Source organism: Pseudomonas sp. 3-2 (assembly GCF_019710535.1).
Taxonomy (GTDB): Bacteria; Pseudomonadota; Gammaproteobacteria; order Pseudomonadales; family Pseudomonadaceae; genus Aquipseudomonas; species Aquipseudomonas pharyngis.
Map to the genome: position 1 here is coordinate 2,577,059 of NZ_CP081200.1, position 55,963 is coordinate 2,633,021.

The window sequence follows — 55,963 nt, forward strand, 5'->3', positions numbered from 1 at the left end:
CCGAAACGGCCACCGCCACCACGAAACCGCCGAAGCCCAGGTTCGGAACGGTCAGCGCCAACACCAGACAAAACGCCGAAAACGAATACATCCCCGTCGCCGTCGCGCGTAACAACGCGGCGGTAAACGCTGGGCCACGGGTCTGTTGGGAAAACACCGCCATCACGCTGCCGAGCACCGGAAACACGGCGAGCAAACCGCTCCAGCGTTCGCCGACGGTGCTGGCCAGCATGGTTACCACCAGCGTCAGCGCCGCGCCGGCAATCATCCGCCAGACCAGTTTGTCCGATTTCGGCGCCGGACCCCTGACCACCGGTTGCACCTTGGGAAACAGGTACGGCGCGGAAAGTAGGGCGGTCGCAGCAGCGGCGACCGAGAAGGGTAACGACGCCGGAGTCAGCGACAGAATCAGCGCCAGCACGGCCCAGACCGATAAAGAAACTATCAATGCCAGCGGCCAGGTCGCCCGCTGCGCCACCTGCGCATAAGTGACACAAAACGCGATCATCGCAAACATGGCCGACAGCGCCGCGACCGCCGATTGCGCGGCAAACGCCGGCCCTTGCTCGATGGCGAGGAAAAACAGAATCGGCCCGACCACCACCGGCAATCCCGACAGCCACCCGGCGACGCTGGGGCCCCAGCGCTTGCCCGCGAGGGAAATCAGCAGCAGGAAACCGGGAATCAGCAGCAGTTTGAGGATCAGCACGCAGGTGTCTCCGTCGGGTCAATGAGGGCCACGTTAGCATTGTCATTAGCGGATTGCTGCATATGCATGCAATAAATGTATACAAAATCATGGGTGTGATTGCCGACTATGCTCTGGGTATCAGGGTTTACCGGAGTCGATGCCGCGATGAGCAGTACACCGAAGGTGTTGCGTGGATGCTGCGGGATAGGCTTGTGGGCGTTGTTGCTGACCCCCACCTGGGCCAGTTGGCAAGACGTGGTGCCCGGTGCGCAAATCATTGGCACCGGCGATTTCAGCATTTTCGGTTTCGACGTTTACAACGCCCGGTTGTGGAGCGCCGCGCGTCCATTGGCCGATGGTCAGCCCTTCGCCCTGGAGCTGATCTACCGGCGCAGCGTGTCCCGCGAAGATTTGGTCAAGGCCAGCGTCGACGAGATCAAACGCCTGGCAGGCGCCTCCATCAGTCCTGCGCAACTGGCGGTGTGGCAGGCCCAGATGCAGCAATCGTTCGTCGACGTGCAGGCCGGCACGCGGATCACCGGGGTGTATCTGCCGGGGCAGGGCGCGCGGTTCTTTGTTGGCCAACAGTTGCAGCACGAAATCAACGACCCGTTGTTCGCCCAGGCTTTTTTCAACATCTGGCTGGATCCACGCACACGCAATCCCGAACTGCGCCGGCAATTGCTGGGTCCTGCCCAACCTTGAACGCAGCACATCGGCGCTTGGGCCTGCCGACTGAAACGTCTAAGCTGCGCCTTTCGACTTGTTTCTGGATGTGTTTGTGAAGTTCAGCTTGCCCAAAATCGCCACGGCGCCGTTCTGCCCGCCGGAAGTGGCCGGAAGTGTCCCGGTCGATCCCAACGCCTCGTTCTTCAAACGCGTGCTGCGCTTTGCCGGCCCCGGTTTGCTGGTGTCGATCGGCTACATGGATCCCGGTAACTGGGCCACCGCCATCGAGGCCGGTTCGCGTTTCGGTTACAGCTTGCTGTTCGTGGTGTTGCTGGCGAGTCTGGCGGGCATGGTTGTGCAATGCCTGTGCTCGCGGCTGGGCATCGCCACCGGGCGTGATCTGGCGCAGCTTTCCCGCGAACGCTACAGCACTCCGACGGCGCGGCTGCAATGGGTGCTGGCGGAAATCTCGATCATCGCCACTGACCTTGCGGAAGTACTCGGCTGTGCGCTGGCATTTCACCTGTTGCTCGGCTGTTCGCTGACGTTCGGCATCGCCCTGACCGCATTCGATACGCTGCTGGTACTGGCCCTGCAAAACCGTGGTTTCCGCCGGCTGGAAGCGATCATGCTTGTGCTGGTGGGCACTATCGGCGCGTGTTTTTTCGTCGAGCTGTTGTTGATCAAACCGTACTGGCCGGACGTCGCCCAAGGCTTCAAACCGTCGCTGTCGGCGATCAGCGATGCCGCGCCGTTGTACCTGGCCATCGGCATCCTTGGCGCCACGGTGATGCCGCACAACCTGTACCTGCACACCTCGATCGTGCAGACGCGGCTGATCGGCAAGGATCTGGCCAGCAAACAGGACGCGGTAAAACTGGCGCGTATCGACACCATCGGTTCGCTGGCGCTGGCGTTGTTGGTCAACGCGGCGATCCTGATTCTCGCGGCGGCCGCCTTTCATCAGTCCGGACACACCGACGTGGTCGACATCCAGGACGCCTATCACTTGCTCGATCCGCTGGTGGGCGGCGCGCTGGCCAGTGTGCTGTTCGGCGTGGCGCTGCTGGCTTCGGGGCAGAGTTCGACCTTCACCGGCACCATCGCCGGGCAAGTGATCATGGAAGGCTATCTGAACCTGCGTATCCCTTGCTGGCAGCGACGTCTGATCACCCGTGGGCTGGCGCTGATCCCGGCGTTCATCGGCGTGTGGCTGATGGGCGACGGCGCGGTGGGCAAGCTGCTGGTGTTGAGCCAGGTGGTGCTGAGCCTGCAATTGCCGTTTGCGCTGTATCCGCTGATTCGCATGACCAACGACAAACGGCTGATGGGGCCGTTTGTGAATCGGTTGCCAACCAAGGTTCTCGCGTGGGGATTGTTTGTGGTGATCAGCGGCGCGAATGCGTGGCTGATTCTGCAGATGGCGGCCTAGCGGCCAAACGCCTCGACTACAAAATCAATGAACACCCGGGTCTTGGCCGGCAGCAAGGTACGGCTCGGGTAGTACAGCGAAATCGCGCCGGCATCGCATTGCCAGTCGGGCAACAGCCGCACCAGTTCACCGCGTTCGATCTGCGCGCTGACATCGGGCAGCACCAGCATCGTCACGCCCAAGCCCAGCAGCGCAGCCTTGCGCATGGCCATCGGATCATTCAGCACGATGTTCGGGTTGAGCAGGGCACTGGCCTGTTCGCCGGCCTGGTTGTGCATCTGCCATTGGCGCAGGCGCCCGGTGCGCAGGCCGCGCATGACGATGCCGTGGTGATCGGCGAGATCGGCCGGATGCCGCGGCAGTGTGCGGCCCGCCAGATACGCCGGCGACGCCACCGCCAGCACTTCGGCGGACGACAATGGCCGGGCGACCACGCCGGGCGTCAGTTCGAAGCCGCCACCAATCGCCACGTCGTAGCCCTCGGCGATCAAGTCCACTTGGCGGTTCTCGAAATGCCATTCCGGGCGGATCAGTGGATAGCGCGTCAGAAATTCCGGTAGCAGCGGCAGCATGTGATCGATGCCGAACGTCGGCGGCAGGCTGATCTTGAGCACACCCGCCGGCTCGCCGCGCTCGGTCGCTACCGTTGCAATCGCTGCCTGCAAGGCGTCGAGGTTGCCGCCGATGCTCGCCAGAAAACCTTCACCGGCCTCAGTCAGCGACAGCTTGCGGGTCGAGCGCTGAAACAGCCGCACGCCGAGGTTGCGCTCAAGGATCGCCACGTTGCGACTGACCGCCGCCGGAGTCAGCGCCAGCAACCGCGCAGCAGCAGAGAAGCTGCCGGTCTCGGCGCTGCGGACGAAGGATTCGAGATTGGCGAGGGTTTCCATGGATTTCGACCTGATAGTGATACTTGAAGATCATTCAAGGCATTACCGGCTAATCAAGTGGGAATGGCAAGCGCAAGATTCGTTTCGAGTCTTACCCCACTTTGAGGAGAACACCATGAGCACTATCGGAATCATCGGCGCTGGCGCCATCGGTTCAGCGTTTGCCAAAGCCTTGTCGCGTCAGGGCATCCCGTTGGTCATCGCCAACAGTCGCGGGCCGGAGACCCTGGCTGAACTGGTCGCAGAACTCGGCCCGACTGCCCGTGCCGTTAGTCGTGAAGAAGCGGCGGCCCAAGACATTGTGCTGGTCGCGGTGAACTGGTCGAAACTGCCGACGGCACTGGCCGGGCTGCCGGACTTCGGCGGGCGGATCGTCATCGACGCCAACAACTCGATTGAAGCGCCATCGTTCAAACCGGTGGACTTGCAGGGTCGACCTTCCAGCGAAGTGTTCGCCGAATGGGTGCCGGGTGCGCGGGTGGTGAAGGCGTTCAACCACTTGCTGGCGCGTTTGCTGGAAGCGGATCCAACATCGGAGGGTGGCAAGCGCGTGCTGTTTCTATCAGGGGATGATGCGCAGGCCAAGGCGGAAGTGGGTGCGCTGATCGATCAGCTCGGCTTCTTCGGTATCGATCTGGGCGAATTGAGCGTGGGTGCACGACTGGTGCAGTTCCCGGGCGGGCCGTTGCCGGTGCTGAATCTGGTGAAGTTCGCCTGACGGCCGGGCAAAAAAATACCCGGTGCGACGTGAGTCGTACCGGGTTTGTTGCCAACGGGCCATGGATGTCGTGGATCCACTGCCCGCTGTTGAACCTCTTTGCGCTTACGCGCGTTCCAGCGCCAGTGCCACGCCTTGGCCGCCGCCGATGCACAGGGTCGCGAGCCCCTTTTTCGCATCACGCTTGATCATTTCGTGCAGCAACGTCACCAGCACACGGCAGCCCGACGCACCGATCGGGTGACCGAGGGCGATGGCGCCGCCGTTGACGTTGACCTTGTCCAGATCCCATTGCAGATCCTTGGCCACTGCCAGCGATTGCGCGGCGAAGGCTTCGTTGGCTTCGATCAGATCAAGCTGGCCGATGCTCCAGCCGGCCTTGTCCAGGCAGCGACGAGTGGCGGAAACCGGGCCGATGCCCATGATCGCCGGGTCGACGCCGGCGTTGGCGTAGGCGGCGATTTTCGCCAGGACCGGCAGGCCCAGGGCCTTGGCTTTTTCGGCGCTCATCAAAATGACCGCAGCTGCGCCGTCGTTCAGCGACGAAGCGTTGCCGGCGGTGACGCTGCCGTCCTTCTTGAAGGCCGGACGCAGTTTGGCCAGGGATTCGGCGGTGGTGTCGCCGCGTGGTTGCTCGTCGACCTTGAACGCCACCGGATCGCCTTTGCGCTGCGGGATCAGGATCGGGGTGATTTCATCGACAAAACGACCGGCCTCGATGGCTGCGGCGGCTTTCTGTTGCGACGCAGCGGCGAAGGCGTCCTGCTGTTCGCGGCTGATCTCGTATTTCTCGACCAGATTCTCGGCGGTGATGCCCATGTGGTAATCGTTGAACGCATCCCACAGGCCGTCGCTGATCATGGTGTCGACGATTTGTGCGTGACCCATGCGCAGACCGGTGCGCGCGCCCGGCATCACATAATTGGCCAGGCTCATGTTTTCCTGGCCCCCGGCGATGATTACGTCTGCGTCGCCGCAACGGATCGCCTGGGCGCCGAGGTGCAGGGCCTTGAGGCCCGAACCGCAGACCTTGTTCAAAGTCATGGCCGGTACGGCGTGGGGCAGGCCAGCCTTGATCGCCGACTGGCGCGCCGGGTTCTGGCCGGCGCCGGCGGTCAGCACCTGGCCCATGATCACTTCATCGACCTGAGCACCGTCCAGACCGGTCTGCTCAAGCAACTGGCGGATGACCGCTGCGCCCAGATCCACGGCGGAGACGCTGGCCAGCGAACCCTGGAAACTGCCGATCGCGGTGCGCGTGGCGGCAACAATGACGACGTCTTGCATTTTCGAATTCCTCACTCGGCAGCGAACTGCATTTCTGGTACGTGATCCGGGACGATCAGCTTACCAGCGGTTTTGGCGACGATTTCCTCGACGCTGACGCCAGGTGCGCGTTCCTTGAGGACAAAAGCGCCATTTTCGATTTCCAGGTAGGCGAGGTCAGTCAGCACGCGCTTGATGCAGCCGGCGCCGGTCAGCGGCAGGCTGCATTGGCTCAGCAACTTGGACTCACCGTCCTTGGACGCGTGGGTCATGATAACGATGATGTTGTCGGCGCCGGCCACCAGGTCCATCGCGCCGCCCATGCCCTTGACCAGTTTGCCGGGGATCATCCACGAGGCGATGTTGCCTTGCACGTCCACTTCGAAGGCGCCCAGCACGGTCAGGTCGACGTGGCCGCCGCGGATCATTGCGAAGGATTCGGCCGAGGAAAAGATCGAAGCGCCGATCCGTGCGGTCACGGTTTGTTTGCCGGCGTTGATCATGTCGGCGTCGATGGTGTCTTCAGTCGGGAAAGGGCCCATGCCGAGCAGGCCGTTTTCCGATTGCAGCATGACTTCCATGCCTTCGGGGATGTAGTTGGCGACCAGGGTCGGAATGCCGATGCCGAGGTTCACGTAGTAGCCGTCCTGCATTTCGCGGGCGACGCGTTGAGCCATTTGTTCGCGGGTAAGTGCCATGTTCTTGTTCTCCGTCAGCCTGGATTATTTGCGGATGGTGCGTTGTTCGATGCGTTTTTCGAACGTGCCGCAAATGACCCGGTCGACGTAGATGCCGGGCGTGTGGATGTGTGCCGGATCCAGCTCGCCGGGTTCGACGATTTCTTCGACTTCGACCACGGTGATCTTGCCGGCGGTGGCGGCCAGCGGGTTGAAGTTCTGCGCGGTGTGGCGGTAGATGACGTTGCCGAAGTGGTCGGCTTTCCAGCCTTTGACGATGGCGAAGTCGCCGGTGATGGATTCTTCCATCAGGTACTTGCGACCGTGGAATTCACGCACTTCCTTGCCTTCGGCGACCGGGGTGCCGACGCCAGTGGCGGTGAAGAACGCCGGAATGCCGGCGCCGCCGGCGCGCATTTTTTCGGCGAGGGTGCCTTGCGGGGTCAGAACGACTTCGATGTCGCCTTTGAGCAGTTGCTCTTCGAACAGTTTGTTTTCGCCGACGTAGGAGGCGACCACCTTGCTGATCTGGCGGTCGGTCAGCAGCACGCCGAGGCCGAAGCCATCGACGCCGCAGTTGTTGGAGACGACGGTGAGGTCGCGGGTGCCCTTGCGCTTGATCTCGGCGATCAGGTTTTCCGGAATGCCGCACAGGCCGAAGCCGCCGGCGATCACGGTCATGCCGTCTTCAAGACCTGCCATGGCTTCCTCGTAGGAATACACGCGCTTGTCGAAACCTGCCATATGCACCTCTTTTATTGTTTGTCGGGCGGCTGGCTAGCCGAATGACTGGAGTGTCGCGCTGAAGGATATATTTGTTAAGTTGATTTTTAAGGTTGATTGATTGATAAAGCTAATTAAATGTCCGCCTTGGTCGGCGGACGGATGTTCAGCTTAGTCCGTCGAGTAACACAACCATGACCATCAAGCAGATCCGCGCCTTTCTCGCCGTGGCCCAGAGCCTGAGCTTCGCCGTGGCCTGCGAGCGTCTGCACCTGTCGCAGTCGGCACTGAGCCTGACCATCAAGGCGCTGGAAGAAGGCCTGGGCGGGCGCCTGTTCAGTCGCAACACGCGCAACGTGGCGCTGACCCCGGAAGGCGAATCGCTGCTGCCGCTGGCCCGGCGCCTGATCGCCGATTGGGACAACGCCGAAGACGAAATGCGCCAGCGCTTCAGCCTACAGCGCGGCCGGGTGACGCTGGCGGCGATGCCGTCGTTTGCCGGCAACCTGCTGCCGCCGATTCTCAAGACCTTCCGCGCGCGTTATCCGAACGTCAACGTCACGGTCAACGACGTGATCAACGAGCAAGTGCTGGAAATGGTCCGCGATCGCCAGGTCGAACTCGGCGTGGCCTTCGAGCCGATGCAGAACACCTCGCTGACGTTCACGCCGCTTTACCGGGATCGTTTCGTCGCCGTGGTGTCGCAGGATTCGCCGCTGGCTGATCGCAGTGACATTGATTGGCAGACCTTGCTGCAGGAGCCGTTCATCACCCTGCAACGACCGTCCACGGTGCGTGTGATGCTGGAAGAACACTTGCAGGCCCGGGGCATGAAACTGCCGGTGGAATTTGAAAGCCATCAACTGGCGACGGTCGGGCGGATGGTGGCGAGCGGGCTGGGCGTCAGTGCGGTGCCAGCCTTGTGTGCCGGGCAGATGCGCGAACTGGGCGCGCATTGCCTGACCTTGCACGAACCGGTGGTGGAGCGGGCGATTGGCGTGCTGACGGATCCGGGGAATGAATTGTCGGCGGCGGCGCAGGCGCTTTTTGACATTCTCAAGGCTGAACACTGACTTTGGGAGGTCGCTAAGTCAGACGTTCTGTCAGTAGCGGCAGCAACTGTTCGCACGACGCTTCAATCTTCAAATCCAGCAACTCATCCGCCCGCGTCTTCCCCAGATTGATCGCAATCAGCGGCTTGCCCCGATCCGCAATCACCCGGCACAGGCGAAACGCCGAATACGCCATCAACGACGAACCCACCACCAGCATCCCGGCGGCATTTTCCGCCAGCGCCATGGCCCGTGCCGCTGTTGGCTGTGCCACGTTCTCACCAAAAAACACCACGTCCGGTTTCATCCGTTCGCCTGCGCAATGCGGGCAATGCGGCACCTGAAAGCGCGCCTCGAAAGCCGGGTCGAGCAGGGTGTCGCCGTCCGGTGCCTGCACGGCATCGACGCCCGCCAGATACGGGTTCTGCGTTTCCATCAATTGCTGAATCGAATCCCGCTCGCTGCGCTGACCGCAATCCAGACACAGCACCCGGTGCAGGCTGCCGTGCAGTTCGATGACATCGTGACTGCCGGCCTGATCGTGCAGGGTGTCGACATTCTGGGTAATCAGGCCGCCGATCCGGCCGTGGCTTTGCAGACTGGCCAGCGCCTCATGGGCAGCGTTCGGTCGCGCCTGGCGCACCCGTGGCCAGCCGAGCATGGCCCGTGCCCAATAGCGCCGGCGCGACTCCGGGGCGGCGAGGAATTCCTGGTACATCATTGGCTGCCGGCCCCGGCGCACACCGTCGCTGTCGCGGTAGTCCGGGATGCCCGACGGCGTACTGATGCCGGCGCCGGTCAGCACAATAAAGTCGCCGTCGGCCATGATCTGTTGCAGAGAGTCGAGCGGGTCGGGGAGGGGACGGTCGAGCATGATCAGCGCTCCGCAGGCGGTAAGTGCCTTGCAGGTTAGCACCGACAGACGCCTCTTTTCAGAGGCGTCCGCTGCCCGAGGTTACTTGCGCGCCTCCAGAATCAGGTTGAACGGCGTCTGCGTCGCCCGCCGGAAGTGTTTGAAGCCGGCTTCGGTAAACACTTTACGCAGACGCAACTCGCCCGCCTGGGCACCGAGGCCGAGACCCACTTCCTGGGACAGCGAATTTGGTGTGCAGATGAACGTTGACGCTGCATAAAACAAGCGCCCGACCGGTGTGATGTTTTCGTCCAAGGTGTCGTTGGCAAACGGCTCGACCAGCAGCACCGTGCCGTCGTCTTTCAGGGATTCAAAGGCGTGTTTGGCAGCGCCGACCGGATCGCCCATGTCGTGCAGGCAGTCGAAATAGCAGATCAGGTCATAGTCATCGCCGGGGTAGCTTTTCGCCGTGCCCTGGAAGAACCGCGCGCGACTGCTGACGCCGCCTTCTTCGGCCCGTTGGGTGGCGACGGTGATCGAAGGCGCGTGATAGTCGTAGCCGACGAATCGCGAGTTGGGATAGGCCTGGGCCATGATTACCGTGGATGCACCGTGACCGCAGCCGATGTCGGCGACTTTGGCGCCTGCTTCGAGTTTGGCCACCACGCCGTCCAGCGCCGGCAGCCACTCGGCGATCAAATGCCCCTTGTAGCCGGGGCGGAAGAAGCGCTCGGTGCCGGTGAACATGCACGGATGGTGATCGCCCCAGGGCAGGGCGCCGTTGCCGCGCATGGCTTTGACCAGTTTGTCCTTGTCATGGAAAAACGACGCCACCACGCCAAGCCCGCCGGCCACGTACACCGGCGAGTCTTCCTTGGCCAGGGCCAGCGCCTGTTCTTCCGGCAGACGGAATTTGCCGTCGAGGTGTTCCATGTAGCCGGACGCCGCATGGGCGCTCAGCCATTCGCGCACCAGTCGCGGGTTGCAGGTGGTTTTTGCAGCGAGGGATTCAGGGCTGATCGGCTGACTGTCGGCCATTGCCCGATAGAGGCCGAGTTCTTCGCCGACAATGACATTGGCCAGCATCGCCGCGCCGCCCATGTCGTTGACCAGTTTGCCCATGAATTCGTTGAGTCTGGCCTCGTCCATTTCATGTGCTCCATTGACAGGATCACAGTCCGGTGGCGTTGGGGGTCGAGGCATTCACCACCGGGCGGTGGTCGTGGAAACGGGCAGGGCGACACTGCTGTCCTGCGTCCCCCTCGACTGGGTACTGATTGAGTCTAGCCGCTGTTGGCGGCGGCGGGAGCGGTCTGCGTGGATTTTGAGGCTGTGAATCGTTGTGTATCGCGACGGTGCACTCTTCCACCTTAGCGTGGGCTCCCGAATTTGATTCCGCTAAGAGGCAAAGACAAAGCGCCGGCCCATGTCCGCCTGGAGCAAATGATGGGCGAAAAAAAACCGCCTTGCGGGGCGGTTTTTTAGCAAGCCTCAGATTGCGGCTGAGGCTTAGTGCGTCTCACCGGAAGCACTGGCGTAGAAGTCATGTTATTGAGCTTTTCCTATCCTTGCAACGTAATTTTTACCCACAATGAGTGGGTGTATTTGAGATCCTGGAACGTGTTTTCAGCACCTGATATAGGAGGGCAGTGCTGACAGAAATAACGGTTTACAAAATGCGCGCTTCTTTCATTTAAGAATCACTGGGCCGAGACTTACCACCTGCGATTCTGGGTTAATATGCCCGCGCTCACACCCTGGTGCAGCGGTAGGGTTTGGCTGGTGGCCTAACGGTTTCACGCCCTCTGACACGGTTTTGCATCCGTGCCGGAATGATGATTTGGAGGGATTTCAACCGGCCGCCTCACCGGAAGTACTGGCGTGTTCTTCCGAAGGTACGCGTGATCCGGTAAGTGCGCTGGAGGTTTGGCCCCCAACCTTGGAGGCCAAAACGTATGAAGCTTTTGTTGCGTACGTTGAGCCTCGTATGGAGATTGTTGAAAGCGTTTCGCTTTTACGAGTTCCTGCGAGACCACTTTGACGACCTAAAGTAACTGTCGTTGATGTGGGGGAAAGCCCGTGTCAGTTTCGGCTGATGCGGGTTTTTTTTTGCTTCATTAATCTGTCAAAAATGATAATTCAATCAGCTTGTTCTCGTGCGAAGGTAGGGCATTTCGCCGGCATCTGTAGGTGTCATCCGTAAGCTCTGGATATACAGGGTTGTATGTACAGTTTTTGAGTTGGTTTAAACCGATGAACTCGCTGTTCACGAAGAAGGCAGCGAGTCTGTATCCCACTGTGTACAGGCCCACCGCCGATACAAAACCCGCCACTTCCCGCGTATTGCCCACACAGCCGCGATACACCCGCCGGTTTTACTGAACCTGTCAGTCGCCACGCCCGGCGGCTCCTCAGTAGAGATCTTGCCCATGCAGATTCCCCACCCCACCTTGCAGGCCAGCGTCGGGCTTGGCCTGCGTCGCGGCTTGATGAAAGACCTGCAAGCCGCGCGCACCGGCGATTTCGATTTTCTCGAAGTAGCGCCGGAAAACTGGATCGGCGTCGGCGGTGCCCATGGCGCCGCGTTGCGCGAGCTGGCCGAGCGCTATCCGTTGTCCTGCCACGGATTGTCGTTGTCGCTCGGTGGCTCGACGCCGCTGGACGTGGGCTTTCTCCGGGAAGTGCGAACCTTTCTCGATCAGCACAAGGTGCCGCTGTACAGCGAACACCTGAGCTATTGCAGCGACGACGGTCATCTCTACGACCTGCTGCCGCTGCCGTTCACCGAAGAGGCGGTGCACCACGTCGCCGCGCGGATTCGCCAGGCCCAGGACATTCTCGGGCGGCGGCTGGCGGTGGAAAACGTTTCCTATTACGCCGCGCCCCGGCAGGACATGGACGAAGTGACCTTCACCAACGCCGTGCTGCGCGAGGCCGATTGCGACCTGTTGCTGGACGTCAACAACGTCTACGTCAACTCGATCAACCACGGTTTCGACCCGCAGACGTTCCTGGCCGCCATCGAGCCGGGCCGGGTGGTTGGCATGCACGTGGCGGGGCATTTCGATGAATCCGACACGCTGAAAATCGACACGCATGGCGCCTCGGTAAAGCCGGTGGTCTGGTCGTTGCTGGCCGACGCTTATGCCCGATTCGGCGCGCAGCCGACGTTGCTGGAGCGGGATTTCAATTTCCCGGCGTTTTCTGAATTGGTGGCCGAGCTGCAAACCATTCGCCGTCTGCAAATCGAAGGAGGCCCGCGTGGATAATCTTCTGCGGCAACAACAGGCGTTGACCCGCTACCTGCGCGATCCAGAGCATGAAATGCCGCCCGCCGACATGAACGCGGCGCGGGTCAATGTCTATCGCGATCTGGTGTTCAACAACGTCTCGCAACTGCTGGGCAGCACGTTTCCTGTGCTGATCCGGATCATCGGCCAGGAACGCTGGCGCACATTGATTCGTGGCTTCCTGCGGGACTACCGGGCGCAGACGCCGAAATTCGGCGAGATCGCCGAGGAGTTTGTCGGTTACCTCGCCTCGGAACCGGCCGTGTTGAGCGAGGGTGACTGGCCGGCGTTCCTGGTGGAGCTGGCGCATTACGAGTGGGTGGAAATGGTGTTGCAGCAGTCCGACGCCGAGCCCTTGCCTGCGAGTGATCCGGCGAAGTTGCTGGAGTGGCCACTGCAGGTTTCGGCGTTAGCCTGGCCGTTGGCGTACACCTGGCCGGTGCAAATCCTCAGCCCTGACCATCAACCGTCTACACCACCGGCCCAGCCAACGTTGTTGCTGGTAAGGCGTGCGGTAGATTTCAGTGTGAAGTTTTCCGAGCTGAGCCCGTTGGCCTGGCGGTTGTTGCAGCGCATTGGCGAGTTCCCCGCGCTGAACGGTCGTGAACAACTGGAAGGGCTGGCGATGGAGGCGGGTTTGCCGGTAACGGCATCGTTCATGGACAGTGGTTTGGCGTTGTTGCGGCAGATGCATGAGGACGGTGTGTTAGGCATTACATGATTTCGAAAACACCGCAAATCCTGTGGGAGATTCTATGTTGCAGGGGAACCCTGCAACCTTAAATTCGGTTGGTATTCGCTCTGGTTTTTCATGAGGGCGAATGCCACCCGGCAAAGCTTGCGGGCGAGGATGACCAAGGCTTGGGTTCTGGCTAGACCTCTTGCCAGATAGGACTCATAGAACGGTTTCCAGACAGGGGACCGACAAGCTGCCATAGCTGCATTGTGTGCAAGACGCCGTAATTCCCCGTCACCTTTTTTGCTCAAGTGGCGAGGACTGTGTTTCTTACCTGAGTCTTTTGCCTTCAAGTCCATTCCCAGAAAGGCGATGAACGCATCGGCGCTGGCGAACTCACCTCGCATGTATGTAGTTGCCAGGCCCGTTGCCGTGAGTTCACCAACTCCTTCAATCGCTTTGCAGCGTCTGATGTTTTCACTAATTCCGGCTTCTTGGCTGACTTTACGAAGCAACTCCTGAATGGCCTGATCCAGCTGTTTGAAATGCTTCAACCCATCGGCCAAAAGATCTTCAAGAAGAGGTTCGGTTGACCAGCTCAGCTTGATACTGACTCGGACCTTCATCAGCTGTGCACGCTTGTTAAGCAGACTTTTCAACACTGTGTAGTGCCGCGGTGGTGGGTTCCAGACCCGCAGCCGATGCTGTTCACTGGTTAGATAACGCGCCAGAAGACGTGCATCACAAGGGTCGGTTTTTGCACGCTGACCGATGCTTTCGCGGTAATGGCTCACCCGGTAAGGGTCCACGATGTAAACCCGATGCCCCATACCATGGGCCAGTTCGGCCGTGTCCAGGTGGTAGAGATTAGTGGCTTCCAGGGCGATTGAGCTTTGGGCGGGCAGGGTCTTCAGCCAATGACCTACAGATGTGCGGTCGTTGTTGATGGCCTGGATGATTTTCAGATCTTCGCGATAAACGACGATTTCGGCCTTGGCCACATCGACACCAATCACCGTTGGCGAGGTAAGGATTGTCATGACGAATCCTCGGAGCTAGGGTTTAAGAGCTTGTCGGGGTCTACCGTAGCGCTGGCTTGCCTCTATCGTCGGTTTTACCGATGAATTCCTTATCGGCGCTTTAGGTAGAAAGGGCGGGACGAGAAGTCTCCCACGGTCCGTACTGGCTAGAGTCGGAATCGAGCTTTTAGTCCCGCCCACCCCTTCAAGTCTAAACATACAAGCGGGCTTGGTCCGGGCGGCGATCCGACGAAGGCGCTTGTTCAGTCGATGAATATATCGACTCTACTGGCCTCTTCGCCGGCAAGCCCGCTCCCACATGGATTTATGTTTGCTTCAGGTGTGTAGCGGCAACTTCAGCTCCGCACACAATCCGCCACCTTCACGATTGCTCAGGGTCAGCGAACCGCCCAGCGCCAGCGCCAGTTGCTGGGCGATCGCCAGCCCCAGCCCGGTGCCGCCGGTGCTGCGGTTGCGTGAGTTTTCCACGCGGTAGAACGGCTCCATCACCGGGGCCAGCTCTTCTTCGGCGATGCCCGGGCCGCGATCCATGACCTTGATCGAGAGGCTGCTCTTGTCGCGTTGAATCAGCAGCTCGGCAGCGCCGGCGAACTTCAACGCGTTGTCGGTCAGGTTGACCAGCACCCGGCGCAAGGCGTGGGGGCGGGTATCGATGACTGCGTCACTCTTGCCGCTCAGTTGCACCTCCTTGCCCATGTCCTGATAGTCGAACACCAGGCTGTCGAGGAACGAATCCAGATTGGTGCGTCGGCTTTCCTCGGTCGAGCCGTGGATGCTGCGGGCATAGGCCACGCCTTCGCGCACCAGATGTTCCATCTCGCCGAGGTCGTTCCACAGTTTGTCTTTCTCGGCCGAATCGTCCATGAACTCCGCCCGCAGTTTCATGCGGGTGATCGGGGTTTGCAGGTCGTGGGAGATTGCCGCGAGCAGTTGCATGCGCTCTTTCAGGTACGCGGCGATGCGCGCCTGCATCGAGTTGAAGGCGCGGGCGGCGTAGGCCACTTCGTTCGGGCCTTTTTCGTCGAGGTTGATCGGGTGGGCGTTGGGGTCGAGGGTTTCCACGGCGTTGGCGAGGCGGGTGAGGGGGCGGATGGCGATGCGCACCGCCAGCCAGGTGCAGGCGAGCATCAGCGCCAGTTGCCCGAGCAATACCACCGGCAGCCATGGCGACAGCGGCACCATCGACGGGCGCACATCGATGGTCACCGGGCTGCCGTCGCTCAGGCGCAGGTGGCCCTGAAAGTGTTTTTTCGGGCCGGGAATATCGGTGAACGTCAGCGGATAGGCCTCGCCAATTGCATCGGTAATCGAGGTGACGGCAATCGGCACGTCCTGCGGGTCCAGCGGTGTGCCCGGTTCGCCCTCGCTCAGCAGATAGCCATAATTCTTGCGAGCCAGGCGTTTGAGCCACATCGGGCGTTCTTCGGCGGGCAGGCGGTCGAGGATGGCAATCGAGGTCGAAACGTCGGTTTCGAGGTTGCCGAGCATGGTGTTTTTCGCGCTTTCGTAGCGCTCGTAATACTGCGCGCCGAACGACAGCGCCTGAGCGAGGATCAGCCCGATCAGGAAAATCAGCGACAACCGTGAGGCGAGGGTGCGCGGCCAGTGCAGGGCGAGATTCATGCGGGGGCTCCGAGGACTTCGACCGGCAGCGAAAACACATAGCCTTCGCTGCGCACGGTCTTGATGTAGGCCGGTTCGCGGGCGTCATCCAGCAGGCGCTGGCGCAGACGGCTGACCAGCAGATCGATGGAGCGGTCGAACAGATCGGCGTCGCGGCCCTGGGTCAGATTCAGCAATTGATCGCGGCTCAACACCCGTTGCGGATGGTCGAGGAACACGCGCAACAAACGGTACTCCGCGCCACTGAGCGCGACCATGGTGCCGTCCTTGTCCAGCAGATGCCGAGCCGATGTGTCGAGCTGCCAACGACCGAACGCCAGCAGCCGGCCGCTTTCCGTCACCACCAGGTTCGGCGGCAGCATCCGTGTACGCCGCAGCACGGCATTGATCCGCGCCAGCAGCTCGCGGGCGGCGAAGGGTTTGGTCAGGTAGTCGTCGGCGCCCATTTCCAGGCCGAGGATGCGGTCGGTTTCATCATTGCGTGCGGTGAGCATCAGGATCGGCGTGGCCCTGTGTTTGCCCGAGCGCAACTCGCGGCACAGCAGCAGGCCATCGTCGCCGGGCATCATGATGTCGAGCACGATCAGGTCGACGGTGTTGGCTTCCAGAAAACTGCGCATCTGCCGGCCATCGGCAACCACCGTGGTGCGCAGGCCGTTTTTCTTCAGGTAATTGCCGACCAGTTCGCGAATCTCGCGGTCGTCGTCGACGATCAGGATGTGATCGACATGTTCCATGGGGCCAAACCTCAATCAAAGGGGATTGCCGGGCAGTCTATCGAGCCTGCGCGAGGCCGCCTGCCTGCCTTTGTATTGCAGTGTATCCAGCGCTGTGACGGATACACACCGACGCAAAAAGCGGATTTTTACAGGGTTTTGTATCGCTGTGTATCCCGGGCGCGCGCGGATACGTAGCGATTTATACACGGCATTTGCCGACACATGCGCGATACCTCGCGAGCTTTAAATGAGCTCCATCGAGGCAAGCACAGAACGCCTCGGCCCAATCAACGATTCAACCATTGAAGCCCCGAGGAAAACGCCATGAACACCAAGACCAAATCGATCGCTGCCGCTTGCCTGTTTGCCGCTCTGAACATCTGCACCCTGTCGGCCCGCGCCGAAGCCGATGTCACTCCGCAAACCTACTCCTACGGCAGCCACCTGGACATCCAGAAAGTGGTGTCGCTGAACCAGGACAACTCGATGACCTGCGGCATCGTCGACGCCCGCCTGACCTACCTCGACTCGGCCGGCAAGACCCAGGTACTCGACTACCGCAAATTCGCCGACGGCTGCAACGAAGACAACTGATTACCCACCTCTATAAAAGGAACATCGCCATGAACAACGTATCGCGCTATCTGACCGCTGTTGCCTTCTCCCTCGCCGGCGTCGCGGCCCACGCCAACGCTGCCGTCGAACAGAACAGCTGTGGCAGCAGCAACTGCTTCCAACTGGCTCCGGTGGCCAAGCCGGGCAGCGAAGGTTTGATCGCCGCCGACGGCGCCAGCCGCACGCCACAGGGCCAGACACTGGCCGCCGACGGTTCCAGCCGCACGCCACAGGGCCAGACACTGGCCGCCGACGGCTCCAGCCGTACGCCGCAAGGCCAGACGCTGGCCGAGAACGGTGCCAGCCGCACGCCGCAAAGCCAATGGCTGGAAAACCAGACGGCTTGAGGATTGAAGGGGGCTGCCCGTAACGGTCAGCCCCCGATCCAGTCGACAGACCACCCCTCATTCAAAAGGTGAACCTCATGTTTCTCATCGCGTTCCTGGGCGGTCTGTTGACTGTCCTCAGCCCGTGCATTTTGCCGGTGGTGCCGTTTCTGTTCGCCGGAGCCGACCGCACCCGTTCTTCGATCCTGCTGACCCTCGGCGGCATGGCCCTGACCTTCGCCCTGATCTCCAGTCTGGCGGTGGTCAGCAGCGAGTGGGTGATCCAGGCCAGCAACACCGGTCGCCACATTGCGTTGGCGGTAATGGTGCTGTTTGCGCTGTCGCTGATTTCCGCGCGCATCGGTGACTGGCTGGCGCGGCCCTTTGTGCTGCTGGGCAATCGCCTCGACCCCGACGCCCGGAAAAAGACCGGGCCCATGGCGTCGATCATGATCGGTGTCGCCACCGGTCTGCTGTGGGCGCCGTGCGCCGGTCCGATCCTCGGCGTGATCCTCACCGGTGCCATGCTGCAAGGCGCCAACGCCCAAACCAGCCTGTTGCTGCTGGCCTACGGCGCGGGCAGCGCGCTGTCGCTGGGAACGCTGATCTTCGCCGGTCGCGGTCTGGTCAACCGACTGAAACCGTCGATTCCTTTCACTGGCTGGTTCCGCCGCGGCGCGGGTGTTGCGGTGCTGGCGACGGCGGCGGTGATCGCCACCGGTGCTGACAACGTGCTGCTGGCCAACACCTCGTCCCAAGGCGTGGCATCGGTCGAGAAAAGCGTGCTGGAGAACGTGCCGAAAGTGGTGGACTACTTCGTCAGCAAAGTCCGTGCAGACTCGACTGAAGACGAGGCGAGCAAAGGCGCGATGCCGTCGCTGTCCGGTGCGGTGCAATGGCTGAACTCGCCGGAACTGACAGCCGAGTCCCTGCGCGGCAAAGTGGTGCTGGTGGACTTCTGGACGTATGACTGCATCAACTGCCAGCACACCCTGCCGTACGTCAAAGAGTGGGAGAAGAAGTACGGCAAGGACGGCCTGGTGGTGATCGGTGTGCACACCCCGGAATACGGCTATGAGCGGATCATCGACAACGTCAAGGATCAGGTGAAGAAGCTTGGCATCACCTACCCGGTAGCCATCGACAACAACTACGCGATCTGGCGCAACTTCGATAACCAGTACTGGCCGGCGCATTATCTGGTCGACGCCAAGGGGCAGGTGCGTTACACCCACTTTGGCGAAGGCAGTTATCAGGCGCAGGAGCAGATGATTCAGCAGCTGCTCAAAGAGGCCAAGGCGCCTGCTGCGTAAACCGCGAAACTCAATGGCTCACAGGTCGCGCACCATGAGCCATTGTTCGTTACCCCAGGCGTGAAAACGCTCCAGCACCGTCCAGCCGCGTTTGGCGTAATAGTCCTGTTTGCTCTGGGTGTGCAGATAGAAACGCGGCAGGCCCCGTTTTTTCGCCTCCTCAGCAATTCCCTCGATCAGCCTTGCTGCCAGACCCTGACCGCGTGATTCGGGGCTGACCAGCACACAGGCCAGCCACGGTCCGAGATCCGGTCGAAGGGCCAGATCCGCCCGGGCCAGTGCCGCACCGCCCAGCAGTCGATCTCCGTCCAGCGCAATCAGGCAACGCCAGTCGCCATTGGTCTGGCCCTCGGCAAATTCGCGCTGCCATTCGGCCAAAGGTTGCTCGGCATATTCGTAGTGAAACTGGCGGTGGATCCACGCCGCGTAAGTGTCGCTGTGCTGCAGGTGATCGGCGAGCCATTCGAGGCGCAAGGACATGATCGAATTCCGTTCCGGTGAGGGCCTGCATGAGAGCCGATCAGCCGGAGCGTTGGCAACCCCCCGACAGTGTTTCGGGGCCTTTACAAAATCCCGCCATTCATCGGCCAATGCCCGGTTTTACGGGCTCTCCGGACGATTGGCAGGGACGCCGGACAGCGCCCGCGCGATAGTGGGCGAGCAGGGCCGCCAACGGCTCTGACATCCATAAAAAGAATGCGAGGTTGCCATGCCGAAGTTCGTGATTGAACGCGAGATTCCAGGAGCCGGAAAGCTATCGGAGCAAGAACTCAAGGCCGTATCGCAAACGTCCTGCAACGTGCTGCGTGAACTCGGGCCAGAGGTGCAGTGGCTGCAGAGTTATGTGACTGCCGACAAGATCTATTGCGTGTACATCGCACCCAACGAGGAACTGGTGCGCGAACACGCAAGGCAAGGGGGATTTCCGGCCAACAGCGTGTCCCGGGTGACGAGCATCATCGACCCGACGACCGCCGAGTGACGTTTGACCCTTCTGCCGTGGAGCACCCATTCATGAGTACCCCCATTGATCTCACTGCCCTGAAGGAACGCCAGAAAGTCGCCTGGGCCAGTGGCGACTACGCCGTGATCGGCACCACGCTGCAAATCGTCGGCGAAACCCTCGCCGAAGCCTGCGACCTGCGCTGCGATGAAGAAGTGCTGGATGTCGCCGCCGGCAACGGCAATGCCACGCTGGCGGCGGCACGCCGTGGTTGTCTGGTGACGTCCACCGACTATGTCGCGGCGTTGCTGGAACGCGGCCAGGACCGGGCGCGCGCCGAGCATCTGGAGGTGACCTTTCAGGTCGCCGATGCCGAAGCGCTGCCGTTTGCCGATTCCAGTTTTGACGCAGTGCTGTCGACGTTCGGCGTGATGTTCGCCCCGGATCAGGCGAAAGCGGCCAAGGAGCTGGCGCGGGTCTGTCGCCGGGGCGGACGGATCGGCCTGGCCAACTGGACGCCAGAAGGCTTCGTCGGCCAGATGTTCAAGACCCTCGGCCGCTACCTACCACCGCCACCCGTTGCGCAACCGCCCTCGAACTGGGGCGCGGAAGCCTGGCTGCATTCGCATTTCGACGATCGCCAGTTTCAGTTGCAGGTGACTCGGCGCCACTTCAACTTCCGCTATCGCTCGGCGGCGCATTTCATTGATGTGTTTCGCCACTGGTACGGCCCGGTACACAAGGCGTTCGCGGCGTTGCCGCCGGAGAGCGGGCAGGCGCTGGAGACGGATCTGACGCTACTGATCGACGGGCTGAACCGGGCGGGGGCGGAATCGATGGTGGTGCCGAGTGAGTATCTGGAGGTGGTGATAACCAAACGCTGAGCGTCATGCAAAACAACTGTGGGAGCGAGCCTGCTCGCTCCCACAGGGATCCCGACAGGGCTTCTATTTCAGATGCGCGCTGTCAAACCACTCCAGCGCCGTGCGCCAGATGCAGATGCCGAGAAAGTATGCCGACGCCAGCAACCACAAGCCCATCACCAGCGGGTTGATCACCGGGTGATTCAGCACCAGCGACAGGCTGCACAACAGCCAGATCGCCGTCACCGCAATGTTGATCGGCATGAACCGGCGTACCCGGAACGGGTGGAGGAACTTCATGCGGGTCACGGTCAGCAGCGCCAGGCCAATCACCGTCAGGAAGGTGAGCCACGGCCCCGGATCGATGATGTACAGACACAACGCAACCACGTTCCAGGCGGCGGGGAAACCGACGAAGTAGTTGTCCTTGCTCTTCATGTTGACGTTGCAGAAGCAGAACAGCGACGACACCAGAATCAGCGACACGGTCAGCAGCAGGGTGTAGTCGGGCAGGGGAATGTAGCGATAGATGAACAGCGCCGGGATGAACACGTAGGTCAGGTAGTCGATCACCAGATCGAGGATCGATCCGTCGAAACTCGGCAGCACCGACTGCACGTTGACCTTGCGCGCCAGCGCTCCGTCGAGGCCGTCGACGATCAGCGCCACGCCCAGCCACATCAGGCAGTGGATCGGCTGGTTTTCCAACAGGGCAAGGGTGGCCAGGAAGGCGGTGACCACGCCGGTCGCGGTGAAACCATGGGCGCCCCAGGCCTTGAGCCTGGCGATGTGGACGGTCGATATCACGAAGGCGTTCTCCAGAAAGTGCAGCAAGCCGCGTAAACCCTTGGGCAGCAAGGGTGGCGACCAACCGGGTCGGGGTTGCAGCTATCGACCGGTCGGGCCGGGTCAAGGTTCACCCATTCGTGAAGATTAGCTGGCCGGGGAAAAATTTCTCTGGAGAATCACTCGCCCATGGCCACGTCAGCCCAACGGTGCTGGCGCAACGCATCAGGAGGACTATCGTTGCCTGACGCAGTCATACCCCTTTGCCTGAGGACGATGTCATGAACACCAGCGATCTGCTCGAACAACTGCTGCGAGGCCAGGCCTCGGCGGGACAACAAGGTGGCGCGTCGGCCGGCGGGGGAGCGGGTGGGCTGGGCGGGTTGCTCGGCGGTCTGCTGGGCGGCGGCAGTGGCGGCGGTTCTCCTGCCGGAGGGCTGGGTGGCCTGGGCGGGCTGTTTGGCGGATTGCTCGGCGGTGGCGGGGCGCTGGGTGGCGGTACGCCGCGTCGTTCCGGCGGCACCAACTACGCGGCACTGGCTTCGCTGGGCATGATGGCTTTCCAAGCGTATCAAGCCTGGCAACGCAGCCAGGCGTCCGCCGCGCCGCAGCAAACTCCGCAGACTGCGGACCTGTTGTCCGGCCCGCAAGTCGAAGAGCACAGCCACGCCGTTCTGCGTGCGTTGATCGCGGCGGCCAAGGCTGACGGGCGGATCGACGAGTCGGAAAAACACCTCATCAGCAGTGAAATCGGCAAGCACACCGATGACCCGAACCTGCAGCAATGGCTCGACGACGAGGTCGCCAAACCGCTGGATCCCACCGAAGTGGCGCAGGCGGCACAGAACGATCCAGCCATGGCCGCCGAGATGTACCTGGCCAGCGTGATGCTGGTGGACGATCAGCAGGACGCCGAGCGCAATTATCTGGATGAACTGGCGGCGGCGTTGCAGATCGACCCCGAGTTGCAGGTTCACCTCGAACAGCAGGCCAAAGGCATGGCCTGACCCTCTCACCTCACAGCCTTCGACCGTTCCGTTCAAGCAAGGAGCGAGCCGAAGGCTCCGTCCGTCAGGGCAATTTTCAAGCCGATTGAATTTTTGACGCGCCAAGCCTCTCTGCTTCATTAGAGGCGAGTGACTGAGCGTCCTGCCAATCGATCGAGAATATTGCCATGACTGTCCTGACTCACCTGCAAGCTGGCCCCGCCCCATCGCGTCCGCTCGACTCTCTGACTGAGTTGCGGCGTATCCATGAAGCACTTTTATCCGAGGAACATCCGCAGCCGCTGGCGCGTGCCTTTCTGGAAGATCAACTGCTGCAAGCCGCGCAGTTGGAGGATGAGCTGCCATCGAACCCCGCGCAGTGGCATGCCTGGGTGGCCGAGCACTGTGCCGATGTCGCCCGGCAATACGCCGACTACCTGCAACAACGCAAGGCTGGAGGCGCGCGGCAGTTCTTCAGTTGCAAGGCTCATGCGCTGTATTTCCTGCAAGCGGTGGCGCCGACCAAACTGGTCGATGGCGCCTGGCTCTACGGCTTGCTCGGACAGTGGCGCGATCCGCGCTTCAGCAGCCTGATCAGCACTTATCTGGAAGAACTGGGCGAGGGCAATCCGGCCCAGAACCACGTCGTGATCTACCGCCAGCTGCTCGCCGAACAGGGCCTCGAGCCGAGCAGTCCACTGCCCGACGAGCGCTATCTGCAAGGCGCGCTGCAGTTGGCCCTGGGTGCCGGCGGCATGGATTTTTTGCCGGAGGTGATCGGTTACAACCTTGGCTACGAACAACTGCCCTTGCACCTGTTGATCAGCAGTTACGAGCTCAGTGAACTGGGGATCGATCCTTACTACTTCACTCTGCACGTGACCATCGACAATGCCAGCACCGGTCATGCGCAAAAAGCCGTTCAGGCCGTTCTGGATCTGCTGCCTCTGGAGGCTGATCGCCGCGATTTCCTGCGCCGGGTATCGCTGGGCTATCGGCTCAATGACCTGGGGCAGGGTAGCCGCGCAATCATCGAGGAGTTCGATCTGGAGCGCGAACTGTTGGCGATGCTTGAACGCAAGTGTCCGTTCGCTCAACACATGCACTCCGACTATTGCCGCTTCGAAGGCAAGACCGTCAATCAGTGGCTGGCCGATCCGCAGCAGCTGTCCGGGTTCCTGCAGGCCATGCAGGACAAGGGCTGGATCAAGCGCCACGAAGATCCACAGGGCAGCCGCTTCTGGCAATTGATCGATGGCGATGGCGCGGCGATGTTCGGCGTGTTCAGCGCCTATGAAAAACAACTGGTGCACGACTGGATTGCCGGTGACTGGATTTCTGCGGATAAACCCGTCGCGTTCCGCCGCCGCCCCTCAGTCCCCGCGCCGATTGAGGTGCCCGAGCAGGACCCCGATGTGCAACGCCTGAATGCGGCACTGCAAGGGCAGGACGCACACACCAGGTTCGCAACGTTGATCCCTTGGCTCGCGCCGGCCCGGCACGCGCATCCGGCCGGGCTGCTTGCCACTCGCCATTTCATTCAACTCAAATCCGGTCTGCGTTAAGGAAATCATCAATGAATCAGGAAGAACAACTGTCCGCCAACGATCTGGTGCTGCTGCAACTGGGGAGGCGCCTGCAGGCTGACGGCTATCGTTTCATCACTCCGACGCCGCTGACCCATCAACGGGTCAACCAGCGCGACGAAGGGCAGGCCGCCGATTGCCTGCGGGATGTGTTCGGATGGTCGCGCCCGTTCGAACCGGGCCTGCTGTCTGCCGATGAACAGCGACAATTGCAGGACGCCCAGGTGATTGATGCGTTCGACGGGCGCTTGAAGAGCCGGGTGCGCTGGTCGAGCTTGGATGACTTGCTGTTCGTGCATTCGGGGTTTCCCACGGATGCCGCCGATTCGGTGTTCTTCGGCCCGGATACCTATCGCTTTGCCCAACTGATCCACAGCCATTTGCAGCAGAACTTTGCGCCTATTCACCGGGCGGTAGACATCGGTTGTGGCGCCGGCGTTGGCGCAATCCTGATTGGCCGTGCCCGGCGCGAAGCGCAAGTGCTGGCGGTGGATATCAACCCCGCTGCGCTGCGCCTGACCACGATCAACGCGGCGCTGGCCGAAGTGGCCAACGTCGAGGTGCGCGCCAGTGATGTACTGCAAGGCGTCGATGGTGAATTCGACCTGATCGTCGCCAACCCGCCGTACATGGCCGATCCGGCCGGACGAGCTTACCGCCATGGCGGTGGGACGCTGGGGGCGGGGCTGTCGTTGCGCATCGTCGAACAGGCGCTCAATCACCTGACCCCCGGTGGTTCGCTGCTGCTGTACACCGGCGTGGCGATGGTCGATGGCCGCGATCCTTTCCTCGACACGGTATTGCCACGGCTGGATGAAAAACGGTTCGGCTGGACCTACCGCGAACTCGATCCCGATGTGTTCGGCGAAGAGTTGCTGAATCCCGGCTATCAGCGCGTCGACCGGATTGCCGTGGTCGCGCTGACGGTGACTCGAACAGGTTGAAACAAGGCAGGTGCAGGATGAGCAGGAATCTCGACGACTACAACCGGATGCGCGACTTCTCGGCGACATCCGAGCCGGCAGCCGACCACCGGCGGGGCAAGAAGCCCGGCGGTGAGCAGGCTTTGCAATTCTGCATCCAGAAGCATGACGCCTCGCACCTGCATTATGACTTTCGCCTGGAACTCGACGGCGCGCTCAAGAGCTGGGCGGTGCCCAAGGGCCCGTCGCTGGATCCCAAGGTCAAGCGGCTGGCGGTGCACGTCGAGGATCACCCACTGGACTACGCGACGTTCGAGGGCAGCATTCCCGAAGGGCATTACGGTGCCGGCGATGTGATCGTCTGGGATCGCGGCGTGTGGATTCCGCTGGAAGACCCGGAGAAAGCCTACGCCAAGGGCAAGCTCAAATTCGAACTGCGCGGCGAGAAGCTCGCCGGGGTATGGAACCTGGTGCGCACCCACATGCCGGGCAAGAAAGAGCAGTGGTTTCTGATCAAGCATCAGGACAGCGCCGCACGCCCGCAAAGCGATTACGACGTGCTGGTCGCCGAGCCCGACAGCGTGCTCAGCGAGCGCACGATCGTCGACAAACCCCGGCTCAGTGCGAAGCAGGTCAAACCACTGAAAGGCCCGGCGAAAGCACCGCGCAAGCCAGCTTCGGGCAAACTCACTGGCGCCCACAAGGCGAGTATCCCGGCGCAGTTGAAACCTCAACTGGCGACTCTGGTGGAGAGCGCGCCGGAAGGGGATTGGCAATACGAAATCAAGTTCGACGGCTATCGAATCATGGCGCGTATCGATCAGGACCAGGTGCAGTTGTTCACCCGCAATGGCCATGACTGGACGCACAAATTGCCGAAACAGGCGCAAGCCCTGGCGGCGCTGGGCTTGGAGTCGGCGTGGCTGGATGGTGAGATGGTGGTCGCCGACGCGGACGGCGTGCCGGACTTTCAGGCCCTGCAAAACGCGTTCGATTCGGGACGCAGCGAAAACATCGTCTATTACCTGTTTGATCTGCCGTATCTGAACGGTGTCGACCTGCGCGAGGTGCCCGTGGAGGAACGGCGCGCAGCGCTGGCCACTGTTCTGAAAACCCATCAAGACCCGCTGCTGCGTTTCTCCGAAGCGTTCGACGAAACCCCGCAGGCCTTGCTCAACAGCGCCTGCCAGATGCGCATGGAAGGCCTGATCGGTAAACGCCTCGGCTCGTCTTACGTGTCGCGCCGCAGTAGCGACTGGATCAAGCTCAAGTGCAAGCATCGCCAGGAATTCGTGATCGTCGGCTATACCGATCCGAAAGGCGCGCGCAGTTCGTTCGGCGCGTTGCTGCTGGGTCTGCATGATCGTGACAGCGGCGAGTTGCGGTACGCCGGCAAGGTCGGCACGGGATTCAATGAAACCACCCTCAAGAGCATCCTCGCGCAGTTGAAACCGTTGCGAGTGAAAAAACCGGCAGTGGCCAACCCGCCCACGGGGTTCGAGGCCAAGGGTGTGCACTGGCTCAAGCCGAGTCTGCTGGCGGAAGTAGCGTTTGCCGAAATGACCCAGGACGGCTCGGCGCGTCACGCCGTGTTCCATGGCTTGCGCGAGGACAAACCGGCCAAGGACATCACCGAGGAGCGCGCCAAACCCATGAAGACTTCAAAGACTGAATCTACTGCACCGTCGCAATCCGGCCTGGCCGACGGCAAGGTGCGGATCACTCATCCCGACCGGGTGATCGATGCCAGCAGTGGCACCACCAAGATGCAGCTGGCCGAGTATTACGCCAGCGTCGCCGAATGGATTCTGCCGCAGCTCAAGGACCGCCCGGTAGCGCTGGTGCGCGCGCCGGACGGTATCGCCGGTGAGCTGTTCTTCCAGAAAAACGCCGAGAACCTGGCGATCCCCGGCATCCGCACGCTGGACAAGGAACTGACCGGCCAGCCGGTGATGCTGATCAACAACGCCGAAGCCTTGATCGGCGCGGTGCAGATGAGCACGGTCGAACTGCACACCTGGAACGCCACCACCACCGATCTGGACAAGCCCGACCGCTTTGTCCTCGACCTCGACCCGGACCCGGCGCTGCCGTGGAAAAGCATGGTCGAAGCCACAGCGCTGACCCTGACCGTGCTGGATGAACTGGGCCTCAAGGCGTTCCTCAAGACCAGCGGCGGCAAGGGCATTCATCTGGTGGTGCCGCTGACCCGCAAGCATGGCTGGGACGAGGTCAAGGATTTCAGTCACGCCATCGTCACGCACATGGCGAAATTGTTGCCGGAGCGTTTTTCTGCGGTGTCCGGGCCGAAAAATCGCGTAGGGCGGATCTTCATCGATTACCTGCGCAACGGCTTGGGCGCCACCACCATTTGCGCCTACGCGGCGCGTACCCGTGAAGGGCTGCCGGTGTCGGTGCCGCTGTTTCGGGAAGAGGTCGGCGAGATCAAAGGCGCCGATCAATGGAACGTGCGCAATGTTCACGAACGGCTGGCGGAAGTGGGGGATGAACCTTGGGCGGATCTGAAGAAAACCCGGCAGAGCATCACGGCCGAGATGCGCAAGCGGGTGGGCATGAAGAAATGATCAGGTGTCGCGCAGCAAGTCGTGGGCGTTGAGCAGATCGAAGGCGACTTGCGGATTGTTTTCCAGGCCACGGCGGATGGCGGCCGGGATGGTTTTTCGGGTTTTGCGGCAGAGCCCTGGAAGCTCTTCGACCTCGATTTCGATGCCGCCTCGCACAGTCCGCACTTCACCGAACTTTGGGGCGATCAGCACACGAATGCCTAGCTGATCGAACATCTTGCCTTGCAGCCGCTGGAGGTCGGCGAGGTCTTTGAGGTTTTCCAGTCGCTCGAGAAGACGCTTTTCTTCCTCGCGGGTCAGCAACAGGATGCGCACATCCGCGCCGGGCGTATCCAGCAGCGGATCACGCCCGCAGATGCACAGACCCGGCGGGCAAGGGGAGCGGAGTGAGGCGGAAATCGTCATGGCCTCCATCATAGAGGCCGTTCGACGGTTTTGCCCATGGTCGTTCGCCAGCCGTCCATCGGCAGGGCGTAACGGTGGCAAGTCCGTCAGCCACCATCATCGAACTTGCCGTGGTTACTGCGACAGACCTTCGTACTGAACCAGGATGGCGTTGGCCAGCTCTTCATCGCTGGCGTTCAGGCCAGGATTGTCCTGACGCACCTGCTGCAGTACCGATTCCAGGTACACGCCACGGATCGTTCCGCCGCTGGCGACGAATGCCGACAAATCGTCACGGGCCGGAATCACCATTTTGTGATCCTTGAACGTGGAATACAGCGAGGCGGAAACGCCGGCCGAAGTGGCGACATCCCCCGCATCCACGCGGGCGAAAGCCGACCCGAAAGGCAGGCACAGCATAAGAGACGAAACCAGTAGTAAACGACGCATAACGGTGTTCCTCCAGCAGCGTAAAGCGAAAAGGAAGTACCACATAATGTGAGAGGTGTCGGCGGGCACGGGAGTTCCGTAAGTCGGCTCAGGCGGTAGGGGGCGGAATGAGAACCGTCGCACAGTGCGGCATTTTTACCGGATGTAACGACACACGCTGAGACGCTCTAACGCAACGGGTTCATGGAAATAGGCTTAACTGAAGCGTTGAATGGCGCCGCGTGGCGCGACCTGGGAGGAAATCACGGTGTCGATCAAACTGCGTTTGGTGTTGCTGATTGCGACCAGCTTGCTGACGGCGCTGATTGTGAGCCTGGTCAGTTATGTGGGCAATCAGCGGATGGCTTCGGCGGTCAGTGATAACGGGGTCAGCATGAGCGCGCTGCGCAACCACATGGAAGCCGACATGATGCACGATGCCCTGCGCGCGGACGTGTATTCGGCGATGCTGGTGGGGCTGGGCAAAAGCACCAGTTCGGCGGACGAGGTGCGCAGTTCGGTCGAAGAGCATGCGGCGCATTTTCGCGAGGTGCTGGGTGAAAACCTCAAGCTGCCGGTCAATCCCACGATCAAGTCCGCGCTGGAACAGATCAAGCCCAGCCTCGACACCTACATCAGCGCCGGCGAGCAGATCGTCGGTCTTGCACTGGAAAATCCGGACAGCGCCCAGCAGCAACTGGGGACCTTCAATACCGCGTTCAGCCAGCTCGAAGAACAGATGGCTGCTCTCAGCGAGCTGATCGAAACCAATACCCGACACACCAGCGAAGGCACCGAGGCGGCGATCCACAATGCCAATATCGCCCTCGGCATTGTCCTGGTCGCCAGTCTGTTGCTGCTGTTGGCCCAGGGCCGGTGGGTGATCCTGAGCATCATGGGTCCGCTGAAATCCGCCAGCCGCATCGCCGAAAGCATTGCTCACGGCAACCTCAGCGAGCCGATCGCCGAACCGTCCGGCAAGGACGAAGCCAGTGCGCTGATCCGCACGCTGGCCACGATGCAGCGCGACCTGCGGGACATGATCGACGTGGTGCGACGCAACGCCCACGGCGTCAGCGGCATGAGTGAGCAACTGAGCCACGGCTGCCATCAGGTGGCCGACAGCAGTCAGCAGCAAAGCACCGCCGCCGGCACCATGGCCGCCGCCGCGAGCCAGATGACCGCCAGCATCGAGGAAATCACCCGGCACGCCGAGCGTGCACTGGACATGGCCAGCCAGGCCGAGTCACTGGCGAAGAATGGCGGACAGGTGATCCATCAGGTGGTCAGCGACATGGACGACATCGCCCGTTCCGCCCAGCAATCGGCGCAAGTGATCCGCACCCTCGATCAGGAGTCCGAAGGCATTTTCAACATCATCCAGGTGATCAAGAGCATCGCCGACCAGACCAATCTGCTGGCGCTCAACGCAGCCATCGAGGCAGCCCGGGCGGGCGAGCAGGGCAGGGGCTTTGCGGTGGTGGCCGATGAGGTGCGCAGTCTGGCTGCGCGCACCAGTGCGTCAACTCAGGAAATCGCCGCGATGGTCGCGCGCATCCAGAACAGCACCCGCGAGGCCGTCAGCAGCATGGAGGCGGGCGTCGCCCAGGTCGACAAAGGCATGGCGGTCACCGCCGACGTCGAGCGCGCCATCCGCGAAATCCTCGACGCCACCCTGAGCACCACGCAACTGGTCAACGACATCACCCGCACGATTGGCGAACAGAGTCAGGCGAGCAACGAGATCGCCCATCAGGTGGAAATGATCGCGGGCATGTCGGAGGGCAACAGCAAGGTGATCGGTCAGACGGCCAATACCACGGATGAGCTGTCGAGTCTGGCGGGGCGGCTGGCGCAGTCGGTGGATCGGTTTCGGTTGTGAGAGCAGGCTCTGCCGCCGCATTGGCGGCAGAACTCATGCATCAGAACTTGTACGCCTGACGCCCCACCAGCAACCACTTGCCAGCCTGCTTCTGCCAGATCTGGAAGTTCTCGATTTCCGTCGGCACGACTTCGGTGCCTTTGAGGGCCTGCGCCGAAAAGTGATGGCGTACCAGCGCGGTGTCCCCGGACAGGGTGATGGTCTGGTTTTGCATCTCCAGGGTCTTGAACGCGCTCTTGCCGGTTTCGATATCGGCGATGAAGGCTTTCTTGTCCTGGATCTTGCCGCTGGAGTGGCCGTAGGTGAGGTTGTCGGCGGTCAGGGCGTTCAGTTCGGCGATGTCCTTGTGCAACATCGCTTGGGTCAGGTGGTCGACGGCCTGGGCGACGTCCTGTTCCGCCGGGGCGGCGGCGACGTAACCGCTGAAGAGGCAGGCGAGAACGAGCAGCAATCTGGTTTTGTTCATGGGTATTCCTTGTTGTTGTAGGTTTCGGAACGACTGGATCGTTTGTCAGTCGTCGTACAACTTATCAGGAAGAGGACCGCGTTTGAAAGCGCTTGAGGAACCAATCGAAAACTATCCGGTCGCGAACAGACGCGCGGGTTTGCCATGACGTGATATTCTTCGCGCCACTTGTTTTGACCCAATTCAGTCTGGTGCGCTTTTCGGCGGGCCAGGCAGAACCCTGTCGCTCAAGTAGCTGAAGCCAATAATGATAAGAAGTCAGTTCAGAAGGGACATATAACTGAGGTCGACACTGCCTGTCGGCCTTGTGTGCCCACCCGTCAAAATTGAAGTGTGCCGGAACCTGCGACGCTGGCCTGAGTGTCGCGAAAGAGGGGACCTCATACATACAACAGCGGCGGGCGGAAGGCGTTTTATCATAGGTGCAACGGATGTTTAAAAAAGTGAACACAGCCTTGCTGGGGCTGGCTTTGGCGATGGGGATGTCTTCCGCCAATGCCGAGGAAGCAAAGAAAGTCGACGTCCTGCTGATCGGCGGCGGCATCATGAGCACCACCCTGGGTGTGTGGATCAATGAGCTGGAACCGACCTGGTCGATGGAAATGGTCGAGCGCCTCGATGGCGTCGCCCTGGAAAGCTCCAACGGCTGGAACAACGCCGGTACCGGTCACTCGGCGCTCGCCGAGCTGAACTACACCCCGGAAGACGACAAGGGCAATGTCACCATCCCGAAAGCCGTCGAGATCAACGAAGCGTTCCAGGTCTCCCGTCAGTTCTGGGCCTGGCAGGTTCGTCAAGGCGTCCTGAAGGACCCTCGTTCGTTCATCAACACCACTCCGCACATGAGCTTCGTGTGGGGCGATGACAACATCAAGTTCCTGAAAAAGCGCTACGAAGCCCTGCAAGCGAGCCCGCTGTTCGCCGGCATGCAGTACTCCGAAGACCCGGCTGTGATCAAGAAGTGGGTTCCGCTGATGATGGAAGGGCGTGACCCGAACCAGAAAATCGCGGCCACCTGGAGCCCGCTGGGTACCGACATGAACTTCGGCGAAATCACCCGCCAGTTCGCCGGTTACCTGCAGACCAAGCCCAACTTCAACTTGAAGCTGTCGAGCGAAGTGCAAGACATCACCAAGAATGCCGATGGCACCTGGCGCGTCAGCTACAAGAATCTGAAAGACGGCACCAAGACTGAAACCGACGCCAAGTTCGTGTTCATCGGCGCCGGCGGCGGTGCCCTGCACCTGCTGCAGAAGTCCGGTATCGAAGAAGCCAAGGAATACGCTGGCTTCCCGGTAGGCGGCTCGTTCCTGGTGACCGATAACCCGGCCATCGCCGAACAGCACCTGGCCAAGGCCTACGGTAAAGCTTCGGTTGGCGCGCCTCCGATGTCCGTTCCGCACCTGGACACCCGTGTCCTGGACGGCAAGCGCGTCATCCTGTTTGGCCCGTTCGCGACTTTCAGCACCAAGTTCCTGAAAGAAGGTTCGTACCTGGACCTGCTGACCAGCACCACCACCCACAACATCTGGCCTATGACCCGGGTCGGCATCAAGGAATACCCGCTGGTCGAGTACCTGGCCGGTCAACTGATGCTGTCGGATGAAGACCGTCTGAACGCGCTGAAGGAATACTTCCCGAACGCCAAAGCCGAAGACTGGCGCCTGTGGCAAGCCGGCCAGCGCGTGCAAATCATCAAGCGTGATGAAGCCGCTGGCGGCGTGCTGAAACTGGGCACCGAAATCGTTGCTTCCAAGGACGGCTCCATCGCCGGTCTGCTGGGCGCATCCCCAGGCGCATCGACCGCTGCGCCGATCATGCTGAGCGTGCTGCAGAAAGTCTTCAAAGACAAAGTCGCCAGCCCTGAGTGGCAAGCCAAGCTGCACCAGATCGTTCCAAGCTACGGCACCCAGCTGAACAACGATCCAGCCAAAGTGGCTGAAGAGTGGGCCTACACCGCCAAGATCCTGCAACTGCCAACCCCTCCGGTGATTGGCCAGGTTGCAGCTCCAGCGGCGGACGCCTCGGCTGAAAAAGCTCCGGCTCCGAAAGAAAGCGCTGCACGTGACATGGCTCTGTAACTAGACGCCAGACACACGAAGCCCACTGAACCGGTGACGGTCAGTGGGCTTTTTTGTGTCCGGGTTTCAGGCCTTGGCGGCCGCCAGATAAGCTCCCAACCGCCGTCCCATCTCTTCGCCCAACGCCTGCAACCCACTCAGCGGCCGCACCATTACCTCGAACTCGACGATCTTGCCCTGTTCATCGAAGCGGATCATGTCAATGCCCTTGAGCTCTTTCGTCCCCACTTTGGCGCTGAATTCCAGCACCACATTCAAGCCATCCGCCGTCGCCAGTTCACGGTGGTATTTGAAGTCTTCAAACACGTCGAACACGGTATTAAGGATCATCGAGACCACGGGGGCGCCCGGGTACGGCGTGTGGGCCATCGGCGAGCGGAAAACCGCTTTGGGATCGAGCAGTTCGGGCAGGGCCTTGAGGTTGCCGGTGCGGATCATCTCGTGCCAGCGATTCAGGGATTCGGCGGCTTTGGGGTGCAGGTTCAGGTCGGACATGGTTTCACTCCTGTATTTTTTGTTGTTTTTGGCGCGGCGCCCATGACTCTAGATCAAAGCGGCGCAATGGAAACCCTCTGTCCCGATCTGAATATCGACCCATGCGTCAGCCCGATCCATCTGATCCGCTTTTTCCTGTCGAATCTGCATCTGTAACCATCTCAGCCACGGGCCCAAAATGGCCCTGCCGTTCGGCCATACGCGACGCGCTTCATTCCGAAGCGCCCGGTGCGCCGGACATTGAGTATTCAGGAGGCCTTCATGGCTAAGATGGCGATTTTCCTCGGCGGCTTTCTTGTGTTGACCATCATGATTGGCGTTCTTGCCACGATTTCTCCGGTCTGACGATCAGCCGTCGAGTTGCGACTTGCAGCGCTCTTCAACGTTTTCGGATAACACCGGATCAAGGCGCCCCGAACAGCATCGTCCAGTAAACCCCTTCATCACTGCGCGCCTCACTGGCAAACCCGGCGCCGACCTGGGTGAACATCGGGTTCATCAGGTTGGCGCAGTGTCCGGGGCTGGCTAGCCAGCCGGCCATGGCCTTGCCCGGTGAGCTTTGCCCTGCAGCGATGTTTTCGCCGATCTGCCGGCCACGGTAGCCGGCCGCCCGGGCGCGATCTGCCGGGCCGTCGCCATCCGGGTCGCGGTGAGCGAAGTAGTTGCCGTAGGCCATGGCCTTGCTGTGCCCCTGGGCGGCGGCTCCGAGCGCCGGATTCCAGCTCAAGGGCCGGGCGGCGGCGAAGCGCTGGCGACCACACATTCGCGGTCGGGCGCGGGCGGCGTTGACCTCGGCCAGCAAGGCCTTGCCGACGCTGCGGTTGTCGCCGACGCGGCTGTCAAGCACCGGCCGGGCCAGCACCACTTGCCATTCGCTGCGGGCGCGGCTGATGCCGATGTCGGCGTATTGACCGTCTAGCAGCGCGCCGCAGTAATCGCTTTGCAGCAGATCGAAGGCCTCTTCGGCGTCCTGCGCGCCGACAATCCGGATGCTGCGCACCGCCACGGCTGCGTAGCCGGAATCTTTCAATCGTTCGCGCAATCCACCGCCGTAGCCATAGCCGACCGGCAACGCCAGGTTCGACTTCAGTGTCAGCGGCGCCAGCCGTTGGGCCGGACGTCGGTCACATCGTTGCGGATGGGCGCGGTAGTCGTTGATGGCGGCCACCAGTTGCCGCTCGGCACCGGCGTGGGCAGAGGGGGCGAGCAGGGGAGAAAGGATCAACAGGCACAGCGAAACGAAGCGAGACGAACGAACGGCGTGGCGCATGGGACGCAAAGCTCTGAACAAAAACAAGGCTGAAGGAAAGTGAACCGCAGAACGCGGCGCGGGTAGGACTGGCCTTTTTGCACTTGGTTCACGAGGCGACGCCGGGTTTCTACGGCTGCCGACGAAGTGCTCAGCGATTCAACACATCCTGCATCCATTGCAGATATTGCGGCCGTTCGGAAATCGAATTGTGCGCCGCGTCCGCCACCACTTTGAGCGTGGCCACACCGTCGGGAAAACTGTGCAGCAAGCGCTCGGTGCTGGCCCGTGGAATCACCTGGTCATCGCTCGCCGCCAGCAGCAGCGTCGGCACGCGGATATGCGCCGCGTACTGGCCGGACCGGAAACGATCCTTGAGCAACCACTGCACCGGCACCCACGGGTATTGACGGGCGGCGATTTCTTCGAGGCTGTTGTAGGGCGTGACCAGAAGTAACCGTTCCACCGGTCGCTGGCTGGCCAGCCGCACCGCGACGCCGGAACCGAGGCTGCGCCCCAGCAGCGCGACCTGCGTATGACTGGCATACACCTGATCGAACAGCGCCAGCGCATCCTCGGCGATCGCTTCTTCGGACGGCGAGCCGCCGCTGCCGCCAAATCCCCGGTAATGCAGCAAATACAACGAATAGTCAGGAAATGCCTCGGAAAACTCCGGCAGATTGCGCGAAACATCCTCGGCATTGCCGCCGAAATAGATCAGTGCTCTGGGCCCGGCGCGCTCGCGCACTGTCACGCGGATCTCGGCGTCGGGCATGGCCAGCGTCAACCGTGACTCCGGTGAGTCGAGGCTGGCGGGCTGCGGAAAATAAATCAGCGCCCGCTGAAACACGAACAGCGCCGCGCACAGGATCAAGTACACGGCGAGGATCAATGCGACGAGTGACAACAGGGTTCTGGACATTCGACTAACGTTAACCGGGCGCGCAGGTTGGCTGTCGCAGTGTAGTCCAACGGTTTTGCGGGCTGCATCAAAACACAAGGTGCAACAGATCCACAGGGCAAGGGCGCCAGCATGAACCACACTGAGGGATATTCCCGCCGCCGGTTGCTGACGCTGGCAGCCGGGGTGTCAGCGGTTTTCACCTTTGACCGGGCGCTGGCCGCCATTTCGTTGCCGAACGCCACAGGAGCCCAGACCATGCAGACCCGCGCCATCCCTTCGAGCTCCGAGCCACTGCCGCTGGTGGGGTTGGGCACTTATCGCGGTTTCGACGTCGCCCCCGGCGATCCGGTCTACAAGCAATTGCCGGCGGTGCTCGGCGAGCTGTTCAAAAAGGGCGGCACGGTGATCGACAGCTCCCCCATGTACGGCCGCGCCGAAGAAACCACCGGTGAATTGCTGTCGATCCACGAACCGCGCTCACCGGCGTTTCTGGCGACCAAGGTGTGGACCCGTGGTCGCGAGGAGGGCATCGCGCAGATGGAGCAGTCGTTCAGCCTGCTGCGCACCGAGCGCATCGACCTGATGCAGATCCACAACCTGCTCGACTGGCAAACCCATCTGCCGACCCTGCGCGACTGGAAAGAGCAGGGCCGCATCCGCTACATCGGCATCACCCACTACACGCCGTCGGCGTATGAGGAGGTGGAAGCGGTGCTCAAGGCCGAGTCGCTGGATTTCCTGCAAATCAACTACGCGCTCGATGATCGCGGGGTCGAGAAGCGCATCCTGCCACTGTGCCGCGAACGCGGGGTGGCGGTGATCTGCAACCGGCCGTTCGGCGGCGGCGATCTGCTCGCGCGGCTCAAGGGCAAACCGCTGCCGGGTTGGGCAGCTCAGGTGGGGGCGAAGAGCTGGCCGCAACTGGCACTGAAATTCCTGCTGGCGCATCCGGCGGTGACTTGTGTGATTCCCGGCACCAGCAACCCGTTGTACATGGCCGACAACGCCGGCGCCGGGTTCGGGCTGATGCTGACCGATGCGCAGCGTCAGCAGTTGATTGCGTTGGTGAGTTAGCTATCTCCCGAAGTGATTAGCGCACTAGCACCCCATGCTAGTGCGCTACCGGTTTCAGATCATCGGCGGCAATGCATCAAGAATCTTGTCCAAGGTAATCGGATACTCCCGCACCCGTGCACCCGTGGCGTTATAGATCGCATTCGCCACCGCCGCACTCACGCCGCAAATCCCCAGTTCACCGACCCCCTTGGCTTTCATCGGCGATGAAATCGGATCGGTTTCATCGAGGAAAATCACCTCCTGATGCGGGATGTCGGCGTGCACCGGTACTTCGTAGCCGGCCAGGTCATGGTTGACGAAAAAGCCGTGGCGCTGGTCCACCGCGAGCTCTTCCATCAATGCTGCGCCGACGCCCATGGTCATGGCGCCGATCACCTGGCTGCGGGCCGATTTCGGATTGAGAATCCGCCCGGCGGCGCACACCGCGAGCATCCGTCGCACGCGCACTTCGCCGGTGGCGGCATCCACCGCGACTTCGACGAAGTGCGCGCCGAAGGTCGATTGCTGGTACTGCTTGGCGAGGTCGGCGAATTCGATGCTGTCCTCGACTTCGATCGGGGCGTGTTGCGCGGCGTCACGTAACGGCACGTTCTGGTTGCCCAGCCGCACGTGGCCGTCGACAAACTGCGCTTCACCCGCGTTCATGCCCAGTTTGGTCGCGACCGCTTCGCGCAGCTTCATGCACGCCGCGTAAACCCCGGCGGTCGAGCAGTTGGCGCCGAACTGGCCGCCGGAGCCGGCCGACACCGGGAAATTCGAATCGCCGAGTCGCACCACCACATCGTCCAGGCTGACCCCCATCATTTCCGCTGCAGTCTGACCAATGATCGTATAGCTGCCGGTGCCAATGTCGGTCATGTCGGTTTCAACGGTGATCTTGCCGTCGCGCTCCAGCCGCACTCGCGCGCCGGACTTCACCAGCAGGTTGTTGCGAATCGCCGCCGCAACGCCCATGCCGATCAGCCAGCGACCTTCGCGACGGGTGCCGGGCGTCGCATTGCGCTTATCCCAGCCAAAACGTTCGGCGCCGGTTTGCAGGCATTCGATCAGACGCCGCTGTGAGAACGGCCGCTCGGTTTTCACCGGATCGACCTGCGTGTCGTTGAGGATGCGGAACTGGATCGGATCGAGTTTGAGCTGTTCCGCCATCTCGTCCATGGCGATCTCCAGCGCCATCAGCCCCGGCGTTTCACCCGGTGCGCGCATGGCGTTGCCTTCCGGTAGATCCAGAGGCGCCAGGCGCATGGTCACCAGGCGATTTTCTGCGGCGTAGAGCAACTGGCTCGGCTGCGCCGCGACTTCGACCTTGCCGTCGGCGAGGTTGCCCGACCAGCCTTCATGGGCGATGGCGGTGAGTTTGCCGTCCGCCGTGGCGCCCATGCGAATCCGCTGAATCGTGGCGGGACGGTGGGTGGTGTTGTTGGCGATCTGCGGACGGGCGAGGGCGACCTTCACGGGACGGTTCGCCAGCCGTGCACCCAGAGCGGCGAGGATCGCGTCGGCACGAATGAACAGCTTGCCGCCGAAACCGCCGCCAATGTACGGCGAGATCAGCCGCACGTTTTCCTTGGGCAGGCCGAGGGTGGCGGCGATGTCGCCGACGCTCCAGGCGATCATCTGGTTGGAGGTCCAGAGCGTCAGTTGATCGCCTTTCCACACGGCAAGTGTCGCGTGGGGCTCCATCATCGCGTGGGACTGATCCGGCGTGGTGTAGGTCTGGTCGAACTGCACGGGCGCGGCGGCAAAAGCGCTGGCGAAATCGCCGTGTGTGACGTCCGGCAATTCGTCTTTCGGCTCCACGCCCTGATCGCGCGCGCTGGCCAGATCAAACTGGCCTTTGTCTTGCGCGTATTCGACGTTGACCAACTGCGCGGCCGCCCGCGCCTGTTCGAAGGTTTCGGCGACCACCAGCGCCACGGCCTGGTGATAGTGCTGCACTTGCGGCCCGGCCAGCAGGTGCGCGGCGTTGTATTGGCCTTTGCCGAGCTTGCCGGCATTGGCGGCGGTGACGATGGTCAGCACGCCCGGCGCGGCGCGGGCGGCCTCCAGATCGATGCGGGTGATGCGACCCTTGGCAATGGCCGAACCGACCATGACGCCATAGGCCTGATTCTTGACCGCCTCATGTTGCTCGTAGGCGTAAGGCGCCTGGCCGCTGGTCTTCAGAGGGCCTTCGATGCGGTCGGTGGGTTTGCCGATGACGTTCAACTGATCAATCGGGTTGGTCGTGGCGGGCGTGTCGAATTTCATGCTTCGTCCCTCGCTTGGGCCAGCACCGAGGCAATCGTGCGCTCGACCAATGTCACTTTGAACTGGTTGTCAGAAGTAGGCGTGGCGCCGTCTAGCAGGCGCGCACTGACGGCTTTCGCGCCTTGCGGCAGCAGCGCTTCCGCCGCTTCGATTCGCCAGGGTTTCGGCGCGATGCCACCGACGGCGATGCGGCCGCTGCCATCCTTCTGCAGGATCAGGCCGACGGAGACCAGCGCGAAGGCGTACGACGAGCGGTCGCGCACCTTGTGATAGACATGGGTGCCGCCCACTGGCGCGGGCAGGGTGACGGCGGTAATCAGCTCGCCCGGCATCAGACTGGTTTCGACATTCGGTGTGGTGCCGGGCAGTTGGTGGAAGTCCGCGATGGCGATGCGCCGCGTGCTGCCGTCGGCCTTGATCGTTTCGACCTGGGCATCCAGCGCCCGCATCGCAATCGCCATGTCACTCGGATGGGTCGCGATGCAAGCATCGCTGACGCCGATAATGCCGAGTTGTCGACTGACCCCGCCAATCGCCGCGCAACCGCTGCCGGGATTGCGTTTATTGCAGGCTTGATTGGTGTCGTAGAAATACGGGCAGCGCGTGCGCTGGAGCAGATTGCCGGCGGTGGTCGCCATGTTGCGCAACTGGCCCGATGCACCGGCGAGCAAGGCGCGGGACAGCAGCGCGTAGTCTTTCCGGACGCGGCTGTCGGCGGCCAGATCGGTATTGCGCACCAGTGCGCCGATGCGCAAGCCGCCGTCGTCGGTGGCTTCGATCTGGTCGAGGCCCAGGTGATTGACGTCAATCAGCTGCTGCGGCGTTTCGATGTCGAGCTTCATCAAGTCCAGCAGGTTGGTGCCGCCGGCGATGAAACGCGCACCTTCGATTTGTGCAGCTTGAGCGGCGGCTGCGGCAGGGGAGCCGGCGCGGCTGTAATTGAACGCTCTCATGCTGACACCTCCGCGACTTCGCTGATGGCTTCGATGATGTTCGAGTAGGCGCCGCATCGGCAGATGTTGCCGCTCATGCGTTCCTGCAATTCGCTGGCGATCAGTTGCGGCGCTTCGGTGAGGCTGGCGCTGGCGTGGCTGGGGATGCCGTCGCGGATTTCCTGGAGCACGGCGACCGCCGAGCAGATCTGCCCCGGCGTGCAATATCCGCACTGGTAGCCGTCATGCTTGATAAATGCCGCCTGCATCGGGTGCAGGTGGTCTGGCATGCCGAGGCCTTCGATGGTGGTGACTTTGGCGCCGTCCTGCATCACCGCCAGGGTCAGGCATGAATTGATTCGCCGGCCATCGACGATCACCGTGCAGGCGCCGCACTGACCGTGATCGCAGCCCTTTTTGCTGCCAGTCAGCTGCAGGTGTTCGCGCAGGGCGTCGAGCAGGGTGGTGCGAGTATCAACCTCCAGCGCCTGTGGCTTGCCGTTGACTTCGATGGTTACTTTGGCCATGGCCGGTTGCTCCAGGCTGGCCGCGTAGGCCTTGAGGCTGATGAAAGGGGGCATCGCGAACGCGGTTGCGGTCACGGCACCGAGAATCAGGAAACGGCGTCGGGAGATCGCCATTGGCGGATGGTCGTTCATTTGCTTGGCTTCCTCTATCAGGTCGGCAGGGTGTGAAAGACCCGCACGGGTGCGCTGGCGTGGTTGCCAGTCTCGCTCTGTTCTAGGAGTGACCACGCTGGAGAGGAAAAGGTTTTCTTTGATTTGCGCATGGCCTCATGCGCGCGCTTCATCAATCGACAGAATGAACGCGGGTGCCTTGGCTGTGAGTCAGATCGCTCTCACAACCGAGGCACCCGCGATCTCAATGCGCGCCGACCACCATGGACGTAAACGGCGCCACATACGCCTGCAACGTCACCAGGCCGCCGACCAGAATCGCCAGCACGATGGAATGGAAGAACACGTAACGCAGGATTTCCCCTTCATGCCCGTACCAGCGAGTCGCCGTCGAGGCGACCACGATCGACTGCGCGTCGACCATTTTGCCCATCACTCCGCCGGAGCTGTTGGCCGCCGCCATCAGGACCGGGCTGATGCCCAGCTGCTCCGACGTCACCCGTTGCAGGCCGCCAAACAGCACGTTGGACGCGGTATCCGACCCGGTCAGCGCTACGCCAAGCCAACCGAGCAAGGTGCCGAACATCGGATAGAAAATCCCCGTGGCAGCGAATGCCAGCCCCATGGTCGCGTCCAGCCCCGAGTAGCGGGTCAGGAATCCCAGCGCCAGCATCGCGGCAATCGTGATCAGCGAGAAGCGCACCACCCACAGTGTGCGAAGGTACTGTTTGATCAGTTGCGGGATCGAGTAGCCCATCAGCAATCCACCGACAATCGCCGCGAGCAGGATGCCGCTGCCGGTGGCAGTGAACCAGGTGAACTTGTACACCGCCTCTTCAGCTTTCGGCGCGGCGACCACCGGCGGGACTTTTTCGATCTGCAGATGCAGGGAGCTGAAAGTCACGGCCGGGGCGAACACCGGATTGGCCTCGCGCAGCGGTTTGCCCTGCGGATCAAGCCTGGCCGATTGGGTAACGGGATCAATCGCCGGACGAGTGTCGAACATGTTCTTGAAACCCTGGGTGCCCCAGGCAAACACGAACACCGTGAGGATGATCCACGGCATCCACGCGCGCATCACTGCCGGGCGCGCCTGATCGCTGAATGCGGCGCTGGCCGTGACCTTTTCTTCGTCGACCTTCGAGTCGTCATGCCGCCCCGACAGCGCGGCCGAGGTGTGGACGGTTGCCGGTTTCCATACCTTAAGGAACAACGTCAGGCAGGCCATGGAAATCAGCGCGGCGATCACATCCACCAGCATCGGCCCGTGGTAGTTCGAAACCAGAAACTGCGGGATGGCGAAACTGACGCCCGCCACCAGAATCGCCGGCCATACCTCCAACATCTTGCGCCACCCGGCGAAGGCCCAGATCAGCCAGAACGGCACCAGCACCGAAAAAAACGGCAGCTGCCGTCCCACCATCATCGAGAGCTCCATTTCATCCAGCCCGGTGACCTTGGCCAGCGTAATGATCGGCGTGCCCAGGGCGCCGAAGGCCACGGGCGCGGTGTTGGCGATCAGCGCCAGACCGGACGCTGCCAGTGGCGAAAAACCAAGACCGATCAGAATGGCGCCGGTCACCGCCACCGGGGTACCGAACCCGGCGGCTCCTTCGAAGAAAGCACCGAAACAAAAGGCGATCAGCAGCAATTGCAGGCGCCGGTCGTCGGTGATGCGGGCGAGCGAATCCTGCAACACCTTGAACGAGCCGTTCTCGGTGGTCAGGCGATGCAGAAAAATGATGTTGAGCACGATCCAGCCAATCGGCAGCAGCCCATTGGCCGCCCCGAACAGCGCCGCGGAACCGGCCATGTTGGCGGGCATGCCGAAGGCGAAGATCGAGATCAGCAGTGCCGAGGCCAGCGCCAGCAGTGCGGCCAGATGCGCCTTCACATGAAAGAAGGCCAGCGCCGCCAGCATCACCACCACTGGAACGGCGGCCATGATCGTGGAAATCACCGGATTGCCGAACGGGTCATAGACTTGTTGCCAGACCATGTCGCACCTCTACTTGTTGTTTTTGAGGGGCAGATCCTTTGCGCGTTGCAAGCAGTATAGGTGGCATTTGGCCGCCGCTCGGGCGAGGCGGGCGAGGCGATCAACGGTCATCGGCGGTCGGTGAATCATCGTCGTTTTCCCCGGTCGTATCTGCGGCAGCGCACACCGCGCCTCATCGGTGCGGGCAGCGCTGCCGTTTCCGTCGTCAAGACCTTGGTTTTAGGGAAATTCTGAATGATGCGTGCAACAAGCCTGCTGCTGACCGTTTCCGCCGCTGTACTGCTGGGCGGCTGTGTGGCGGATTTCGATGATGACCATCGCCATGGCCGGCATTACGACCGCGATCATGGCCGTTATTACGATCATGACCGGCGCTGGGACGACCGCGATGACGACCGCCGCGACGGGCGTCGTTATCACCGCGACCGGGATGATGACTGACTGAAACGAAGAGGGCGTTTCTTTGCGGGAACGCCCTCTGGCATTAAAAATGAGCGCTCGCCCGGACGCTGGATCGCGCAGGCACTGAGGCCTCGATGTCCAGCAAATGGGTGGCGAGAATGTCGCTCAGAAAACGGAACTGATCGTTGAGGCCCACCACTTCATTGCTGAAATGATTGCTGGCGGCGGGCATCAACAGATCTTCGAAGGCTTCGTCGAACACCAGCGCTTGTGTCTTGCGCGACACGGCGTGCTGATCGTAGTAGTTGCTGCCGAAGACCGGGAAACTCACGGCGAGGGTGACGGTATTGATCATGATGTGAACTCCTCGTGCTGTGTGTTTCGGATGGGTTAATCGTGCCTTTGGCGAGCGGTCGGCGGAAGGCAATCGTCGCGATGGTGAATATCGACGGCATTGATGGTTGGACCGGCGCGGCCCTGACCAGCGGATAAACGGCGCACCCCACGCACCTATACTCATGTCATCTCTCTCCGGATTCTTCAGGTCTTGCGACCGAAGAACAGATAAGGACCGCCACCGTGAACCTGCGTGCGCTGCTCGTCGCCGCACTGGTGTTGCTGGCCGGCTGCGCCACTACGGCGCGGGCCCCGGTGACCGCGCCGGCGGTGGTGGTTTCGCCGGCGACCTGGCAGCAGATCGACCGGGAAATCGTCAGCGCCTCGAAACAGGCCACCGAGCAGGTCAAGGTATTCGCCCGTGGCTCGATGGAACATTGGCGCATTCGGGTCTATGAGCAAACTGAAGAAAATTTCATCCCGTGGTTCAGCAGCTACTGGACCCAGGAATGGCTGTCGATGAAGGTCAGCTGGTACACGATCAGTGCCAGCGGCGAGCAGGATGCCTCGGCCAAGCGTCTGGCGGCCTATCTGCTGGAGCAATATCAGGAACGGGTGCTGGCGCCGGTAGCGGTGGAGATCGACCCGGACGCGATCCTCGGCCAGTCCACCGCGTTCTACGCGCAACTGATGGCGCAGCAGATGCCGGTCATCGCCCAGCGCCACGGCGTGCCCATTGCCCAGCTCAACCGGCGATTGCAGAAAATCCCTGCCATCGCCCTTGGCCCGCCGCCGGCGAGGGATGCTTCGCTGTATCAGGTTGTCAGCACTGAACCGTTGAACACGCTGCCGGCCTACGCGGCGCTGATCGACAAGATTCACACCGACGGCGGCTCCAAAGGCGTGACCTCGACTGAGTCGGCCATGGCGCCGGTGGCCAAGCGCGCCAGCCAGCGCATGGAGGCGGAAATGGCCCCGCGCGGCGCGGCCAGCGCGGTGGCGGCCGCAGCCGGCAAACTGGCCGGGGCGCTGATTTCGGTCGGCGTGGCGGGCGTGCGCGCAATCATTCAGGCCAACGACCGCCCGGACAGTGAAGCGCTGATCCGCAGCAGCCTGGGCAACACCTTCGACAAGGCCTGGCTGAAACTGGTGCAAAACCCGACCACCGGCGTGATGGCCGGCACGCTGCACATGGCGGCGCAGGTCGAGGGCAATTTGGGCGGGCGAGATGAACCGTCGGTCGGGTTGGGCGTCAACCGTGTCGAATGGCGGCCGCCCGAGTCGACTACTCAGCAGATCGAACCCACCCTGCAAGGAGAATGATCATGGCTTACATCGATGTTTTCGTGGCGCCCGTGCCGAATGCCAACCGCGAACAGTACAAAAAACACTGCGAAATCGCCGCGAAGCTGTTCAAGGAATACGGCGCGCTGGAGGTGATTCAGGGCTGGGGCGATGACGTGCCGGACGGCAAGGTCACCTCATTCCCGATGGCCGTAAAACTCAAGGAAGGCGAAGTCGTATCGGCCGGTTGGCTGGTCTGGCCGGACAAGGCCACCCGCGACGCCGGCATGGCAAAAATGATGGAGGACCCGCGCATGCAACCGGACGTCAACCCGATGCCGTTCGATGGGCAGCGGATGATCTTCGGTGGCTTCAAGGACATTCTCGAGTCCTGAGTTCAACGCAAATCCCATGTGGGAGCCAGCCTGCTGGCGATGGCGGCTGTACCGCAAAAGTCTGTAAGGACTGATCTACCGCTATCGCCAGCAGGCTGGCTCCCACAGGTTTGTGTTCACTCTGCAGATGGAGTAATCCGGCAACTTTTGCGTTGACGGATTTCTTCGTCCGTCGGCCGCTCGCGCACGAATTCGAAACGCGGCTCACCTTCGCTGTAATGCACCAGCCAGCCCCATTCCAGTTCACTCTCATCCTGCCCGGGATTCGGCGGTCGGGCCCACCAGGGTTCTTTGCTGAGGATCTCGCGCATGACGTCCTCCGGTTGATGGCAATCGTTGAACTATAAACCCCATGCCGAGAGTCGCCAGAAACGGGCGTGTAGAATCCAGGGATCTCGACGAACGAAGGAGCGGGGCCATGACGGACGAAACGCGCGGGGATCAACCGGTCAAGCGGCTGTTCTTCGCACTGGACTGCCCGCCGGCACAGCGCAAGGCGATTGCCCAGTGGCGCAGCGAACTGGGTTTGCGTACCGGCAAACCGGTGCCGGCCGACAATTTCCACCTGACGTTGCTGTTTCTCGGCGCGGTGCCGTTGGCGCAGATTGGCGAGGTCTGCGAGGCGGCGGCGAAGGTGCGAACACCGGGGGAGGCGCTGAGGATTTCGCTGGATCGGTTGCAGGTCTGGCGCCGTGCCGGGGTGTTGTCGCTGGCGCCGGAGCAGGCGCCGCAGGGATTGCTGCGACTGGTGTATGCGCTGGAGCAGGCGATGTTGCCATTCGGGTTTGAAGAGGCGACGCGGGAGTATCGTCCGCACCTGACGCTGGCCCGCGACTATCGGGCGCCGGAACCGGAAACCGCCACTGCGCCAGAGTTTTTCCTGCGCGCTGAACGCTTTGCGTTGTTCGAATCCCACAAGGGCCGTTATCGCTCGCTGGCCGATTGGCCACTGATCTGAGCCGACAAAAAAAGGCGCCCGAGGGCGCCTGAATTCACCTGAACCGAGGAAGCCAGGTGAGGCCGTTCAGAGCAGGGGGCAGCGGTGGTAAGGCGCTGCGTGAACGGAAATCGATTGATTCTTGAGTTAGAAACACAACCCCTGTGGGAGCGAGCCTGCTCGCGATGACGTTTGCACATTCAAAATCAATGTCGGCTGAAACTCCGCTATCGCGAGCAGGCTCGCTCCCACACAATTTCAATTACTTGCCGAGTTTCACGCGGGTCCAGCCCCGGGTCATGATCCGTTGCGTGGCAATCGGCTGATCCGGCACCGCATACAGCGTGGCCATCACCGCCTGCGGCGGGTACGACCCCGGGTCGTTGCGGATCGCTTCGTCCACCAGCGGCGTCGCGGCTTCGTTGGCGTTGCTGTAGCCGATGCTGTTGGTGACTTCGGCGATGATGTCCGGGCGCATCAGGAAGTTCATGAACAGGTAGGCGTTCTCGACGTTGGCGGCATCGCGCGGGATGGCGACCATGTCATAGAAACTGCCGGCGCCTTCCTTGGGAATGCTGTAGTCGATCTCGACCTTGTTGCCCGATTCCACCGCGCGGGCTTTGGCCTGCAGCACGTCACCCGAGTAGCCGACGGCCACGCAGATGTTGCCGTTGGCCAGATCGGAGATGTACTTCGACGAATGGAAATACGCCACCGACGGCCGGATTTTCATGAACAGCGCTTCGGCTTCGGCGATGTGCTTCACGTCCTTGTCGTTCACCGGATAACCCAGGTAGTGCAGGGCGGCCGGGAGCATTTCGGTTGGCGAGTCGAGGAAACTGATGCCGCAGGCCTTCAGCTTCTCGGCGTTCTCCGGTTTGAACAGCAGGTCCCAGGAATTGGTCGGCGCATTCTTGCCGAGCACTTCGCGGACCTTGTCCGGGTTGAAGCCGATGCCGATCGAACCCCACATGTACGGGAACGCGTGGGCGTTGTCCGGATCACTGGCGGAGGCGTTTTTCAGCAGCACCGGGTTGAGGTTTTTCCAGTTTGGCAGCTTCGATTTGTCCAGAGTCTGGTAGACCCCGGCCTTGATCTGTTTGGCCAGGAAACTGTTGGACGGCACCACGATGTCGTAGCCGGACTTACCCGCGAGCAAACGTGCCTCAAGGGTTTCGTTGCTGTCGAACACATCGTAGGTCACGCGGATGCCGGTCTCGTCCTCGAACTTCTTGACGGTGTCCGGGGCGATGTAATCCGACCAGTTGTAAACGCGCAGCACCTTGTCGTTGGCCTGGGCGCCCGTGGCGATTGCGCCCAATAAGGACAGTGTCAGCAGAGTCCTGCCAAACATTTTCATCGGTGAAACTCCATTCTTTTTATTCAAAAGCTTTTAAGCCAAAGCGCAAAGCCGTAAAACGCGACGGCCCTAGGCCGTCGCTGCCACTCGTTGAGGTTGCGGTTGCTGCCACGATTCGTTGGCGGTCTGATCCATCGCTTCCTGAATCGCCCGCTTGCGGTTGGCTTCTGCCTTGCGGCCGAAGTACCAGACCAGGAAGGTCACCAGCGACACTGCCAGCAGAATCAGGCTGGCCACGGCGTTGATCTCGGGCTTAACGCCCAGACGCACGGCCGAGAACACTTCCATCGGCAGGGTGGTGGAACCCGGGCCGGACACGAAGCTCGCCAGCACCAGATCGTCCAGCGACAGCGCGAACGACATCATGCCGCCCGCCGCCAGCGACGGCGCGATCATCGGGATGGTGATCAGGAAAAATACCTTGAACGGTTTCGCGCCCAGATCCATCGCCGCTTCTTCGATCGACAGGTCCAGCTCGCGCAAACGGGCGGAGACTACCACCGCCACATAAGCGGCACAAAACGTGGTGTGGGCGATCCAGATGGTGACAATGCCACGCTCTTGCGGCCAGCCGATCAGTTGCGCCATCGCTACGAACAGCAGCAACAGCGACAGACCGGTAATCACCTCAGGCATCACCAGCGGCGCGGTGACCAGACCACCGAACAGCGTACGACCCTTGAAGCGCGTTACGCGGGTCAGCACGAAAGCGGCGAGGGTGCCCAGCGCAACGGCGGCAATCGCGGTGTAGCAGGCGATTTCCAGCGAGCGCACCACCGAGCCCATCAGTTGGGTGTTGTCGAGCAGGCCGACGTACCACTTCACCGACCAGCCGCCCCAGACCGTTACCAGTTTCGAGGCGTTGAACGAGTAGATCACCAGAATCAGCATCGGCAGATAAATGAACGTCAGGCCGAAGATCAGCATGAACTTTGCAAAACCGAAGCGTTTCATCCCCGTGCCTCCATCTCTTTGGCCTGGCTGCGGTTGAACAGCAGAATCGGCACAATCAGGATCAACAGCATCACCACCGCCAGCGCGGACGCCACCGGCCAGTCGCGGTTATTGAAGAACTCTTGCCACAGCACGCGACCGATCATCAGGGTCTCCGGGCCGCCCAGCAGTTCCGGAATCACGAACTCGCCCACCACCGGAATGAACACCAGCATGCAGCCGGCGATGATGCCGTTCTTGGCCAGCGGCACGGTGATTTTCCAGAAGTTGTTGAAGTTGCTCGAACCCAGATCCTGCGCGGCTTCCAGCAGGCTGCCGTCGTGCTTCACCAGGTTGGCGTAGAGCGGCAGCACCATGAAAGGCAGGTACGCATACACGACCCCAATGTAAACGGCGGTGTTGGTGTTGAGGATCTCGATCGGGTGATCGGTGAGCCCGGTCCACATCAGGAACGCGTTAAGCAGGCCGTTGTTGCTGAGGATGCCCATCCACGCGTAAACGCGGATCAGGATTGCAGTCCAGGTCGGCATCATGATCAACAGCAGCAGGACGTTTTGCGTTTCCTTGCCGGTCTTGGTGATCGCGTAGGCCATCGGGAAACCGATCACCAGACACATCAGCGTACTGAGCAACGCCACCTTCAACGACCCGAGGTAGGCCGACAGGTACAGCTCGTCTTCGCCGAGCAGGGTGTAGTTGCCGATGTTCAGCAGAAGCTGGAATTTCTGTTCGGCGTAGGTGTAAATCTCCGAGTACGGCGGGATCGACAGCGCGGCTTCCGAGAAGCTGATCTTCATCACCAAAAAGAACGGCAGCATGAAGAACAGGAACAGCCAGATGAACGGGATGCCGATGACGAACTTTCGCCCGCTGGGCACCAGGCGCAGGAATTGCTGATTGAAGGTTCTCATGAGCGCAGTACCACGCCGCTGTCGTCTTCCCACCAGACGTAGACCTTGTCGTCCCAGGTCGGCCGCGCGCCACGGCGTTCGGCGTTGGCCATGAACGACTGGACGATCTTGCCGCTCGGCAACTCGACGTAGAACACCGAGTGGCCGCCGAGGTAGGCGATGTCATGCACCTTGCCTTCGGACCAGTTGTAGCGGGTCTCTGGCTTGATCGTGCTGACGAGCATTTTTTCCGGGCGGATCGCGTAGGTGATCGACTTGTCCTGCACCGAGGTGCTGACGCCATGACCGACGTAGATCTTTTGCTGCAAGTCCGGGCTGTGAATGATCGCGTGACCTTCAAGGTCCTCGACCACGGTGCCTTCGAAGGCGTTCACGTTGCCGATGAATTCGCAGACCATGCGGCTGACCGGGGCTTCATAGATGTCGACCGGGCTGCCGATCTGGGCGATCCAGCCCAGGTGCATGATCGCGATGCGCTCGGCCATGGTCATGGCCTCTTCCTGGTCGTGGGTCACCATCACGCAGGTCACGCCGACGCGCTCGATGATTTCCACCAGTTCCAGCTGCATCTGCGAACGCAGTTTTTTATCCAGCGCGCCCATCGGTTCGTCAAGCAGCAACAGCTTCGGCCGCTTGGCCAGGGAGCGGGCGAGGGCCACGCGCTGACGCTGGCCGCCGGACAGTTGATGTGGACGACGTTTGGCGTATTGGGTCATGTGGACGAGGCGCAGCATTTCTTCGACGCGGGCGTCGATTTCGCTGGCCGGCAAACGGTCCTGCTTGAGGCCGAAGGCGATGTTCTGCGCGACAGTCATGTGCGGGAACAGGGCGTAGGACTGGAACATCATGTTGATCGGCCGCTCGTACGGCGGCATGTCGGTGATGTCGACACCGTCGAGCAAAATGCGTCCTTCAGTCGGTCGTTCAAAACCGGCGAGCATGCGCAGCAGGGTCGATTTGCCCGAGCCGGAGCCGCCGAGCAGGGCGAAGATTTCGCCCTGATGGATCTCCAGGGACACATCGTCCACCGCAGTGGTTTCATCGAACTTCTTGGTGACTCGATCGACTTTCACCAGAACCTTTTTCGGTTGCTGATGACCTTCAAGAGCCTTCCTGTAAGTGCTGGAGGCGTTTGCCATGTGAAACTCCCAACAGGTTTCAGTCGCCGGGCCAACGCGGCCTGGCTTAAGAGTGGATTGCAGACCCGCACCGTGCGGGTTGTTCGGCGCCGCCGTCCTGGCTGCCGGGTGATGCTTTTTGTTTTCGCGGTGTGTTGCTGATCGCGGATGACGGATGCGCAAACGCGCAGCCGCCGACCCCGCGGGGGCAGTAAATGGTTTTGCAATCGTTGGGTGGCGTCAGCGCTGGTTGCGTCGCGCCGCACGCTGGCGGCAGGCCTCGCCGAACGCCTGGAAAATCCGCAGGTAGTTCGGGTTGTCCAGCACTTGCCATTCCGGGTGCCATTGCACGCCGAGGGCGAAGGTCGGGCTGTGCTCCACCGAGACCGCCTCGATCAGGCCATCCGGCGCCACGGCTTCGGCGCGCAGGCCGGGAGCGAGGCGGTCGATGCCCTGACTGTGAATCGAGTTGACCTGGAATTCACCCGGCAGCTCCAGCGCTTCGAACACGCCGCCCGGCAATACCTTCACGGCGTGGGCCGGGGCGTATTGCACGGCGACGTCCGGGCTGTCGGCTTCGCGGTGATCGAGCATGCCCGGCAGTTCATGCACCTTCTGGTGCAGGCTGCCGCCGAACGCCACGTTCATTTCCTGGAAGCCGCGGCAAATGCCGAGTACCGGAACGCCCGCCGCGATGGCTGCACGTAATAGAGGAAGGGTAGTGGCATCCCGCGCCGGATCGTGATCCGTGCCGGGAGCGCTGTCCGGGCCCTGATAGTGGAAGGGTTCCACATTGGACGGCGAGCCGGTCAGCAACAGACCGTCGAGCTGACCCAGCAGATCTTCGATTTCAGTCAGTTTGCCAAGGGAAGGAATGACGACGGGCAACCCCAGCGCCGCAACGCTGACAGCGCGAACGTACTTGTCGCCGCTGATGTGATAGGGGTGCAGGCCAATCTGTTTGACGCACGCAGTAACGCCGATCAATGGCTTGAATGCCATTTTTATTCACCTCGAAGTTTGACACTTGAACGAGCTTTTCCGGAGCTTAGCGTCGTTGATTTTAATTAACAACTCCCATGTAAAAAATTCTAAACGCCGTTCATCAAATCTTCATGATTCACGGGTCTCTGGCGTCGTCATTGGCACGTGAGTGTTAAAAAAAGCCCGAAAAATAAACGCTGAGCGGCCCGGTGTTCGCTATTGACTTCACTTTGCCGTTCGGGTTGACTGGCTCCGCGAAACAGCAGTGAACATAATAATTAACAGCTAAATAGGTGCATCATGTCGGTCCCTCTGCGTGCCGTTCAACTCAACGAAGCAAACGCATTCCTTAAGAAACATCCTGAGGTTTTGTACGTCGACCTTCTGATTGCAGACATGAACGGTGTGGTGCGCGGCAAGCGCATCGAGCGCACCAGTCTTCACAAGGTTTACGAGAAAGGCATCAACCTGCCGGCCTCGCTCTTTGCCCTCGACATCAATGGCTCCACGGTGGAAAGCACCGGCCTGGGCCTGGACATCGGCGACGCCGACCGCATCTGCTACCCGATCCCCGGCACCCTGAGCATCGAGCCCTGGCAGAAGCGTCCGACCGCGCAACTGCTGATGACCATGCACGAACTGGAAGGCGAGCCGTTCTTTGCCGACCCGCGTGAAGTGCTGGCCAACGTGGTGCGCAAGTTCGACGCACTGGGCCTGACCATCTGCGCCGCGTTCGAACTCGAGTTCTACCTGATCGACCAGGACAACGTGAACGGCCGTCCGCAATCGCCGCGTTCGCCAGTGTCCGGTAAGCGTCCAGTCTCGACCCAGGTTTATCTGATTGACGATCTCGACGAATACGTCGACTGCCTGCAAGACATCCTCGAAGGCGCGAAAGAGCAGGGCATTCCTGCCGACGCCATCGTCAAGGAAAGCGCCCCGGCGCAGTTCGAAGTCAACCTGCATCACGTGTCCGACCCGATCAAGGCGTGCGACTACGCCGTCCTGCTCAAGCGTCTGGTGAAGAACATCGCCTACGACCACGAGATGGACACCACCTTCATGGCCAAGCCGTATCCGGGCCAGGCGGGCAACGGTCTGCACGTGCACATTTCGATTCTGGACAAAGAGGGCAACAACATCTTCGCCAGCGAGGATCCCGAGCAGAACGCCGCACTGCGACACGCGATCGGCGGTGTGCTGGAGACCCTGCCTGCGCAAATGGCGTTCCTCTGCCCGAACGTCAACTCGTACCGCCGCTTCGGCGCGCAGTTCTACGTGCCGAACTCGCCGAGCTGGGGCATCGACAACCGCACCGTTGCGGTACGAGTGCCGACCGGGTCCGCCGACGCCGTGCGTATCGAGCATCGCGTAGCCGGTGCCGACGCCAACCCGTACCTGTTGATGGCTTCGGTGCTGGCTGGTATTCACCACGGCCTGACCAACCAGATCGAACCGGGCGCGCCGGTGGAAGGCAACAGCTACGAGCAGAACGAACAGAGCCTGCCGAACAACCTGCGCGACGCCCTGCGTGAGCTGGATGACAGCGAAGTCATGGCCCGCTACATCGACCCGATGTACATCGACGTGTTCGTCGCGTGCAAGGAAAGCGAGCTGGCCGAGTTCGAGAACTCCATCTCTGACCTTGAGTACAACTGGTATCTGCATACCGTCTGACGCTCAAGCGCGATCTCGCTAACACCGCAAAACCCTGTGGGAGCGACGGTGCGACGATTCGACTTGCCCGCGAAGTGGCCATCACCTTCAACATTGAAGGTGACTGACCCGCCGTATTCGCGAGCAAGTCGCACCGTCGCCCCCACAGGGATATCGGTCACTAATTCTTATGTGTGAGTCACCCCCCCATGACCATGACCCGCAACGACTGGGAACAACGCTTCCAGTCCCTGACCCTCGAATCCCGTGCCTTCATCAACGGCGAATACCGCCCGGCCATCAGCGGCGAAACCTTCGAATGCCTGAGCCCCGTCGACGGCCGTTTCCTGGCCTCCGTCGCCAGCACCGATGAAGCCGACGCCAACCTTGCCGTTGAAGCCGCGCGCCAATCCTTCAATTCCGGCGTGTGGGCGAACAAGGCCCCGGCCGAACGCAAGCGCATCCTGATCCGCTTCGCCGACCTGATCCTGCAACACCAGGAAGAGCTGGCGCTGCTCGAAACCCTCGATATGGGCAAGCCGATCAGCGACTCGATGAGCATCGACATCCCGGCGACCGCCAACGCGATCCGCTGGAGCGCCGAGGCCATCGACAAGATCTACGACGAAGTCGCCGCCACCCCACACGATCAACTCGGCCTGGTCACCCGCGAGCCGTCCGGCGTGGTCGCCGCCATCGTGCCGTGGAACTTCCCGCTGATCATGGCCAGCTGGAAATTTGCCCCGGCGCTGGCGGCGGGTAACTCGTTCATCCTCAAACCTTCGGAAAAATCCCCGCTGACCGCGATCCGCATTGCGCAACTGGCGCTGGATGCCGGCATTCCGAAAGGCGTGTTCAACGTCCTGCCAGGCTTCGGCCACACCGTCGGCAAGGCGCTGGCGCTGCACATGGACGTCGACGTGCTGGCCTTTACCGGTTCCACCGCGATTGCCAAGCAACTGATGATTTATGCAGGCCTTAGCAACATGAAACGCGTCTGGCTCGAAGCTGGGGGCAAGAGCCCGAACGTGGTGTTTGCCGACGCACCGGACTTGCGCGCGGCAGCACAAGCGGCGGCCGGCGCCATTGCGTTCAACCAGGGCGAAGTCTGCACCGCCGGCTCGCGCCTGCTGGTGGAGCGTTCGATCCGCGAGCAATTCATCCCGCTGCTGGTCGAAGCGCTGCAAGCGTGGAAACCGGGTCACGCCCTGGATCCGGCGACCACCGTCGGCGCCGTGGTCGATCAGCGTCAACTGGACAACGTGCTGCGCTACATCAGCATCGGTCGGGAGCAGGGCGCCGAGCTGATCGCCGGCGGCCGCCGCACCCTCGAGGAAACCGGCGGCACCTACATCGAGCCGACGATTTTTGACGGCGTGACCAACGCCATGACCATCGCCAAGGAAGAAATCTTCGGCCCGGTGCTGTCGCTGATCACCTTCGACACCGTTGAAGAAGCACTGCACATCGCCAACGACAGCATCTTCGGCCTCGCCGCCGGGGTCTGGACCAGCAACCTGAGCAAGGCTCATACCTTCGCCCGTGGCCTGCGCGCCGGCAGCGTGTGGGTCAACCAGTACGACGGCGGCGACATGACCGCACCGTTCGGTGGCTTCAAACAATCGGGCAACGGTCGCGACAAATCGCTGCACGCGTTCGACAAGTACACCGAGCTGAAAGCGACCTGGATCAAGCTCTAATTCTATTTACAACGGTGGACGCCGGTTTTTCCGGCGTCCCTCGGAGAACAATAATGAAACAACAACACGTCAACAGTTATTACGCCGCCACCCGCAACGAAGTCATCGACTTCCCGACGCTTGAAGAGTCGGTGGAGTGCGATGTCTGCATCATCGGCGCCGGCTACACGGGCCTGTCCTCGGCGCTGTTCCTGAGCGAAGCCGGCTACAAGGTGACGGTGCTGGAAGCGGCGAAAGTCGGCTACGGCGCCAGCGGTCGCAATGGCGGTCAACTGGTCAACTCCTACAGCCGCGACGTCGACGTGATCGAAGAGCGCTACGGCGACAAGACCGCCGAAATCCTCGGCAGCATGATCTTCGAAGGCGCCGACATCATTCGTTCGCGCATCAAGGAATACGACATCAAGTGCGACTACCGCCCGGGCGGCATTTTCGCAGCGATGAACAACAAACAGCTCAAGGGACTCGCCGAACAGAAACGTAGCTGGGAACGTTACGGCAATAAAAACCTGAAGATGCTCGACGCTGCGGACATTCGTCGCGAAGTCGGCTCGGACGCCTACGTCGGCGGTTTGCTGGACATGCAGGGCGGTCACATCCACCCGCTGAACCTGGCCCTCGGTGAAGCCGCCGCCATCGTGCGTCTGGGCGGCAAGATCTACGAACAGTCCGCTGCGGTGGAAATCAAATACGGCGAACCCAACGTCGTGCGCACCGCCAAAGGCCAGGTCCGCGCCAAGTACCTGCTGATCGCCGGCAACGCCTACCTGCCGCAAGGCCTCGACAACCGCGTGACCGCCAAGAGCATGCCGTGCGGCTCGCAGATCTGCGTCACCGAACCGTTGACCGAAAAGCAGGCCCGCGGCCTGATCACCAACAACTACTGCGTCGAGGACTGCAACTACCTGCTCGACTACTACCGTCTGACCGCCGACAACCGTCTGCTCTACGGCGGCGGCGTGGTCTACGGTGCCCGTGAACCGGACGACATTGAAACCCTGATCCGCCCGAAGATCCTCAAGACCTTCCCGCAGCTCAAAGACGTGAAAATCGACTACCGCTGGACCGGCAACTTCCTGCTGACCATGTCGCGCATGCCGCAATTCGGCCGCATCGAGAAAAACGCCTACTACATGCAGGGCTACAGCGGCCACGGCGTCACCTGCTCGCACCTGGCCGGCAAACTGATCTCGGAAATGATCCGCGGTGACGCCGAACGCTTCGACGCCTTCGCCTCCCTGCCACACATGCCGATGATCGGCGGCCGCACCTTCTCCGCGCCACTGACCGCCCTCGGCGCCGTGTACTACTCGCTGCGCGACCGTTTCGGCATCTGATTAACCTCGCCGGTGGCGCCCCCAAAAAGGGCGTCGCCGGCTTTTTCATGTGCCGTCCATCGAACCTGCTGAGCAACACCGACAAACGTGATTTAATAGCCGCCTTTCACGGTTCCGGGACACGGGAGCAACGTGATCCGCGCGCCTTGCGCGGCACCCGCCACCCACCCCCATCGCCCTTAAGTCGTTCTCACATAAGGCTGTCATGGATACGGGTTCTCGACTCAAACTAGTACGCGAAAGCTACAAACTCTCCCAGCGCGAGCTGGCCCGGCGTAGCGGCGTGACCAATGCCACCATCTCCCTGATCGAACAGAATCGTGTCAGTCCTTCCGTCAGCTCACTGAAAAAGCTGCTCGAAGGCATCCCGATGTCCCTGGCCGACTTCTTCACCTTCGACCAGCCCCCCCGCGAACACCAATACGTCTTCCGCGCCAACGAACAACCCGACCTCGGCCGCCACGGCCTGCGCCTGCTCCTGATCGGCGCCTCGGTCCCCAGCCGCCAGATGCGCTTGCTGCGCGAGCAATACGCACCGGGCGCGAGCTCCGGGGAAGA

General features: G+C 61.5%; 55 protein-coding genes (2 of these 55 cut by a window edge). 26 read left to right on the top strand and 29 right to left on the bottom strand.

Going from position 1 to position 55,963, the window contains the following annotated elements:
* Nucleotides 1–709, bottom strand: partial view of a hypothetical protein gene (locus tag K3819_RS11720; RefSeq protein ID WP_221399353.1) — the 5' portion only. 65 nt of this gene lie to the left of the window's left edge; only the first 709 of its 774 coding nucleotides appear in the window; the start codon lies at nt 707–709; its stop codon lies off the left edge, out of view.
* 147 nt (nt 710–856) lie between these two features.
* Between K3819_RS11720 and K3819_RS11725 the strand changes: the two genes are divergently transcribed.
* Nucleotides 857–1,396, top strand: a complete 540-nt coding sequence (locus K3819_RS11725) for a chalcone isomerase family protein (RefSeq protein ID WP_221399354.1) — start codon at nt 857–859, stop codon at nt 1,394–1,396.
* 76 nt (nt 1,397–1,472) lie between these two features.
* Entirely contained in the window at nt 1,473–2,792 is a 1,320-nt protein-coding gene (locus K3819_RS11730; protein WP_221399355.1) for an Nramp family divalent metal transporter, read from the top strand.
* Here K3819_RS11730 and K3819_RS11735 read toward each other — a convergent pair.
* The gene (locus tag K3819_RS11735; protein WP_221399356.1) at nt 2,789–3,682 is read right to left on the bottom strand and encodes a LysR family transcriptional regulator; all 894 of its coding nucleotides are present in this window, start codon (nt 3,680–3,682) and stop codon (nt 2,789–2,791) included. The two genes, K3819_RS11730 and K3819_RS11735, sit on opposite strands and share 4 nt — an antisense overlap.
* A 115-nt stretch (nt 3,683–3,797) precedes the next feature.
* Here K3819_RS11735 and K3819_RS11740 point away from each other — a divergent pair, with 115 nt between their 5' ends.
* The gene (locus K3819_RS11740; RefSeq protein WP_221399357.1) at nt 3,798–4,400 is read left to right on the top strand and encodes an NADPH-dependent F420 reductase; all 603 of its coding nucleotides are present in this window, start codon (nt 3,798–3,800) and stop codon (nt 4,398–4,400) included.
* Nucleotides 4,401–4,505: 105 nt separating this feature from the next.
* On the opposite strand, the gene K3819_RS11745 is transcribed toward K3819_RS11740, so the two are convergent.
* The 3 genes from K3819_RS11745 to K3819_RS11755 are packed head-to-tail and all read right to left on the bottom strand — an operon-like array spanning nt 4,506 to nt 7,087.
* Nucleotides 4,506–5,687, bottom strand: a complete 1,182-nt coding sequence (locus K3819_RS11745; RefSeq protein WP_039767824.1) for an acetyl-CoA C-acetyltransferase — start codon at nt 5,685–5,687, stop codon at nt 4,506–4,508.
* A gap of 11 nt (nt 5,688–5,698) precedes the next feature.
* Nucleotides 5,699–6,364, bottom strand: a complete 666-nt coding sequence (locus K3819_RS11750) for a CoA transferase subunit B (RefSeq protein WP_007956272.1) — start codon at nt 6,362–6,364, stop codon at nt 5,699–5,701.
* A gap of 24 nt (nt 6,365–6,388) precedes the next feature.
* The gene (locus tag K3819_RS11755; protein WP_007956274.1) at nt 6,389–7,087 is read right to left on the bottom strand and encodes a CoA transferase subunit A; all 699 of its coding nucleotides are present in this window, start codon (nt 7,085–7,087) and stop codon (nt 6,389–6,391) included.
* A gap of 173 nt (nt 7,088–7,260) precedes the next feature.
* On the opposite strand from K3819_RS11755, the gene K3819_RS11760 reads away from it, so the two are divergent.
* Nucleotides 7,261–8,139: a LysR family transcriptional regulator gene (locus tag K3819_RS11760; protein WP_221399358.1), complete on the top strand. Its 879-nt coding sequence runs from the start codon at nt 7,261–7,263 to the stop codon at nt 8,137–8,139.
* 13 nt (nt 8,140–8,152) lie between these two features.
* Here the strand turns inward: K3819_RS11760 and K3819_RS11765 are convergent, their stop codons facing one another.
* Together K3819_RS11765 and K3819_RS11770 are read right to left on the bottom strand one after the other, a co-directional pair.
* Nucleotides 8,153–8,992 (bottom strand): NAD-dependent protein deacetylase, encoded by an 840-nt coding sequence (locus K3819_RS11765; RefSeq protein WP_221399359.1) that lies wholly within the window; start codon nt 8,990–8,992, stop codon nt 8,153–8,155.
* An 81-nt stretch (nt 8,993–9,073) separates the two neighbouring features.
* Nucleotides 9,074–10,120, bottom strand: coding sequence for a class I SAM-dependent methyltransferase (locus K3819_RS11770; protein WP_085648848.1), 1,047 nt, complete (start codon nt 10,118–10,120; stop codon nt 9,074–9,076).
* Nucleotides 10,121–11,400: 1,280 nt separating this feature from the next.
* On the opposite strand from K3819_RS11770, the gene K3819_RS11775 reads away from it, so the two are divergent.
* Nucleotides 11,401–12,240, top strand: a complete 840-nt coding sequence (locus K3819_RS11775) for a DUF692 domain-containing protein (protein WP_039767837.1) — start codon at nt 11,401–11,403, stop codon at nt 12,238–12,240.
* Complete coding sequence (locus tag K3819_RS11780; RefSeq protein ID WP_221399360.1) at nt 12,233–12,982, top strand: DUF2063 domain-containing protein; 750 nt, start codon at nt 12,233–12,235, stop codon at nt 12,980–12,982. The genes K3819_RS11775 and K3819_RS11780 overlap by 8 nt, the downstream gene beginning before the upstream one ends.
* A gap of 32 nt (nt 12,983–13,014) precedes the next feature.
* Here K3819_RS11780 and K3819_RS11785 read toward each other — a convergent pair whose 3' ends face one another.
* From K3819_RS11785 to K3819_RS11795, 3 genes are all read right to left on the bottom strand, one after another.
* Nucleotides 13,015–13,977: a transposase gene (locus K3819_RS11785; protein ID WP_221397423.1), complete on the bottom strand. Its 963-nt coding sequence runs from the start codon at nt 13,975–13,977 to the stop codon at nt 13,015–13,017.
* 315 nt (nt 13,978–14,292) lie between these two features.
* Entirely contained in the window at nt 14,293–15,600 is a 1,308-nt protein-coding gene (locus tag K3819_RS11790; protein ID WP_221399361.1) for an ATP-binding protein, read from the bottom strand.
* Nucleotides 15,597–16,337 carry a response regulator gene (locus K3819_RS11795; protein ID WP_007956289.1) on the bottom strand — a complete coding sequence of 247 codons (741 nt, stop codon included), beginning with the start codon at nt 16,335–16,337 and terminating at the stop codon, nt 15,597–15,599. The genes K3819_RS11790 and K3819_RS11795 overlap by 4 nt, the downstream gene beginning before the upstream one ends.
* Nucleotides 16,338–16,643: 306 nt before the next feature.
* On the opposite strand from K3819_RS11795, the gene K3819_RS11800 reads away from it, so the two are divergent.
* The 3 genes from K3819_RS11800 to K3819_RS11810 all read left to right on the top strand — a co-directional run bounded on the left by K3819_RS11800 (nt 16,644) and on the right by K3819_RS11810 (nt 18,573).
* Nucleotides 16,644–16,913 (top strand): DUF2790 domain-containing protein, encoded by a 270-nt coding sequence (locus K3819_RS11800; RefSeq protein ID WP_221399362.1) that lies wholly within the window; start codon nt 16,644–16,646, stop codon nt 16,911–16,913.
* 29 nt (nt 16,914–16,942) lie between these two features.
* Nucleotides 16,943–17,281: a hypothetical protein gene (locus K3819_RS11805; RefSeq protein WP_221399363.1), complete on the top strand. Its 339-nt coding sequence runs from the start codon at nt 16,943–16,945 to the stop codon at nt 17,279–17,281.
* A 77-nt stretch (nt 17,282–17,358) separates the two neighbouring features.
* Entirely contained in the window at nt 17,359–18,573 is a 1,215-nt protein-coding gene (locus tag K3819_RS11810; protein ID WP_085613545.1) for a cytochrome c biogenesis protein DipZ, read from the top strand.
* A gap of 18 nt (nt 18,574–18,591) precedes the next feature.
* Here the strand turns inward: K3819_RS11810 and K3819_RS11815 are convergent, their stop codons facing one another.
* Nucleotides 18,592–19,053: a GNAT family N-acetyltransferase gene (locus K3819_RS11815; protein WP_085613546.1), complete on the bottom strand. Its 462-nt coding sequence runs from the start codon at nt 19,051–19,053 to the stop codon at nt 18,592–18,594.
* A 229-nt stretch (nt 19,054–19,282) separates the two neighbouring features.
* Between K3819_RS11815 and K3819_RS11820 the strand changes: the two genes are divergently transcribed.
* Nucleotides 19,283–19,555 carry a DUF4242 domain-containing protein gene (locus K3819_RS11820; RefSeq protein WP_064595343.1) on the top strand — a complete coding sequence of 91 codons (273 nt, stop codon included), beginning with the start codon at nt 19,283–19,285 and terminating at the stop codon, nt 19,553–19,555.
* A 32-nt stretch (nt 19,556–19,587) separates the two neighbouring features.
* Entirely contained in the window at nt 19,588–20,400 is an 813-nt protein-coding gene (locus tag K3819_RS11825; protein ID WP_103387128.1) for a class I SAM-dependent methyltransferase, read from the top strand.
* Nucleotides 20,401–20,463: 63 nt separating this feature from the next.
* Here K3819_RS11825 and pcsA read toward each other — a convergent pair whose 3' ends face one another.
* Nucleotides 20,464–21,186 carry a phosphatidylcholine synthase gene (pcsA, locus tag K3819_RS11830; protein ID WP_039767868.1) on the bottom strand — a complete coding sequence of 241 codons (723 nt, stop codon included), beginning with the start codon at nt 21,184–21,186 and terminating at the stop codon, nt 20,464–20,466.
* Nucleotides 21,187–21,446: 260 nt separating this feature from the next.
* Between pcsA and K3819_RS11835 the strand changes: the two genes are divergently transcribed.
* From K3819_RS11835 to ligD, 4 genes are all read left to right on the top strand, one after another.
* Complete coding sequence (locus K3819_RS11835; RefSeq protein ID WP_221399364.1) at nt 21,447–22,172, top strand: tellurite resistance TerB family protein; 726 nt, start codon at nt 21,447–21,449, stop codon at nt 22,170–22,172.
* A gap of 167 nt (nt 22,173–22,339) precedes the next feature.
* Entirely contained in the window at nt 22,340–23,716 is a 1,377-nt protein-coding gene (locus K3819_RS11840; RefSeq protein ID WP_221399365.1) for an iron-containing redox enzyme family protein, read from the top strand.
* An 11-nt stretch (nt 23,717–23,727) separates the two neighbouring features.
* Nucleotides 23,728–24,681 (top strand): methyltransferase, encoded by a 954-nt coding sequence (locus K3819_RS11845; protein WP_039770963.1) that lies wholly within the window; start codon nt 23,728–23,730, stop codon nt 24,679–24,681.
* A gap of 17 nt (nt 24,682–24,698) precedes the next feature.
* Entirely contained in the window at nt 24,699–27,245 is a 2,547-nt protein-coding gene (gene ligD / locus K3819_RS11850) for a DNA ligase D (protein ID WP_221399366.1), read from the top strand.
* Here the strand turns inward: ligD and K3819_RS11855 are convergent, their stop codons facing one another.
* Both K3819_RS11855 and K3819_RS11860 read right to left on the bottom strand, forming a co-directional pair.
* Nucleotides 27,246–27,650 (bottom strand): hypothetical protein, encoded by a 405-nt coding sequence (locus K3819_RS11855; RefSeq protein WP_200889809.1) that lies wholly within the window; start codon nt 27,648–27,650, stop codon nt 27,246–27,248.
* Nucleotides 27,651–27,764: 114 nt separating this feature from the next.
* Nucleotides 27,765–28,079 (bottom strand): DUF2388 domain-containing protein, encoded by a 315-nt coding sequence (locus K3819_RS11860; protein ID WP_011333537.1) that lies wholly within the window; start codon nt 28,077–28,079, stop codon nt 27,765–27,767.
* A 247-nt stretch (nt 28,080–28,326) separates the two neighbouring features.
* Here K3819_RS11860 and K3819_RS11865 point away from each other — a divergent pair, with 247 nt between their 5' ends.
* Nucleotides 28,327–29,940, top strand: a complete 1,614-nt coding sequence (locus tag K3819_RS11865; RefSeq protein WP_221399682.1) for a methyl-accepting chemotaxis protein — start codon at nt 28,327–28,329, stop codon at nt 29,938–29,940.
* A 40-nt stretch (nt 29,941–29,980) separates the two neighbouring features.
* Here the strand turns inward: K3819_RS11865 and K3819_RS11870 are convergent, their stop codons facing one another.
* On the bottom strand, nt 29,981–30,406 hold the full coding sequence (locus tag K3819_RS11870) for a nuclear transport factor 2 family protein (protein WP_221399367.1): 426 nt from the start codon (nt 30,404–30,406) through the stop codon (nt 29,981–29,983).
* A gap of 431 nt (nt 30,407–30,837) precedes the next feature.
* Between K3819_RS11870 and mqo the strand changes: the two genes are divergently transcribed.
* Entirely contained in the window at nt 30,838–32,487 is a 1,650-nt protein-coding gene (gene mqo / locus K3819_RS11875) for a malate dehydrogenase (quinone) (protein WP_064595368.1), read from the top strand.
* Nucleotides 32,488–32,553: 66 nt separating this feature from the next.
* On the opposite strand, the gene K3819_RS11880 is transcribed toward mqo, so the two are convergent.
* The 3 genes from K3819_RS11880 to K3819_RS11890 all read right to left on the bottom strand — a co-directional run bounded on the left by K3819_RS11880 (nt 32,554) and on the right by K3819_RS11890 (nt 35,153).
* Nucleotides 32,554–32,982 (bottom strand): nuclear transport factor 2 family protein, encoded by a 429-nt coding sequence (locus tag K3819_RS11880; protein ID WP_221399368.1) that lies wholly within the window; start codon nt 32,980–32,982, stop codon nt 32,554–32,556.
* 403 nt (nt 32,983–33,385) lie between these two features.
* Entirely contained in the window at nt 33,386–34,252 is an 867-nt protein-coding gene (locus K3819_RS11885) for a CAP domain-containing protein (protein ID WP_085613011.1), read from the bottom strand.
* Nucleotides 34,253–34,382: 130 nt separating this feature from the next.
* Nucleotides 34,383–35,153, bottom strand: a complete 771-nt coding sequence (locus K3819_RS11890; RefSeq protein ID WP_085613012.1) for an alpha/beta hydrolase — start codon at nt 35,151–35,153, stop codon at nt 34,383–34,385.
* 111 nt (nt 35,154–35,264) lie between these two features.
* On the opposite strand from K3819_RS11890, the gene K3819_RS11895 reads away from it, so the two are divergent.
* On the top strand, nt 35,265–36,209 hold the full coding sequence (locus tag K3819_RS11895; protein ID WP_085613013.1) for an aldo/keto reductase: 945 nt from the start codon (nt 35,265–35,267) through the stop codon (nt 36,207–36,209).
* A gap of 54 nt (nt 36,210–36,263) precedes the next feature.
* On the opposite strand, the gene paoC is transcribed toward K3819_RS11895, so the two are convergent.
* The 4 genes from paoC to K3819_RS11915 form a co-directional block, all read right to left on the bottom strand.
* Nucleotides 36,264–38,462 (bottom strand): aldehyde oxidoreductase molybdenum-binding subunit PaoC, encoded by a 2,199-nt coding sequence (gene paoC, locus K3819_RS11900; RefSeq protein ID WP_221399369.1) that lies wholly within the window; start codon nt 38,460–38,462, stop codon nt 36,264–36,266.
* On the bottom strand, nt 38,459–39,415 hold the full coding sequence (locus K3819_RS11905) for a xanthine dehydrogenase family protein subunit M (protein ID WP_221399370.1): 957 nt from the start codon (nt 39,413–39,415) through the stop codon (nt 38,459–38,461). The genes paoC and K3819_RS11905 overlap by 4 nt, the downstream gene beginning before the upstream one ends.
* Complete coding sequence (gene paoA / locus K3819_RS11910; protein ID WP_260329069.1) at nt 39,412–40,035, bottom strand: aldehyde dehydrogenase iron-sulfur subunit PaoA; 624 nt, start codon at nt 40,033–40,035, stop codon at nt 39,412–39,414. Before paoA ends, K3819_RS11905 begins: the two co-directional genes overlap by 4 nt.
* Nucleotides 40,036–40,276: 241 nt before the next feature.
* Nucleotides 40,277–42,031, bottom strand: a complete 1,755-nt coding sequence (locus K3819_RS11915; RefSeq protein WP_221399371.1) for an L-lactate permease — start codon at nt 42,029–42,031, stop codon at nt 40,277–40,279.
* 234 nt (nt 42,032–42,265) lie between these two features.
* On the opposite strand from K3819_RS11915, the gene K3819_RS11920 reads away from it, so the two are divergent.
* Entirely contained in the window at nt 42,266–42,472 is a 207-nt protein-coding gene (locus K3819_RS11920; RefSeq protein WP_064382340.1) for a hypothetical protein, read from the top strand.
* A 43-nt stretch (nt 42,473–42,515) separates the two neighbouring features.
* Here K3819_RS11920 and K3819_RS11925 read toward each other — a convergent pair whose 3' ends face one another.
* The gene (locus K3819_RS11925; RefSeq protein ID WP_039770930.1) at nt 42,516–42,788 is read right to left on the bottom strand and encodes a hypothetical protein; all 273 of its coding nucleotides are present in this window, start codon (nt 42,786–42,788) and stop codon (nt 42,516–42,518) included.
* A gap of 224 nt (nt 42,789–43,012) precedes the next feature.
* Between K3819_RS11925 and K3819_RS11930 the strand changes: the two genes are divergently transcribed.
* Both K3819_RS11930 and K3819_RS11935 read left to right on the top strand, forming a co-directional pair.
* Nucleotides 43,013–44,092, top strand: a complete 1,080-nt coding sequence (locus K3819_RS11930; protein WP_085613018.1) for a hypothetical protein — start codon at nt 43,013–43,015, stop codon at nt 44,090–44,092.
* Between the two features lie 2 nt (nt 44,093–44,094).
* Entirely contained in the window at nt 44,095–44,448 is a 354-nt protein-coding gene (locus K3819_RS11935; RefSeq protein ID WP_085648871.1) for a DUF1428 domain-containing protein, read from the top strand.
* 116 nt (nt 44,449–44,564) lie between these two features.
* Here K3819_RS11935 and K3819_RS11940 read toward each other — a convergent pair whose 3' ends face one another.
* Entirely contained in the window at nt 44,565–44,759 is a 195-nt protein-coding gene (locus tag K3819_RS11940) for a hypothetical protein (RefSeq protein WP_085648872.1), read from the bottom strand.
* A 107-nt stretch (nt 44,760–44,866) separates the two neighbouring features.
* Between K3819_RS11940 and thpR the strand changes: the two genes are divergently transcribed.
* Nucleotides 44,867–45,406, top strand: coding sequence for an RNA 2',3'-cyclic phosphodiesterase (gene thpR, locus K3819_RS11945; RefSeq protein WP_221399372.1), 540 nt, complete (start codon nt 44,867–44,869; stop codon nt 45,404–45,406).
* A gap of 241 nt (nt 45,407–45,647) precedes the next feature.
* On the opposite strand, the gene K3819_RS11950 is transcribed toward thpR, so the two are convergent.
* From K3819_RS11950 to K3819_RS11970, 5 genes are all read right to left on the bottom strand, one after another.
* Nucleotides 45,648–46,745 carry a polyamine ABC transporter substrate-binding protein gene (locus K3819_RS11950; RefSeq protein ID WP_007957121.1) on the bottom strand — a complete coding sequence of 366 codons (1,098 nt, stop codon included), beginning with the start codon at nt 46,743–46,745 and terminating at the stop codon, nt 45,648–45,650.
* A 69-nt stretch (nt 46,746–46,814) separates the two neighbouring features.
* Nucleotides 46,815–47,699 carry an ABC transporter permease subunit gene (locus K3819_RS11955; RefSeq protein WP_007957119.1) on the bottom strand — a complete coding sequence of 295 codons (885 nt, stop codon included), beginning with the start codon at nt 47,697–47,699 and terminating at the stop codon, nt 46,815–46,817.
* The gene (locus K3819_RS11960; RefSeq protein WP_064595393.1) at nt 47,696–48,610 is read right to left on the bottom strand and encodes an ABC transporter permease subunit; all 915 of its coding nucleotides are present in this window, start codon (nt 48,608–48,610) and stop codon (nt 47,696–47,698) included. Before K3819_RS11960 ends, K3819_RS11955 begins: the two co-directional genes overlap by 4 nt.
* Nucleotides 48,607–49,749 (bottom strand): polyamine ABC transporter ATP-binding protein, encoded by a 1,143-nt coding sequence (potA, locus tag K3819_RS11965; protein WP_221399373.1) that lies wholly within the window; start codon nt 49,747–49,749, stop codon nt 48,607–48,609. Before potA ends, K3819_RS11960 begins: the two co-directional genes overlap by 4 nt.
* Nucleotides 49,750–49,968: 219 nt before the next feature.
* Nucleotides 49,969–50,730: a gamma-glutamyl-gamma-aminobutyrate hydrolase family protein gene (locus tag K3819_RS11970; RefSeq protein WP_085613021.1), complete on the bottom strand. Its 762-nt coding sequence runs from the start codon at nt 50,728–50,730 to the stop codon at nt 49,969–49,971.
* A gap of 282 nt (nt 50,731–51,012) precedes the next feature.
* Between K3819_RS11970 and K3819_RS11975 the strand changes: the two genes are divergently transcribed.
* From K3819_RS11975 to K3819_RS11990, 4 genes are all read left to right on the top strand, one after another.
* Nucleotides 51,013–52,389: a glutamine synthetase family protein gene (locus tag K3819_RS11975; RefSeq protein ID WP_085613022.1), complete on the top strand. Its 1,377-nt coding sequence runs from the start codon at nt 51,013–51,015 to the stop codon at nt 52,387–52,389.
* Nucleotides 52,390–52,577: 188 nt separating this feature from the next.
* Entirely contained in the window at nt 52,578–54,068 is a 1,491-nt protein-coding gene (locus K3819_RS11980; protein ID WP_085613023.1) for an aldehyde dehydrogenase, read from the top strand.
* A 53-nt stretch (nt 54,069–54,121) separates the two neighbouring features.
* Nucleotides 54,122–55,405 (top strand): FAD-binding oxidoreductase, encoded by a 1,284-nt coding sequence (locus tag K3819_RS11985; RefSeq protein ID WP_221399374.1) that lies wholly within the window; start codon nt 54,122–54,124, stop codon nt 55,403–55,405.
* Between the two features lie 205 nt (nt 55,406–55,610).
* Nucleotides 55,611–55,963, top strand: the 5' portion of a protein-coding gene (locus K3819_RS11990) for a cupin domain-containing protein (protein ID WP_007957093.1). 196 nt of this gene lie beyond the right edge of the window; 353 of the gene's 549 nt are visible here — the first part of the coding sequence; its start codon is at nt 55,611–55,613; its stop codon lies off the right edge, out of view.

Coding starts and splice junctions, on each gene's coding strand:
- K3819_RS11940 (WP_085648872.1), bottom strand. CDS start 44,759: ATGCGCGAGATCCTCAGCAAAGAACCCTGGTGGGCCCGACCGCCGAAT.
- K3819_RS11800 (WP_221399362.1), top strand. CDS start 16,644: ATGAACACCAAGACCAAATCGATCGCTGCCGCTTGCCTGTTTGCCGCT.
- potA (WP_221399373.1), bottom strand. CDS start 49,749: ATGGCAAACGCCTCCAGCACTTACAGGAAGGCTCTTGAAGGTCATCAG.
- K3819_RS11725 (WP_221399354.1), top strand. CDS start 857: ATGAGCAGTACACCGAAGGTGTTGCGTGGATGCTGCGGGATAGGCTTG.
- K3819_RS11735 (WP_221399356.1), bottom strand. CDS start 3,682: ATGGAAACCCTCGCCAATCTCGAATCCTTCGTCCGCAGCGCCGAGACC.
- K3819_RS11985 (WP_221399374.1), top strand. CDS start 54,122: ATGAAACAACAACACGTCAACAGTTATTACGCCGCCACCCGCAACGAA.
- K3819_RS11835 (WP_221399364.1), top strand. CDS start 21,447: ATGAACACCAGCGATCTGCTCGAACAACTGCTGCGAGGCCAGGCCTCG.
- K3819_RS11815 (WP_085613546.1), bottom strand. CDS start 19,053: ATGTCCTTGCGCCTCGAATGGCTCGCCGATCACCTGCAGCACAGCGAC.
- K3819_RS11935 (WP_085648871.1), top strand. CDS start 44,095: ATGGCTTACATCGATGTTTTCGTGGCGCCCGTGCCGAATGCCAACCGC.
- K3819_RS11870 (WP_221399367.1), bottom strand. CDS start 30,406: ATGAACAAAACCAGATTGCTGCTCGTTCTCGCCTGCCTCTTCAGCGGT.
- K3819_RS11805 (WP_221399363.1), top strand. CDS start 16,943: ATGAACAACGTATCGCGCTATCTGACCGCTGTTGCCTTCTCCCTCGCC.
- K3819_RS11795 (WP_007956289.1), bottom strand. CDS start 16,337: ATGGAACATGTCGATCACATCCTGATCGTCGACGACGACCGCGAGATT.
- K3819_RS11760 (WP_221399358.1), top strand. CDS start 7,261: ATGACCATCAAGCAGATCCGCGCCTTTCTCGCCGTGGCCCAGAGCCTG.
- paoA (WP_260329069.1), bottom strand. CDS start 40,035: ATGGCGATCTCCCGACGCCGTTTCCTGATTCTCGGTGCCGTGACCGCA.
- K3819_RS11970 (WP_085613021.1), bottom strand. CDS start 50,730: ATGGCATTCAAGCCATTGATCGGCGTTACTGCGTGCGTCAAACAGATT.
- K3819_RS11790 (WP_221399361.1), bottom strand. CDS start 15,600: ATGAATCTCGCCCTGCACTGGCCGCGCACCCTCGCCTCACGGTTGTCG.
- K3819_RS11920 (WP_064382340.1), top strand. CDS start 42,266: ATGATGCGTGCAACAAGCCTGCTGCTGACCGTTTCCGCCGCTGTACTG.
- K3819_RS11950 (WP_007957121.1), bottom strand. CDS start 46,745: ATGAAAATGTTTGGCAGGACTCTGCTGACACTGTCCTTATTGGGCGCA.
- K3819_RS11905 (WP_221399370.1), bottom strand. CDS start 39,415: ATGAGAGCGTTCAATTACAGCCGCGCCGGCTCCCCTGCCGCAGCCGCC.
- K3819_RS11840 (WP_221399365.1), top strand. CDS start 22,340: ATGACTGTCCTGACTCACCTGCAAGCTGGCCCCGCCCCATCGCGTCCG.
- K3819_RS11860 (WP_011333537.1), bottom strand. CDS start 28,079: ATGCGTCGTTTACTACTGGTTTCGTCTCTTATGCTGTGCCTGCCTTTC.
- K3819_RS11955 (WP_007957119.1), bottom strand. CDS start 47,699: ATGAAACGCTTCGGTTTTGCAAAGTTCATGCTGATCTTCGGCCTGACG.
- thpR (WP_221399372.1), top strand. CDS start 44,867: ATGACGGACGAAACGCGCGGGGATCAACCGGTCAAGCGGCTGTTCTTC.
- K3819_RS11750 (WP_007956272.1), bottom strand. CDS start 6,364: ATGGCACTTACCCGCGAACAAATGGCTCAACGCGTCGCCCGCGAAATG.
- K3819_RS11880 (WP_221399368.1), bottom strand. CDS start 32,982: ATGTCCGACCTGAACCTGCACCCCAAAGCCGCCGAATCCCTGAATCGC.
- K3819_RS11885 (WP_085613011.1), bottom strand. CDS start 34,252: ATGCGCCACGCCGTTCGTTCGTCTCGCTTCGTTTCGCTGTGCCTGTTG.
- K3819_RS11960 (WP_064595393.1), bottom strand. CDS start 48,610: ATGAGAACCTTCAATCAGCAATTCCTGCGCCTGGTGCCCAGCGGGCGA.
- K3819_RS11740 (WP_221399357.1), top strand. CDS start 3,798: ATGAGCACTATCGGAATCATCGGCGCTGGCGCCATCGGTTCAGCGTTT.
- K3819_RS11915 (WP_221399371.1), bottom strand. CDS start 42,031: ATGGTCTGGCAACAAGTCTATGACCCGTTCGGCAATCCGGTGATTTCC.
- K3819_RS11890 (WP_085613012.1), bottom strand. CDS start 35,153: ATGTCCAGAACCCTGTTGTCACTCGTCGCATTGATCCTCGCCGTGTAC.
- K3819_RS11765 (WP_221399359.1), bottom strand. CDS start 8,992: ATGCTCGACCGTCCCCTCCCCGACCCGCTCGACTCTCTGCAACAGATC.
- K3819_RS11755 (WP_007956274.1), bottom strand. CDS start 7,087: ATGGCAGGTTTCGACAAGCGCGTGTATTCCTACGAGGAAGCCATGGCA.
- K3819_RS11925 (WP_039770930.1), bottom strand. CDS start 42,788: ATGATCAATACCGTCACCCTCGCCGTGAGTTTCCCGGTCTTCGGCAGC.
- K3819_RS11745 (WP_039767824.1), bottom strand. CDS start 5,687: ATGCAAGACGTCGTCATTGTTGCCGCCACGCGCACCGCGATCGGCAGT.
- K3819_RS11770 (WP_085648848.1), bottom strand. CDS start 10,120: ATGGACGAGGCCAGACTCAACGAATTCATGGGCAAACTGGTCAACGAC.
- paoC (WP_221399369.1), bottom strand. CDS start 38,462: ATGAAATTCGACACGCCCGCCACGACCAACCCGATTGATCAGTTGAAC.
- K3819_RS11825 (WP_103387128.1), top strand. CDS start 19,588: ATGAGTACCCCCATTGATCTCACTGCCCTGAAGGAACGCCAGAAAGTC.
- K3819_RS11845 (WP_039770963.1), top strand. CDS start 23,728: ATGAATCAGGAAGAACAACTGTCCGCCAACGATCTGGTGCTGCTGCAA.
- K3819_RS11975 (WP_085613022.1), top strand. CDS start 51,013: ATGTCGGTCCCTCTGCGTGCCGTTCAACTCAACGAAGCAAACGCATTC.
- mqo (WP_064595368.1), top strand. CDS start 30,838: ATGTTTAAAAAAGTGAACACAGCCTTGCTGGGGCTGGCTTTGGCGATG.
- K3819_RS11895 (WP_085613013.1), top strand. CDS start 35,265: ATGAACCACACTGAGGGATATTCCCGCCGCCGGTTGCTGACGCTGGCA.
- K3819_RS11775 (WP_039767837.1), top strand. CDS start 11,401: ATGCAGATTCCCCACCCCACCTTGCAGGCCAGCGTCGGGCTTGGCCTG.
- K3819_RS11810 (WP_085613545.1), top strand. CDS start 17,359: ATGTTTCTCATCGCGTTCCTGGGCGGTCTGTTGACTGTCCTCAGCCCG.
- K3819_RS11855 (WP_200889809.1), bottom strand. CDS start 27,650: ATGACGATTTCCGCCTCACTCCGCTCCCCTTGCCCGCCGGGTCTGTGC.
- ligD (WP_221399366.1), top strand. CDS start 24,699: ATGAGCAGGAATCTCGACGACTACAACCGGATGCGCGACTTCTCGGCG.
- K3819_RS11820 (WP_064595343.1), top strand. CDS start 19,283: ATGCCGAAGTTCGTGATTGAACGCGAGATTCCAGGAGCCGGAAAGCTA.
- K3819_RS11785 (WP_221397423.1), bottom strand. CDS start 13,977: ATGACAATCCTTACCTCGCCAACGGTGATTGGTGTCGATGTGGCCAAG.
- K3819_RS11980 (WP_085613023.1), top strand. CDS start 52,578: ATGACCATGACCCGCAACGACTGGGAACAACGCTTCCAGTCCCTGACC.